Here is a 53,882-nt window from a genome sequence, read left to right on the forward strand (position 1 = left end):
ACCTCCACCCACCTCGTACCCGGGGTCGAACTGCGCCGCGTCCCGGTCGGCGACGTGACGCTCAACGTGGCGCTCGCCGGCAACGGCCCGGCCGTTCTGCTGCTCCACGGGTTCCCGCACACCTGGCGGCTGTGGAGCCGGGTCATCGGCCCGCTGGCGGCGCGGCACCGGGTCATCGCGCCCGATCTGCGGGGGTTCGGCGCCAGCGACCGGCCGACGGACGGCTACGACGCGGCGACCCTCGCCGGTGACGCCGAACAACTGCTGGCCGCGCTCGGCGAGACCTCGGCATCGGTGGTGGCCATCGACGCGGGGGTGCCCGGCGCCTTCCTGCTCGCGCTGGGCCGCCCCGCACTCGTCAGGCGGCTGGTGCTGATGGAGTCGCTGCTGGGCACCCTGCCCGGCGCCGAGGGCTTCCTCGCCCACGGCGCGCCCTGGTGGTTCGGGTTCCACGCGGTGCCCGGCCTCGCCGAGTCGGTGCTCACCGGCAACGAGGAGCGGTACATCGGCTGGTTCCTCGACGCCGGCACCCTCGGCGACGGCGTCCCCGACGACATCCGCGCCGACTTCGTCGCCGCCTGCACCGGCGGCGAGGCGCTGCGCTCCGCCTTCTCGTACTACCGCGCGCTGCCGGAGTCGGACCGGCAACTCCACCGCGCCACCGCGACCGGGCGGCTCACCATGCCCGTCATGGCGGTCGGCGCCCACCCGGTCGGCGACACGCTGTCCCGGCAACTGGCCCCGCTCACCGATGATCTGACGTCACATCAGCTGGAGGACTGCGGCCACATCGTCCCGCTCCACCGGCCGCGGGCCCTGCTCGACCTGGTCGTACCGTTCCTGGGCGCGGAGGCCGAGCCGGCGGCGGACCGATAGAGTCGATCTTGCTCAATGTTCCACACCCGAAGGGGGACCCCGATGCGCCGACGCTTCGCCGCGCTCGCCGTCAGCGCGCTGCTGGCCGGCGGCACCGTGGCCGTCACCGTGCCCGTCACCTCGGCCACCGCCGCCACCGTCACCTGCGACCCGGCCCACATGCGCCAGCAGATCGCCCAGCTCAAGGCGAAGGCCGCCCGGCTGAAGCACGAGGGCGAGTACGCCGCCGCCAAGCGCACCCTCGACCAGGCCAACTCCCTCCAGCGCAAGCTCGACGCCTGCCTGGCCGCCGAGGACAACGCCGCCAAGCCGTTCCCGCGCTAACCCCTCCACCGGCACCGACGGCCACCGTCCGCACCCACGCGGACGGTGGCCGTCGCCGTTCCCGCATCCGGCCGCGCGCCCTGCGGCACACCACCCCCCATCAACCGATCGGTTGATGCCCGCATCGGCCAGCACGCCGCGCGAACACACCTCGCCGGTCGATCCGCCACCCGGGCCCGGCACGGGACGCTGAGGGCGAACGAAGTCCCCGAGCGGCGAGGAATGCGGACAGTGGCGGTCATCGAGGTCGAGCACCTGCACAAGCGGTACGGCGACGACATCGCGGTGGACGACGTGTCGTTCACCGTCGAGGAGGGCGAGATCTTCGGCATCCTCGGCCCCAACGGCGCCGGCAAGACCACCACCGTCGAGTGCCTGTCCGGGCTGCGCACCGCCGACGCCGGCCGCGTCCGCGTCCTCGGCTTCGACCCGGTACGCGACCGGGACGCGCTGCGCCAGGTGCTCGGCGTCCAACTCCAGGGCGGCGGGCTCCCCGAGAAGCTCACGGTGCGCGAAGCGCTGGAGCTGTACGCCTCGTTCCACCGCGACCCGGCCGACATCACCTCGCTGATGAGCCGGCTCGGTCTGGCCTGGAAGGCCGACGCCCGCTACCGCAAGCTCTCCGGCGGGCAGCAGCAGCGGCTGGCGATCGCGCTGGCCATGGTGGGCAAGCCCAAGGCGGTCGTCCTCGACGAACTGACCACCGGACTCGACCCGCACGCCCGCCGGGCCACCTGGGACCTGGTGCGCCAGGTCCGCGACACCGGGGTCACCGTGGTGCTGGTGACCCACTTCATGGAGGAGGCGGAACGGCTCTGCGACCGGGTCGCCGTGATCGACTCGGGCCGGGTGGTCGCCGAGGACACCCCGGCCGGACTCGCCGCCCGGGCGGGCCGCCGGCAACGCCTGCGCTTCCGGCCGTCCGCCCCGCTGGACGAGGCGTCGCTGCTGGCGCTGCCGGAGGTCGCCGAGGTGCGCCGGGACGGGCCGCGGATCGAGATCGACGGCACCGGGAACCTGGTGCAGGCGGTGACCTCGCTGCTGGCCCGCCGCCAGATCATCGCCGCCGACCTGCGGGTCGAACAGGCCACCCTGGACGACGCGTTCATCGCGCTGACCGGCCGCCCCGCCACGCCCGGCGACTGACCCGCACCCCGCGCCGACGACCACCGCTCCACCCCACGACCACCGGGAACCGAGATGACCGCACCGCTGACCCTGCCCCCGCTGCGGATGACCCGCCGGGGCTTCCGTACCCTGACCGCCGTCCAGGCCAAACTGCTGCTGCGCGAACCCGCCGCGCTGATCTGGCTGTTGCTGCCGGTGGTACTGCTGGTGATCTTCGGCAACATCCCCGGCTTCCTCACCCCCCAGACGTCCCTGCACGGCAAGCGGGTGATCGACGCCTACGTGCCCACCCTCGCCGCGATGGTGCCGCTCTTCCTCGGCTGCACCGCGCTGCCGATGACGATGGCCGGCTACCGCGAGAAGGACGTGCTGCGCAGGCTGTCGGTGAGCCCGGTGCCGGCCCGCGGGCTGCTGGCCGCGCTGGTCACCGTGATCGCGGCGCTGGCGGTGGCCGACGTGGTGGTGATGGTCGCCATCGGGGTGCTCGCCTTCGACGTCACCGCGCCCGCCGACCCGGCCGCCGTACTCGCCTCCTTCCTGCTCGGCGGCGCCGCCGTGCTGGCGCTGGGGCTGATGGTGGCGGCGGTGGCCCGCAACAGCGGCATCGCCAGCGCCCTCGGGGTGCCGATGATGGTGGTCAACTTCTTCTTCAGCGGCCTGTACTTCCCGCTCGACGAGATGCCGCGACTGCTGCGCGCCGTCGGCGAGTTCGTCCCGTTCGGCGCTGTGATGGACGCCTGGGCCGGGTACGGGCCGCTGTGGCGGCACCTGCTGGTGCTGGCCGCCTGGACGGTCCTCGGCAGCGTGGTGGCCTCCCGTACGTTCCGCTGGGAGTGACCCGGGTGGCACCTGACGAGCGCGGGCGGGGACGATGGGTGGCGTGACACAGGACCTCCCGGACAGCCTGCTCGGCCGCGTCCAGCGCCATCTGCCCTACCTCGGCCTCGCCCTCTCCGCCCTGCTGGCCTGCGCGCTCGGCCCCAGGACCACCGTCCGGCTCACGGTGGTCCTGGGGCTGACGGTGGCGGCGGCGCTGTGGTACGGGCTGATGCGCGTGGCGTACCCGGAGTCGGTGCGGCGGCCGGTGAAGGCGATGGTCTTCTACACCGGACTGCTCCTGCTCATCACGGCGCTGGTGGTGCTCAGCCCGTTCTTCGGTTTCTTCGGCTTCACCGGCTACCTGCACGTCGGCGTGGTCCCCCAACGGCTGCGCCCGGCCGGGATCGTGGTGATCGCCGCGTTGATGGCCACCACCCAGATCGGCGGGGTGGGCAACCTGCACGGCCCCATGCTCGGGCTGTACGCCGCCATGGTCCTGGTCAACATCCTCATCGCCGGCGCCATCACCTACCAGAGCATCGAGGAGGACCGGCGCAGCCGCGCCCGCGCCGAGCACATCGGCGAACTCGCCGAGGCCAACCGCAGACTGCGCGAGATCATGGCGGAGAATGCCGGCCTCCACGCCCAACTGGTCGCCCAGGCCCGGGAAGCCGGCGTGCTCGACGAACGGCAGCGGATGGCCGGCGAGATCCACGACACCATCGCGCAGGGGCTCACCGGCATCGTCACCCAGCTGGAGGCCGCCGAGCGCTTCGACGACGACCCCGCGCGCCGGGCCCGCCACCGGGAACAGGCGCTGCGGCTGGCCCGGGAATCCCTCGCCGAGGCCCGCCGTTCGGTGCGCGCGCTGCGCCCCGGACCGCTCGCCGAGGCCCAACTGCCGGATGCCGTCGGCGACCTGGCCGACCGCTGGTCCCGGACGACCGGGACACCGGTGCGGTTCGAGGTCTGCGGCACCCCGGTGCCGCTGCCGACGGCGCTGGAGGTGGTGCTCTTCCGGGCGGCCCAGGAAGGGCTCGCCAACATCGCCAAGCACGCCGGTGCCTCCCGCGCCGGGCTCACCCTCTCCTACACCCACGAGGTGGTGATGCTCGACGTGCTCGACGACGGGGCCGGGTTCGCCGCCGGACCGGACGGCGCGGCCGGTCGCCCGGACAGCTACGGGCTCACCGCGATGCGCCAGCGGCTGCGGCAGGTCGGCGGCCGGCTGGAGATCGAGAGCGCCCCCGGCGAAGGCACCGCGATCAGCGCGTCCGTACCGGCCCTGCGGGTGCGGCCGGCCGCCGCGCCGGGGGACAATGCCGCGTGACCATACGCCTGCTGATCGTCGACGACCACCCCATCGTCCGGGACGGCCTGCGCGGTGTCTTCGACGGCGACCCGGACTTCGAGGTGGCCGGCGAGGCGGGCGACGGCGCCGAAGGCGTGCACCGCGCCCTCGCCCTCGGGGTGGACGTGGTGCTGATGGACCTGCGGATGCCCGGCACCGGCGGGGTCGAAGCCATCGGCCTGCTGCGGGAACGCGCCCCGGACATCCGCGTCCTGGTGCTCACCACCTACGACAGCGACGCCGACGTGCTCCCCGCCATCGAGGCCGGGGCCACCGGCTACCTGCTCAAGGACGCCCCGCGCGAGGAACTGGTGCGCGCGGTACGCGCCGCCCACCAGGGCCAGGCCGTCCTCGCCCCCACCGTCGCCCAGAAACTCCTCACCCACATGCGCCGCCCCACCACGGCCCCCGAACAGCCGCCCACCGACCGCGAGTTGGAAGTGCTGCGCCTGGTGGCCGCCGGCACCACCAACAAGGACGCCGCCCGACGCCTCTTCATCAGCGAGGCCACCGTCAAGACCCACCTGCTCCACCTCTACGCCAAACTGGGCGTCCGCGACCGCGCGGCGGCGGTCGCCGAGGGGTACCGCAAGGGGCTGCTGAGCTGACGGCAGGCGGGGTCCGCGTCGGCGCCGGTGCGGCCGGGCTGCGCCGCCGGATCGCGGCGGGTGCGAACCGGTAGTCGTCGGTCGTCGTTCCCGGTGCGGGCCGGTGCCGCCGGTCCGCACCGGGTGGATCCCTGGGAGTCACCCTCATGCGCTCTGTCTTCTCCCGGTCGGTGGCCGTGGTGTGTCTGGCCGCCGCCCTCGGGGCGGGTGCGGTCGGCTGCGGCTCGTCCACGCCCGTCGCGCGCCCCGCCGTCACCCCGGCGTCCGCCGCACCACCCGCCGCCGCCGCGAGCGCGACGCCCCTGCCCCGTTCCGAACCCGTCCGGGTCGCCATCCCGGCAGCGGGGGTGGACACCGGTCCGCTGCTGAAGCTGGGGCTCAACGCGGACGGCACCGTACAGGTCCCCCCGGTGCCGCAGGCCGACCGGATCGGCTGGTACACCAGGTCGGTCACCCCGGGCGAGACCGGGCCGTCCGTCCTCATCGGCCACTACGACACGGTCGACGGCCCGGCCGTGCTGCGGGACATCGCCAAGGTCAGGGTCGGCGACCGCATCACGGTGACGCGGGCGGACGGCACCAAGGCGGTCTTCGCCGTCCGCGCGATCCAGGAGGTCGCCAAGGACGACTTCCCCACCCGGCGGGTCTACGGCGACACCGCCCGCCCCGAGCTGCGGCTGATCACCTGCGGCGGTGACATCGTGGGCGGCCACCGCCCCGACAACGTCATCGTCTACGCGGACCTGGTGCGCTGACCGGCGGCCCGGGTCGTCGCCCGCGACCGCCCGGTGCACCCTGGAGGGGTGGACGGTGGACGTCTCGCCGCCGTGCGGCGCACCTGGCGTTCGGGGCCGCTGCTGCTGGCCGCGGTGCCGGTGCTCCTCATCGTGGTGATCGTGGTGGTGGACATCCTGGTGCCGCTCGACGTCCACCTCAGTTCGCTGCTGGTCATCGCCCCGGCGATCACCGCGTCGTTCGCCGGGCCACGGCTGACCGGGGCGGTGGGCGCGCTGTCGGTCGGCGCGGTGGCCTACATCGGATGGCACTTCGACGCGCTGCTCAGCCGCAACATCCTGGTGCAGATGGTGGCGCTGGCGGTGCTCTCCTGCCTCATCGTGTTCTTCTGCGTGGTGCGGGAACGCCACCGGCGCCAACTCGCCCAGGTGCGTTCGGTGGCCGAGGCGGCGCAGCACGTGCTGTTGTGGCCGCTGCCGGACCGGATCGGCCCGCTGGAGATCGCCTGCCTGTACCTGGCCGCCGAGGACGAGGCGCAGATCGGCGGCGACCTGTACGCGGCCACCCGTACCCACTGCGCGACCCGGGTGCTCATCGGGGACGTGCGGGGCAAGGGGCTGGCCGCGATCGGGGAGGCGGCGCTGCTGGTGAGCGCCTTCCGGGAGACGGCCCACCAGCACGACGAACTGCCCGCGCTCGCCGCCGCGCTGGAGTCGAGCATGGACCGCTACCTGACCGACTTCGAACCGCGGGAGGAGGCCGGGGAGCGCTTCGTGACCGCGCTGCTGCTGGAGATCCCGGACGCCGACCCGATCACCCGCATGACGGGCCTCGGGCATCCGCCGCCGCTGCTGCTCAGCCCCGGCCACAGCGTGACCACGCCCAGTCTGCACACCGCGCCACCGCTGGGGGTCGGCGCGGTCGACCCGGCCGCCCACCCGGTGGACGTCTTCTCGTTCCCGCCCGGTGACACCCTGCTGCTCTACACCGACGGCGCCATCGAGGCCCGGGACCACGCCGGTGCCTTCTACCCGCTGCCGGAGCGCGCGGCCCAGTGGACGGAGAGCGCTCCGGCGACGCTGCTGCACCGGCTCCGCCGCGACCTGCTCAACCACGTCGGCGGCCACCTCGACGACGACGCCGCGCTGGTGGCGATCCGCCGCGTCCCGGAGGACGGCGGGTGAGGGTCAGCCGTGCCGGGCGAAGGCGTCGGCGATCTCCTCGCGCCCGGCCCCGGCCGCCAGCAGGGTCCGCAGCAGCACCCGGGCCTTGTACGGGCCGAGGAGTCCGGCGTTGAGCAGGCCGCGCCGCTGGAGGTCGGTCTCGGAACCCACCGCGCCGTAGGTGTGGCGCAGCACCGGGCCGCCGCCGGTGCGGGACGCCAGCACCACCGGCATCCGGCCCGCGAGCGCGCCCAGCCGCGGGGCGAGCGCGGAGGGTACGTGGCCGACCCCGAACCCGGCCACCACGAGCCCCTGGTGGCCCTCGGCCACCACGTCCAGGAGCGCTCCGTCGTCGTCCAGCGTGGCGGTGTACAGCGCCACCCGGGTCGCGTCGAGGTGTTCGGCGATCCCGGCGCGGGTCAGCGGTGGCTGCCGGGGCGGCCGGGCCAGCACCCGCACCGTGTCCTCGACCACCTGGCCGATCGGTCCGAGGTCGGGGGAGGCGAAGGTGGCGGTGCTGGTGCTGTGCGTCTTGCGTACCCAACGGGCCGCGTGGAGCTGGTCGTTGAAGACCACCAGGGCGCCGAGTCCGCGGGCGGCGGGGTCGGCGGCGACGCGGACGGCGGCGAGCACGTTGGCGGGGCCGTCCGCCCCGGCGAGGGTGGGGTTGCGCATGGCGCCGGTGAGCACGAAGGGCTCCGGGCGCGGCCAGACCAGGTCGACGAGGTAGGCGGTCTCCTCCAGGGTGTCGGTGCCCTGGGTGACCACGACCCCGCGGGCGCCGTCGCGTACCGCCGCCTCGGCCGCGGCGACCACGTCGAGCATCGCCGCGAAGGTCAGGTCGGCGCTGGGCACCGCCTGGGCGTCGCGGACGTCGAGGGGGACGCCGAGTGCCGCCAGGCCCGGTACGGCGGCGGTGATCTGGGCGCCGGTCAGTCTCGGTACCGCTCCGACGCGCGGGGAGCCGGATCGCCCGGCCGCCGAGATCGTCCCGCCCAGCGCGAACAGTGCGACACTCACCTGTGGGTTCCTCCCCTTCGCCACGGCGCCCGCGGGGCGTTCCACGGGGCCGCCCCACCCTAGGCCCTGTCGTCAAAATCTCGCCTGCCCCGCGGCGCCCTCCGGGCGGTCGGCGATCTTTTGACGACAGGGCCTCGTCCCGCGGAACGGCGGCCGGGGTGCTCGGCGGCTCGCCCGGGCGGCCCTTGACGCTGTGCCAGGACAGTGATTCCGGCGCCGCGCCACGACCGGGCCCCCGAGGACGGGGCGGGGCGGACCGTAGTGTGATCACCCCATGAACCCGTGAACCCGTCACCGCCCGCTGCGGTGAACGACGATGCCGCAAGGGGTTGGCATGTCCAGATTCCGCAAAACCGTCGCGGTGTGCCTGCTCACCGGAAGCCTGGCAACGGCCGGAGCGCACGCCTTCGCCACCGGCAAACCACCGCGTTCCGCGAGACACCACAGCGACACCCGGCCGGTCTCCCGGCCCGTCGAGCAGTACCCCGACGACCCCGAGTCCGACACGCCCGGCCGCGATCCCGACCCGTGGCACCGGCCCGCCGTCAGCCCGAACGACGACCCGGGGGCCGGCCGGCAGAACCAGGGGCAGGGACAGGGGCAGACGGCCGCCCGGGAGCCGTCGCGCGATCCGGCCCGTTACCCGGACCCGTCCACGGCGTTCAACTACGTCTCCGACCTCCTCGGCGGCCTGTCCAAGGGCGTCGTCGGCCTGCTCGGCGGCGTCCAGAACAGCGCCGCCCCGGGCGGCGGCGGGCGCTGACCACGCCGCGCGACGGGGCCCGCCGGGCGCGCGCCGGCCCGGCGGGGCCCCGGCACTCAGCGTGCGGACGGGGTGGGGAACGGGGGCAGCGGCGCGTCCGAGCCGTCGTGGGTCCCGGCCGCGTCGACGCTCATGGTCAGCCGTCCCAGCACGCCGCGCCGGATGTGCCGCGGGTCGTAGGCGAGGTCGAGCAGGCCGCCCGCGGCCCCGGTGCCCGGGTAGATCAGGTCCTCCTCCAGCGTCGTGCGGCGGATGGTGCTGCCGGTGTAGGGGTCGGTGCGGGCGACGAGCCGGACCGCCTCCTCGGAGAAGTAGAACTGCCCGGTGTGGCACTGGTGGCCGCCGGTGTAACCGCCGGGCGTCCGCCGGCCGCCGGTGTGCACCTTGGTGTGGATGTGCACGGCCCGCCCCGCGTACCAGCCGGGGACGATGGTGCGGAACTCCACGGTGCCGAAGGCGTCGGTCATCTGGATGCCGCGCAGATAGGTGAGGTCGTCGGTGGGCGGCTGGTGTCCACCGCCGGGCGGCGGGCCGGGCGCCACCCCGGGCGTGCCCTGCCCGCCGCCGTTGCCGATGGAGCCGTAGCCGGAGTAGACGCCCAGCGCGTCGCACTGCCAGATCTCCACGGCGGAGTCGCGCAGCGGCCGGCAGGTGGCCGTGTCGACCACGGTGAGGCACAGGCGCAGCGGGACGCCGGTGCGGTCCTCGACGACGTCGCGCCGGAAGAGTTCGTAGTCCAGGTAGTAGGGGCCCTCGATCTGTTCCGCGGTCAGCCCGCACATCCCGGCGCGGTCGCCGGGGCCGGTGTGCCCGGTGGCGGACGCCGCGCCGGGATCGGCCGGCGGGGTCGTCGCGCCCGCGGCGGTGGCCGCCAGCGCGCCGGCGCCGACGGTCAGCATCCCCGCCCCGCCCAGCGCCAGCAGGGAGCGCCGGGAGAGCAACGCCCGCGAAACCGTGCCGTTGTCCGGCTCGTCGTGGTGGTGCTCGGAGAATGTCATGGGCAGAACATAGCAATGCGTAAGCAGGTGCCAACGGTACGCACACGCGATCCCGCCAGCCCCGCGCCGGTGCCCCGCGCCGTGCGTCCCGGCAGCTCACCGGGGACCCGGCGGACCGGCGCGGCCGGCCGCGGACCGGGCGCCCGCGACCGGCCTGCCCGGACGGCGGGTCCGCCGGGCCCCGACCCACGCATCCTGTCCGGAACTCGCCGTTCCGTGACGTGGGCCGACCGGGCCCTAACGACCCGGGCACGCCTCGTCGTTCTTGGCCACGGTGAGCGTGATCCGGTGGCCGGCGATCCGGGTGCCGGGGGCCGGCTCCTGGGCGCAGACCTTCCAGTGGGCCGGCCACAGCACATGGCGGTGGCCGAGGGCGTCGGCGGCGTGGACGGTGGCACCGTGGTGGTCGAGCATGCGGTAGGCGGCGACGAGGGGGTGCCCCTTGACGTCGGGCATGGTGTGCTCGTCGGCACCGGCCTGGACGGCGCAGCCGAGGGCGGCGGCGACGGACAGGGCTGCCGTGACGGCGGTTTTGACGGTCTTGTGTGTCATGCCCTGGCAACGACGACGGGCCTCCGGCGTCACCGGCGCTGCGCCGTACGGGTACCGGGGGCCGCGCCGGGTACCGGATACGGCATGAGCGACATACGTACCCGCCTCGCCGACTGGTGGTCCACCCTCGGCGACACGGCCAAGGAGCGGCTGCTCTCCCTCGGCGACGACGACCACCTGCCGGCCTCGTTCGCCAACGAGCTGAGGGAGGCCGGGGTCTTCCCGGTCAGCGACGGCTACTGGCCCGGCCAGGAGACCTCACCGGACGCCTTCCGCCAGCCCCACGAACTGCGTGCCTTCCTCAACGAGCAGCGCCTCCAGTGAACTGACGATACGTCAGAAAGGCAGCGAACGCAGCCGCACCGCACCGGCGGGCCACCGCGCCTCCTCGCGCAACGGTGTCCACATGGTGCGCAACGGCATCACCACGGACCCGTCGGGCTGCTCGACACGCACGTCACCGCCGACCGGGTGCCAGCCCAGCCTGCGGTAGAGCGCGGTCAGCGGCGGGCGGCAGAACAGCAGGCCGAAGCCGGGGCCGAGGGTGCGGGCGTGGTCCAGGGCGGCGCCGACGGCCAGCCGGGCGAGGCCGTGCCCCCGTACGTCGGCGGCGACGGCCACTCCCCCGACGCCGGCCACCTCGGTGTCGAGGCCGCCGACGGTGACCGGCGCCCGGCGCAGCCCCGCGTGGGCCACCAGCCGGTCGCCGAGCACCACGCCGAAGTGGATCTCCTTGGGCAGCCAGGTCAGTTGGGCGTCGGCGACCCCGAACGGATCCGGGTCGGCCCCGAGGAGGCGGTCCTGGTCGTCCCTGGTGTATCCGTCGAGGCGGACGACGGCGGGTGCGGCCGAGGGGAGTTGAGCGGTCATGGGCCCATGATCGGTGCGGGGGCGGCCGGTTGCCAACGTCCGTCAGCGGGCGGACGCGGCGGCGATGGCGGCCAGGTGGCGGTCGACCGGGCCCGCGGTGAGCAGACCGCTGCCGGCGCCGGCGAGCTGGCCCGCGGCCGGACGCAGCCGGGCGTGGACGCGGTCGAGCACCTCCCGGTCGCCGAGTTCCACGGCGACCGCGGCGCTCAGGGAGCACAACGCCTCGTACAGCAGGTCCGCGGGGGGCTCGGGCTGGGCGCGCAGCGCGGTACGGGCCTCGTCCGGGCGGCCCTGGCGCAGCAGGGTGAACGGCTCGGCCCACGGCCGGTAGGGGCCCCAGTCGGCGTCCGGGTCGGCGGACGCGACGGCGGTGGCGGGGTCACCGGCGAGCCGCAGGCAGAGCAGCGCGAGCGGGAGCAGCCCCGTCTCCAGCCCCGGCATCCCGGCGCCGTCGAGCCGGGCGGCGGCGGCCCGGTAGGCGGCCTCGGCCTCGCGGGGGCGTCCGGTGGCGGCCGTCCGCAGCGCGGCGTACCACTGGGTGAAGACGCCCACCAGCGGCAGTTCGTGCCGGTCGGCGAGGTGGTCCGCGGCGGCGGCGTGCCGGTCCGCCGCCGGGAAGTCGCCGAGGGCGCAGTGGGCCTGGAGGCGGATGAGGTGGCCGAGCACCTCGTAGGTCACCAGGCCGTGGCGGGCGGCGAGTTGGACCAGTTCGGCGCCGATCGCGTCACGCCGCGGGGCGAGCCCGGCCCGGTCGCAGGACTGCATGAAGACCCCGTTGAGCGCGAACGCCAGCAGCGCGGGGTCGTCGACGCGGCGGGCGAGTTCCTCGGCCTGCGCGGCGGCGCGGCGTGGTCCGGGGTCCCGGGTGCCGCGCGACTCGACGGCGATGGTGGCCAGCAGCCGGCAGCGGGCCGCGTCGTGCGCCGCGCCGGGCGGCAGGGCGGCCAGGGCGCGCCGGGCGGCGGCCACGACACGGGCGGCGAGGTCGGGGTCGTCGGAACGGGTCCAGATGGCGGGGACGTCGTAGGCGCCGATCACCCGGGCGGTCAGTTCGGGGTCGCCGAACTCCTCGGCGGAGGCGATGGCGGCCGGCCGGTGCTCGCGGGCGGCGGCCAGCCCCCCGCCGCCGGTCACCGCGAGGTTGCGCAGGAGTCCGACGGTGGCCTCGACGCGGGCGCGGGCTCCGGCGGCGACGGCGCGGTCGTAGGCGGCGGTGGCCCGGGTCCACAGCCGGTCGGCGGTGGCGGCGGGCGCGGTCGGCTGGTCGAGCGCCGGGTCCTGGGCGAGGACGGCGGCCTCCAGGCGGCGCAGGGCCGGGCCGGGGTCGAGGCCGAGCCGGTCGGCGAGGGTGGCGCGGGCGTGGCGCAGTACAGCGAGGGCGTCGGCCTGGCGGCCGGTGCGGTACAGGGCGAGGGCCAGCAGCCGCCAGGCGTCCTCGCGCCAGGGGTGGTCGGTCAGATGGGCGTCGAGGTCGGGCACCGCCTCGGCGGCGAGCCCGAGGGCGAGCCGGGCCGCGGCCCGGTCCTCCACCGCCCGCAGCCGCAGTTCGGCCAGGCGTGCCCGTTCGCCGCGGGCCCACTCCTCGGCCTCGAACCCGGCGTAGGCCGGCCCGCGCCACAGCCCCAGCGCCGCGTCGAGCGTCTCCAGCGCCGCCGCCGGGGGCGCCGTCCGGGCGGCGTCGAGGGCCGTCTCGAACCGCCAGGCGTCCACCTCCTCCGGCGCCGCCCGCAGCGCGTACCCGGGGCCCTCGGTGACCAGCAGCCGGGCCGGGGCGCGGGGCGGACGCTCCGGTTCCAGGACGCGGCGCAGCGCGGCGACGAAGGTCTGCACGGCGCCCACGGCTCCGGCCGGCGGCTCGGGCCACAGGTCGGTGACGAGACGGGAGACCGGGACGACCCGGCGGCGGGCGACGATCAGCCGGGCCAGCACCGCCCGGTGGCGTGGCCCCTTCAGCGCCAGCCCGGCGCCGCCGCGTTCGGCCGTCACCGGCCCGAGCACCCCGAACGTGACCCGTTCCATCCTCACCTTCCCGGCATCCCCGCTGCCCGCGCCACGGTACGCGCCCGGCCGGACGGCCCCGCCGCGCGGGCGCTGATCCGTTGCTGATCGGCGCGCGGCAGGCTCGGTCACGTACGTCACCGGCACGGGGCCGACCCGCCGGGCGGATCAGACAGAACGGAACACCATGGCAACACCCACCATCCCCGGCTTCGAGCAGCAGCGCATCCGGGTCGCCGACGGCGTCTCCCTCAACGTCGCCGTGGGCGGCTCGGGCACCCCGGTGGTGCTGCTGCACGGCTTCCCGCAGACCCATCTGATGTGGCGGCACGTGGCCCCGGAACTGGCCGCCGACCACACCGTGATCTGCCCCGACCTGCGTGGTTACGGGGCCAGCGACAAGCCGTCCGGCGACGATCCGGACGCCTACGCCAAGCGCACCATGGCCGCGGACGTGGTGGCCCTCGCCCGTGCGCTGGGCCACGAGCGCTTCGCGCTGGCCGGCCACGACCGGGGCGCCCTGGTCGCCTTCCGCGCCGGGCTCGACCACCCGGCGGCCGTGTCCCACCTGGCCTGCCTGGACGTGGTGCCGACGCTGGACATGTGGGAGGTGATGCACGGCGTCTCCGCCGCGGTCGGCTTCCACCTGTACCTGATGGCCCAGCCGCCCGGGCTGCCCGAGCAGCTGATCGGCGCCGCCCCGGACGCCTTCTTCGGCCACTTCCTGGACGCCTGGACGGTCGGCGCCCAGGTGCACCCGGCCGAGGTGCGCGCCGCCTACCTGGACGCCTGCCGGGCCGCCGTGCCGTCGATCGTGGCCGACTACCGCGCCTCGGCCGGCGTCGACGTCGAGCACGACGAGGCGGACCGGGCGGCGGGCAACCAGCTGCGGATGCCGGTCACCGTGCTCCAGCAGGACTGGGGTGCGGCCCTCGGTTACGACGCGGCGGCGGTGTGGCGGGCCTGGGCGCCGGATCTGCGCCACACGACCCTCACGGCCGGCCACTTCATGGCCGAGGAGGCGCCCGGCCAGGTCACCGAGGCGCTGCGCGAGCTGCTCACCCGCTGAGCACCACTCCGCCGAAGATCCGGTGCCCGGGGGTGTTGACGGTCACCCGTGTGGTGAGTCTACGTTTGCCGTGAAGACGCCATTTCCTTCCGTTTCGTACCGGATGCCGGTGCCGGACCGGAAGGCGGGACGCGGCGAGAGGAGGCTGCCATGTTCTTCGGCTGGTTCCACCGTGGCTTCGGCTTCGGGCGCGATCGCCGCCACGACTGCGGTCGCGGCGACGGCTACGGCTACGGGTGCGGCGACGGTTACGGATACGGTCACGGCCGTTGCTGGTGGTGACCCGGGCATTGAGTCAGGGGACCGGCGGTTCGGCGCCGGTTCCCGGCATGTGCGGTCTCAGACGGCGTCCTGGGGGTACCAGCGCAGCTCGACGGTGTTGCCGTCCGGGTCGAGCACGTAGAGCGACTCGGCGGTGCCGCGGGCGCCGAACCGGGGGCCGGGGCCGTCCACCACGGTGAACTCGCCGGAGTCGACGACCTCCTGCCAGTCCAGCGGTTCGACCACCAGGCAGATGTGGTCGACGTTGGACTCCCCGCGGGGCCGGGAGACCAGGTCGATGATGGTGGCGTCGTCCACCCGCACCGACGGGAACGGCACCTTCCCGGCCCGCCACTCCTCGACGCGCACCGGCGCCAGGCCGAGCCGGCCGCGGTAGAAGTCGAGGGAGCGTTCCACGTCCCCCACGTTGAGGACGAGGTGGTCGAAGGCGATGACGCGCATGGGTCTTCCTCGGTCGGGTCGGCCGACCGGCCGGTACGGGCCGGTGGTGCGGCCCCCGTCGGGTGGCCGCACCACGGAACCATAACCATCGGTGATCATGGGCGCGATCGGTCGTCGGTCCTGGGTCCCGGGCCGGGGGGCCTACGGCCGACGGCCCTCGGGCGCGGGACCGGCCGGTGCGTGCCGGTCCCGCGCCGTCAGCGCCTGCGTGCCACCCTCCGAGCACGCAGGCGGTCCGCGGTGATGGCCAGGCCCAGTACGCAACCGAGCACGATGTTGGTGTAGTTGGAGTTGATCTGAAGGGTCGTCAGACCGTTGTTGATCAGTTCGAGCAGCACGGTGCCGGCCACGATGCCCAGGATGCGTCCCTGGCCGCCGACGAGGCTCACCCCGCCGATCACCGCGGCGGCGATGGCGGACAGCTCCCAGCCCACCCCGACGCCGCTCGCCGAGCCCACGCCCATCCGGCCCAGCACCAGCACCGCGGCGCAGCCGGACAGCAGCGAGCTGGTGACGTACATCGCCACCACCCGGCGGTCGCCGCGGATCCCGGCCAGCCGCGCCGCCTCGGCATTGCCGCCCACCGCGTACACCTGCCGTCCGGCGAAGGTGCGTTCCAGGAAGAACCAGGCGGCGACGGCGACCACCGCGAAGATCACCAGCGGCACCGGCACCTGGGCCAGGTAGGTCTGCCCCAGGTCGCCGAAGAAGCCGGAGATGCCGGTGATCGAGGTGCCGGAGGTGACCGCCAGCGTGACGCCCTGGGCCACCGTGTAGGTGACCAGGGTGACCACGAAGGGCGGCATCCGCAGCCGGGTGACGGCGAGCCCGTGGACCAGGCCGACCAGCCCGGTCAGGGCGAGCACGATCACCACCGCGAGCGGCGCGGGCAGCCCGGCCCGGACGTTGAGCCACGACATCAGGATCACCCCGGTGCCCAGCAGCGCGCCCACCGACAGGTCGATCCCACCGGTGAGGATCACCAGCGACTCGCCGATCGCGATCAGCCCGTACTGGGCCAGGTCGAACCCCATGCCCTGGAGGTTGACCGGGCCGGCGAACGACGGCTTGGTGAGGGCCAGTGCCGCGAAGACCACGACGCAGGCGGCGACCACGCCGGCCTCGGGCGTCTCGGCCAGCCGTCGCAGCCGGGACGGCCCGGCGCCGGGCCGGGTGCCTTCCCCGGGGCGCGCCGGGGCGGTTTCGGTCGTCATGCGCTCGCTTCCTCCCGTGGCGCGGCGGGCCGGGTGCCGGCCGCCGCGGTCATGATGGCTTCCTTGCCGAACCGTTCGCGGGGGATGTCGGCCACCACCTCGCCGTGGGCCATCACCACGATCCGGTGGCAGATCCACAGCAGTTCCTCCAGTTCGGAGGAGGCGACCAGGACCGCCAGGCCCCGTTCGGCGGCCTCGTCGACCAGCCGGTAGATCTCCGCCTTGGCGCCGACGTCCACCCCGCGGGTGGGTTCGTCGAGCAGCAGCAGCCGGGGGTCGGCGGCCAGCCAGCGGCCGAAGACCGCCTTCTGCTGGTTGCCGCCGGACAGGTCGCCGATGGGCTGTTCCGCGCTGTGCAGCCGCACCCCGAGGTCGGCCACGATGCGCCGGGCGTGCTCCTTGTCGGCGCGCGGGGTGAGCACGCCGCCCCGGCTGATCCGGCGCAGCGTGCTGAGCGTGACGTTCCAGCGCACCGAGTGGGCCGGCAGCAGCGCCTGCTCCTTGCGGTCCTCGGGGACGAGGCCGACCCCGGCCGCCACCGCGTCGGCCGGGTGCCGGGGCCGGAACTCCCGGTCGCCGAGGAGCACCGAGCCGCCGGTACGCGGCTGGGCGCCCATGACGGTGTGCAGCAGCCGGCTGCGTCCGGAGCCCATCAGCCCGGCGACGCCGACGATCTCGCCGGCCCGTACGTCGAGGTCGACCGGGCCGAGGCCGTCGGCGGTAAGCCCGCGGACCCGCAGCACGGCGCGGCGGTCCACCGAGGGCGGCGGGGCGATGTCGGCGCGGGCCAGCTCGGCGCCGACCATCTCGCGGATGAGCCGTTCCTCGGTGGCCTCGGCCGGGGTGAGGTCGGCGACCAGCCGTCCGCCGCGGAGCACCACCACCCGGTCGGCCAGGGCGCGTACCTCGTCCAGCCGGTGGCCGATGAAGAGCACGGCGCCGCCGGCCCGGGCGTGCCGCCGGGCGAGGGAGAGCACCTGGCCGGCCTCGACGGGGCCGAGCGAGGAGGTGGGTTCGTCCAGGATGAGGACGACCGGCCGGTGCCCCCACGCCTTGGCGATCTCGATCATCTGGCGGACCGGCACCGGCAGCCGTTCCACCGGGCGGTCCACGTCGATGTGGTCCATGCCGACCTCGGCCAGCAGCGCGCGGGCCTCCTCGCGGGTACGGGAACGGTCGAACAGCCAGCGCCCCGGGGCGCGTTGCGGGGTGCCGGCCGGGTGGCGGCCCAGCAGCAGGTTCTCGGCCACGCTCAACCCGCCGACCAGGGGGAACTCCTGGGCGACCAGGCTGACGCCGAGCGCCCGGGCCTGGTCCGGACGGCCGGCCGGCAGCGGCCGTCCGGCGACGGTGACCTCGCCGGTGGTGGGGGTCACGGTGCCGGACAGCACCCCCATCAAGGTGGACTTGCCGGCCCCGTTCTCCCCGGCGACCGCGGTGATCTGGCCGCGTTTCAACTCCAGTTCGGGGATGTCGAGGACGGTCACCGGACCGTAGCGTTTGCTGACGCCGCGCAGTGCGGCGGCGGTGTCGGCGGCCATGGTCACCCCGCGATGCCGAGCTTGGCCAGCAGGGCGCGGTAGTCGGCGAGGTTGGCCTTGGTGACCAGTCCGACGCCGGAGCTGAGGGTGGTGCCGTCGTGCTCCAGGTAGGGGGCGACGATCTTCATGGTGGCGTCCCGGCCGAGCACCTTGAAGGCGGTGAGCAGGAAGGCGCCGGTGTACCCCTGCTGGTAGGGCTGTTGGAGCACGGTGGCCTGGATGACGCCGGAGTCGACGAACTTCAGCGTCTGGGCGTCGCTGTCGTCGGCCACGATCTTGATCCGGCCGGTCTTGCCTGCCGCCTGCACCGCCTGGGCGGCGGAGGGGCCGTCGTAGGAGTAGACCCCGTACAACCCGGCGACCTCGGGGTTGGTCTGGATGGCGGTCTGCGCGTTGGAGAGTGCCTTGGAGGCGTCCATGCCGTCGCTGAGCTTCTGCACCACCTTGACGCCGCTGCCCTTGACGGCGTCCTCGAAGCCGCGGATGCGTTCCACCGCGTTGGACGTGGTGAGCGAGCCGACCAGCACCACGACCTGGCCCTTGCCGCCCAGTGCCTGCTTCATCGCCTCGCCGGCCCGTTGTCCGGCCTGGTAGTTGGGGGTGCCGAGGTAGAGTTCGGCGCCGACGTCCTTGGGCAGCGGGGAGTCGATGGCGAGCACCGGGATGCCGGCCCGCTCGGCGGAGGCGATGGGTGCCTTGACCGCGGTCGGGTCGATGGCCGAGATGCTCAGCCCGGTGATGCCCTGGCCGCGCAGGGTCTGGACGATGGAGAGCTGCTGGTCCAGCCGGCCGTTGGCGGGGGCCTGGTAGGTGCCCTTGACGCCGAGGTCGGCGAGGCCCTTGGTGAAGCCGGCGCGGCCGGCGTTCCAGTAGTCGGTGGCCACGTTGACCACCATGGCCTGGTTGAGCCGGGAGAGGTCCTTGCCCTTCAGGGCCGCCTTCAACGCGCCGTCCAGTTTGGTGAGGTTGGCGTCGTTGAAGCCGATGTCGCCCTTGATGGCGGCGGCCGGGGTGGTGGTGCCGGACCCGGCCGGGGTGCCCCCGGCCCCCGTTCTGCTGCATCCGGCCGCCGTGAGGGCGACGGCGACCGCGGTCATGGCGACGGCGAGGCGCCCGGCCGTCCGGCGGACGCGCGGTGGGGTTGCGGCCATGGTGCTGGTCCTTTCGAGGAGGGTGGGGTGGTGCGGAGCGAACAGGGGGTGGGGCCGTGGTGGCTCACAGACCCTGGGCGAGCCGGTGGTACGCCTGGTTCCAGCGCACTTCCCTGGCGAACTCGCGCACCGTGGTGGTGGCGTCGATGGTGAGCAGTTCGGTGCCGAGGATGTCGGCGAGGTCGGTCAGCTCCTCGGTGCCCAGCGCGGCGGTGAGCACGGTGTGGTGCGGCGCGCCGGCGGTCAGCCACGACTCGGTGGAGGTCCGCAGGTCGGGCCGGGGCCGCCAGACCGCGCGGGCCACCGGGAGCCTGGGCAGCGGTTCGGGCGGGGCCACCACCTCGATCTCGTTGGCGACCAGGCGGAAGCGGTCGCCGAGGTCGGCCAGGCCCACCACCAGGCCCGGTCCGGGGTCGGCGTCGAAGACCAGTCGCACCGGGTCCTCCCGGCCGCCGATGGCCAGCGGATGGATCTCGCAGGACGGTGTGGTGCCGGTCAGCGACGGGCAGACCTCCAGCATGTGGGCGCCGAGGATCAACTCCTCGCCGGGGCGCAGGTGGTAGGTGTAGTCCTCCATGAACGAGGTGCCGCCCGGCAGTTGGGCGGCCATCGTCTTCAGGGCGCGCAGCAGCGTCGCGGTCTTCCAGTCCCCCTCGCCGCCGAAGCCGTACCCGTCCGCCATCAGCCGCTGCACCGCGAGCCCGGGCAACTGGCGCAACGCCCCGAGATCCTCGAAGTTGGTGGTGAACGCCCGGAAGCCGCCTTCGGCCAGGAAGATCCGCAGGCCCGCCTCCAGCCGTGCGGCGTACCGCAGCGAGGTGTGGCGTTCCCCGCCGGTACGCAGCTCGGGCGCGACGCGGTAGGTGTCCTGGTACTCCTCGACGAGGGCGGTCACCTCGGTGTCCGGCACCGCGTCCACCGCCGCCGCCAGGTCGGCCACACCGTAGGTGTTGACCGACACCCCGAAGCGCAGTTGTGCCTCGACCTTGTCGCCCTCGGTGACGGCGACGTCGCGCATGTTGTCACCGAACCGGGCGAGCCTGAGGGTACGCAGCTCGGCGGCGCCGATCGCGGCGCGGGTCCAGGCGGCGACCCGGGCGACGGTACGGGGGTCGCCGACGTGGCCGGCCACCGTCTTGCGGGCCACCCCGACCCGGGTCTGGACGTGGCCGAACTCCCGGTCGCCGTGGGCGGCCTGGTTGAGGTTCATGAAGTCCATGTCGATGGTGGACCACGGCAGGTCGACGTTGACCTGGGTGTGCAGGTGGAGCAGTGGCTTGCGCAGCGCGTCCAGCCCGGCGATCCACATCTTGGCCGGCGAGAAGGTGTGCATCCAGGCGACCACGCCCACGCAGGAGTCGTCGGCGTTGGCCGCCAGGCACAGCCGCCGGATCTCCGCCGCGTCGGTGAGCACCGGCTGCCACACCACGTCGGCCGGCAGCCGCGCGTCCCGCAGCGCGCCGGCGATCCGCCGGGACTGCTCGGCGACCTGGCTCAGTGTGTCGGCCCCGTACAGGTGTTGACTACCCGTCAGGAACCAGATGACCGGGCGCTGGTCCGGCGCTGTCATGTGTTCTCCGTTCACCGGGCGGCGCCCGGCTGGCCGTAGACGTTCTGGTAGCGGTCGTGGAGGCGGTCGACGTCGGCCTGGGCGAGCGGCCGGGGCTCGCCGAGCTGCCGCGCGATGTGCACGGTGCGGGCCACGTCCTCGCACATCACGGCTGCCTTCACGGCGGCCCTGGCGTCCTTGCCGATGGTGAAGACACCGTGGCTGCGCATGAGCACCGCGGGCGAACGGTGACCGGAGAGCGTCTCCACGATGCCGCGCCCTATGGAGTCGTCGCCGATCAGCGCGAACGGCCCCACCGGGATCTCCGCCCCGAACTCGTCGGCCATCGCGGTCAGCACGCACGGCACCGCCTCGCCCCGGGCCGCCCACGCGCTGGCGTACGTGGAGTGGGTGTGCACCACACCGCCGACGTGCGGCATGTGACGGTAGACGTAGGCGTGCGCGGCGGTGTCCGACGAGGGTGACAACTCGCCGTCGACGACCGTGCCGTCGAGGTCGCACACGATCATGTCGCGCGGGGACAGCTCCTCGTACGGCACCCCGCTGGGCTTGATCACCAGCAGGTCGTGTCCGGGGACGCGGGCCGAGACGTTGCCGGCCGTCCACACCACGAGGCGGTAGCGGACGAGTTCCTGGTGGATGTCGCCGACCTCGCGGCGCAGCCGGGCGACGGCCTCCTCGGCGGAGGCGGGAAGAGTGCCCATGGCGGGGACCTCTCGATACGGGTGGGAAGGGTGGGTCGGTATGCGTTGTGAGCGCTAACAAAGAAGGCGTGGGGCGAGGGGGACGTGAGGCGGGCGGCCGGGGCCCGGGGCGTCCGGGGCGGACTCCGGCGGCCCCTCAGCCGGCCGGTCTCCGGCGAACCCTCAGCCGGCCGTCGCGGCCCGGCGCAGCTCGCGCAGCCGGTGCATCACCGAGCTGCCGCCCCGGCCGAAGTGGTCGTGGAGCGCCTGGTACTCGCGGTACAGCTCCCGGTACGCGGCGGCGCGATCGGGGTCGGGCCGGTAGGCCGCGCGCCTGATGCGGCCCATGGCGGCGGAGGCGGCCCGGATGTCCGGGTGGGCCCCGGCGGCCACCGCGGCGTGGATCGCCGACCCCAGCGCGGGACCCTGCGCCGAGTCGATGACGTTGACCGGGCGCTCCAGCACGTCGCTGTAGAGCTGCATCAGGAAGGCATTGCGCAGCAGCCCGCCCGCCGCGGTGAACTCGGTGACCGCCACCCCGGCCCGCTCGAACGCCTCGACCACGGTACGGGTGCCGAACGCGGTGGCCTCCAGCAGCGCGCGGTAGACGTCCTCGGGGCGGGTGTCCAGGGTGAGGCCGACGATCAGCCCGGACAGGCTGTGGTCGACCAGCACCGAGCGGTTTCCGCTGTGCCAGTCGAGCGCCAACAGCCCGTGGGCGCCGACGGGTTGGGCGGCGGCCTTCTCGGTCAGCAGCTCGTGCACGCTCACATCCATGGCCCGCGCCTCGGCCGCGTACGACTCGGGGACGGCCGTGCGGGCGGCCCAGGCGAAGATGTCGCCCACCCCGCTCTGCCCGGCCTCGTACCCCCACAGCCCCGGCACCACTCCGTCGCGGACCACCCCGCACATGCCGGGAACGTCGGCGAGCACGTCGGAGTTGAGGATGTGGCAGGTCGAGGTGCCCATGATGGCCAGCAGGTGGCCGGGGTCGAGGGCGCGGGCGGCGGCACTGGTGACGTGGGCGTCCACGTTGCCCACCGCCACCGGGATCCCCGGCGGCAGCCCGGTGGCCGCGGCGGCGCGGGCGGTGAGCGCGCCGGCCGGTGCGCCGAGCGGGGAGAGGGGGTGGTCGAGCTTGGCGGTGAAGCCGGCGAAGCCCGGGTCGAGCCCGGCCAGGAAGTCCGCGTCCGGGCGGCGGCCGTCCTGGTGGATGCCCTTGTACCCGGCGGTGCACAGGTTGCGGCTCTCGGCGCCGGTCAGCTCCCACACGATCCAGTCGGCCGCCTCGATCCAGCGCTCGGTCAGCGCGTAGACCTCCGGGTCCTCCTCCAGCAGTTGGAGCGCCTTGGCGTACTCCCACTCGCTGGAGATCCTGCCGCCGTAGCGGGCGAGCCAGGGGCGGCCCTCGCGGGCGGCGTGCCGGTTGATCCGGTCGGCCTGCGGCTGGGCCGCGTGGTGGCGCCAGAGTTTGGGGTAGGCGTGCGGACGCCGCCGCAGCGCGGGCAGTTCGCACAGCGGGGTGCCGTCGGCGGTGACCGGCAGCACCGTGCAGGCCGTGAAGTCGGTGCCGACGCCGATCACCTGCTCGGGGCGGACCCCGGCCGCCGCCAGCGCCTCCGGCACCGCGTGCCGCAACACGTCCCGCCAGTCCTGCGGTACCTGCAACGCCCAGTCCGGCGGCAACTTCGGCCCGCCGTCCGGGAGTTCGGCGTCCACCACGCCGTGCCGGTACTCGTGCACCGCGCTGCCCAGCTCGGTGCCGTCCGCGACGGTGACGACGACGGCACGCCCGGAGAGCGTCCCGAAGTCGATGCCCACCGTCACGGCGGGAAGGTCAGTGATCACGTGCGCTCTCCCGTACTGCTGCGGACGATCCGGTGCGGAACGGCTGTCGGGCACGGCCGCCTGGTGCCGGGGGCCGGTTGGGCAGTCATTGTTAGCGCTCACACGGAGCGCGTCAAGGGATCGCGCACCGCCCGGCCGGGCGGGTCCGGCGGATCGCCGGAACGGGACCGGAAACGCGTCAGGGGGTAGCTCGGCGCAGGTGCAGGTGGCCGTCGAGGGGGTAGTCGGGGGGTGCGGCCGGGAGGGTGCGGGCGAAGGCGTAGCCGCTCTTGCGCGCGACGGCGCAGGACGCCTCGTTGTCCGACTGGTGGAGGAGTTCCAGGCGTTCGAGCCCGTCGGCGCGGAAGGTGTCGAAGGCCCAGGTGGTGAGGGCGCCGAGCGCTCGGGGGGCGACGCCGCGTCCGCGCGCCCGGGCCGCCGTCCAGTAGCCGACCTCGGCGGACGGCCTGCCCGCGGCGACGCCCTTGAGCACCACGTTGCCGACCAGCTCCGGTGCGTCCCGCCCCGGCGGCGTGCTGAGGACGGCGAAGCCGAAGCGCTCCCCCGCCGCCCAGCCGCGTTCCTGCTCCCGCACCCAACGCAGCGCGTCCGCCTCGTCCTCCAGGCGCGCGCTCGTCCACCGGCGCAGCGCCGGATCCCGGTACGCCTCGACCAGCGCGGCGGTGTCGTCGGCGCACCAGGGTCGCAGGAGGAGGCCGGGCGCGTGGAGGGTGACGGTGGTGTTCACCGCGCCGATGCTATCCGGCCGGCGGGCAGCGGTTCCCAAGTGGTCGTTGCGGCCAGGGTGTTGACCCGGGTCCGCGTCCGGTCCCGTCGGCGTCCGGTCCCGTCGGCATCCGGTGGCGCCGGGTCGGGCCGCTGAGTCGTGCGGCAACGCCGCGGGGCGCCGTGCCGGGCGTCGCGACGGGGCGGTCCCCGGCCGACCCGCGGCCGGGGACCGGACGGAGCACGCAACTCCCGTACCGGGCCGCGCTCACACCGGCGTGCTCGTACTCCCCCGCACGATCAGATGGGGGTCTATCACCACGCGCCGGGTCCCGGTGGCGCCGCCTTCGACCTGGTCGAGGAGGAGGCGGATGCTGGCCCGGCCGACCTCGGTGAAGTCCTGGCGGACGGTGGTCAGCGGCGGGGCGAAGAACTCCGACTCGGGGATGTCGTCGAAGCCGGCCACCGCGACGCGGCCGGGGACCGCGAGGCCGGCCTCGCGGAGGGCGCGCAGCACACCGAGGGCCATCTGGTCGTTGGCCACGAAGACCGCGGTGACCTCGGGGTCGCCGCCGTGACCGGGGCCGGCCAGGACGCGGCCGGCGAGCTCCTGCCCCGCGCGGTAGCCGGACAGCGGCGTCCAGTCGCCGACCAGCGGGGCCGGCACCGGGGCGCCGGCCTCCTCCAGCACCGCGCGCCACCCTGCCGTACGGGCGCCCGCCTCCAGCCAGTCGGGCGGGCCGGCCACGTGCCACACGGTGGTGTGGCCGGCCGCCAGCAGGTGGCCGGTGACCAGCCGGGCGCCGAGCGCCTGGTCGACCGAGACCCCGGAGATCTCCAGGTCGTGGCCGCCCTCCACGGTGACCACCGGGAACGGCGGCCTCAGTGCGGCGAGCGCGGACACCGCCTCGCGTTGCGGGACGATGACGACGACGCCCTCCACGCCCCACTCGCCGAGGTGCGCGAGCGCCTGGGCCAGCCCCTGGGGGCTGAGCCGCCGCAGCGAGACGGCGGAGACCAGGTAGCCCTCGGCGCGGGCCGCCTCCTCCAGGCCGGCCAGCGTGCTCGCCGGGCCGAACAACGTGGTGTTGCAGGCGACCACGCCCAGGGTACGGGTGCGCCGGGTCGCCAGCGCCCGCGCCGAGGAGTTGCGCCGGTAGCCCAACTCCTCGATGGCGCGCAGAACTTCGGCCCGGGTGCCCTCACGCACGTTGGGGTGACCGCTGAGCACCCGGGACACCGTCTGGTGCGAGACCCCGACCAGCCGCGCCACGTCGGCCATGGTCGGGGAACGGCGCCGCGCTGGGTCTTCCGCGGTCTGCGACACGACCTCTCCCGTCGTCGAGCTTGCCGGCGCCGTCCGAACGCGCCGCCGGGGACCGTTCCGGCGCCTCCGGCCGCCCGGCCTCATCCTACGGCGACCCCCCGGCCACGCAGAACGCCCTCGGGCCCACCCGCCGAAGGCTCGGCCGGTCACCCGGCGCCATTGTATTGTGAGCGCCAACATCACGATCGACGGCCACCCTTCGGGGCCGGACGGGAGCGCGGCGGATGGCTGGTCCGAGCACCAACAGGCAAGCGGCGGGCGCCAACCGGGCGGAGACGGGTCCGGAAGCCAACCGGGCGGGGACCGGGCCGGACAGCAACCCGGCGGGGGCCGGATCGGACAGCAACCGGACGGGGACCGCACCGAACACCATCCCGGCGGGGGCCGGACCGACCACCGACCCGACGGCGACCGGACCGGACATCACTCCGGCGAGGACCGCCGCACCGGACACCAACCAGACAGACCCCGGGCCGACAACCACCCGGACAGGGACCAGGCCGAACACCAACCCGACGGCAACCGCACCGGACACCACCCCGGCGCCGACCGCACCGGACACCAACCGGATAGACGCCGCACCGGACACCAACCGGACAGACGCCGCACCGACCACCACCCCACCCCCGACCGCGCCCGTCACCAACTGGGCCGGGAACATTCGGTTCCGGGCCAGTCGCCGCGCGGCCCCGGGCTGCGTGGACGATGTCCGCGAACTGGTGGCGGCCTCCCGGACGGTACGGGTGCTGGGCACGGGTCACTCGTTCAACGACCTCGCCGACACCACGGGTCTGCTGCTGGCCACCTCGGCGCTGCCGAAGTCGGTGGAGATCGACGCGAGGGCGGGGACGGTGACGGTGGGCGCCGGGGTGAGGTTCGGCGAGTTGACCGGGGTGCTCCACGCGTCCGGGCACGCGCTGCACAACCTCGGTTCGCTGCCGCACATCTCGGTGGCCGGCGCGTGCGCCACCGGCACCCACGGCGCGGGCGTCGGCAACCCCTCCCTCGCCGCGGCCGTCCGCGCGCTGGAACTGGTCACCGCCGACGGCGAGTTGCTCACCCTGGACCGTTCCGACGAGCGCTTCCCCGGCAGCGTCGTCGCCCTCGGCGCGCTGGGTGTGGTCACCCGGGTCACCCTCGGTCTCGTCCCCGCCTTCGACGTCCGGCAGTGGGTGTACGAGGGCCTGCCCACGGCGGCGTTGCGCGACGGGCTGGACGAGGTGCTGTCGGCCGCGTACAGCGTCAGCCTGTTCACCCGCTGGCGGGGTGAGCGCGTCGAGCAGGTGTGGCTCAAGCAACGGGTGGACGGCGCCGCGCCGGTGTGTCTGCCGGGTGCGCGGCTCGCCGACGGCCCGCGCCATCCGGTGCCGGGCATGGCACCCGAGGCGTGCACCCCGCAAGGTGGCGTCCCGGGCCCCTGGCACACCCGGCTGCCGCACTTCCGGCTGGAGCACATACCGAGCAGCGGTGCCGAGACGCAGTCGGAGTACTTCGTGGCCCGTTCCGACGCCTCGGCCGCCTTCGCCGCGCTGGACCGGGTGCGCGAGGAGTTCGCGCCGGTGCTGCGGATCGGCGAGGTCCGCGCGGTCGCCGCCGACGACCTGTGGCTGAGCCCGGCCCACCGGCGTGACTCGGTTGCCTTCCACTTCACCTGGCTGCCGGACGCCCCCGCGGTGGCCCAGGCACTGCACCACGTCGAGCGGGCGCTGGCCCCGTTCGCGCCCCGTCCGCACTGGGGCAAGGTGTTCGTCACCCCGCCGGAGACGCTGCGCGAACGCTACGAGCACCACGACCGCTTCCGCCGCCTGATGACCGCCCTCGACCCGGCGGGGAAGTTCCGCAACGACTTCCTGCGCCGGCACTTTCCGGAGGCGTGAGGTCGGCCCGAGCGCAGCACCCGGGAGCGGTCCCGCCGGGCCGGGTCGGCGGGACGGGGGCGCCGATCCGCGCCGGGGTGGTCGTGGCGGCCGTGCTCAGATCGCCTGCGGGAAGTCGAAGAGGCGCTGCGGGTCGTACTGGCGCTTGACCGCGGTGAGCCGGTCCAGGGCGGGGCCGTAGTAGGCGCGGCGCCAGTCGGTGAGCGTGGGGTCGATGTAGTTCTGGTAGGCGGCGCCGGAGGCGTAGGGGCGCATGGCGTGGTGGATGCCGGGCAGCCAGGCGGCGCTCTCCAGCGGGCCGGAGGCGAGGTACTGAGCGAGGAACCGGGAGCGGCGGTGGACGAACGCGGTCGCCGTGGGCGCGACGCGGTTGACGGCGCCGCCGAGCGCGGTGAGCGCGACGCTGCCGGCGCCGCCGCCGGTGGCCTTCCGCAGCCGTTCCACCTGTGCCACCAGCGTGTTGGCACCGGCCACGGACAGCGAGCGGTCGTAGAAGTCGGAGCGCGCGGTGTAGGTTTCGCGGTCCAGCCGGCCGGCGGGGTTGCGTCCGGGGGTGCGGCCGGGCAGGTGGCACTGGGCCGGGCTGCGGTCGGTGCAGCCGGCGTAGGCGTTCATCGCGTCGAGGTAGGTGTGGTGGCGCAGTGAGACGCTGCGGGCCGGGCTGCCGATGCGGGCGGCGAGCCGGTCGACGGCGTTCTGGAGTCCGGAGTAGGAGCCGAGCGAGAAGGCGGCGACCGACAGGGTGGACGATCCGCCGGTGGCGCACTCCAGATGGAGCGAGGACCAGATCTCGTCCGGCTGCTCCGGGCCCCACTCCTGCCAGGCGCGGACCGCCGCGACCGCCTTCGACCACGGCCAGGTGAGGTAGGCGGTGACGCACGCGGGCGCGGGGTGGGTGCGGTAGCGCAGTTCGGTGACGACGCCGAAGTTGCCGTTGCCGGCGCCGCGCAGCGCCCAGAACAGTTCGCTGTTGTGCCGGGCGTCGGCCTGGACGGTCCTGCCGTCGGCGGTGACCAGGGCGGCGCCGGTGAGGCTGTCGCAGGTGAGCCCGTACGCGCGGGCGGCCACCCCGTGTCCGCCGCCGAGGGTCAGCCCGGAGACGCCCACGGTCGGGCAGGAGCCGGCGGGTATGGTCCGGCCGCGCCGGCCGAGGGTGTTGTAGACGTCGATGAGCTTGGCGCCGGCGCCCACGGTGGCGTCCGTGCCGGACACCGAGATGGCGGCCAGGTTGGAGACGTCGATCACCAGCCGCCCGTTCCCGGAGGACCAACCGGCGTAGGAGTGGCCGCCGTTGCGGATGGAGACCGGCACCTTGGCCCGGCGGGCGAAGGCGAGGCACTCGGCGATGTCGCCGGCCCCGGAGACGTACGCGACGGCCGCGGGCCGCAACCCGTCGAACCGCGTGTTGTACAACCGGCGGGCGGTGTCGTAGTCGGCGTCGCCGGGGCGTATGAGCTTGCCGTGGAGGCCGTGTTGCAGTGCCGTCCAGTCGGCGCCGGCCCGGGGCCGCGGGACGGCGGTGGAACGGGGCCGGGCGGTGGCGCTGGGCTGCGCCGCGGCGGCGACCGCCCCTCCCCCGGCCGCCGCGACCGCCAGGCCGGCCCCGGTACGCAGCAGAGTTCGCCGGTTGGGCATGCGTGTTCATCCTTCGGGTGGGGGTGGACTGGTGTTCCCCGGCGAAGACGGCGGTGGCGCCGGTGTGGTTCCGTTGTGGTGTGCGGTGATGGTGTGACCGTTGTGGTGACGTCCGGGGGAGCCCCGGGCCGGGGGAAGTCATCGGTCGACCACGGGGTCACCGGTGGCCGGCGGCGAGCGCCCCGTACGGGGGCCGGCGTCCGGGCGGAACCGCGGGCCCCCAGGCCGTGTGCGCATCGTCCGAAGACCGCGCATCCTGGGGGTATGGCGCGAAAAGGGATGAAGACCGCGCAGGCCGCCGGGCACCCGGTCGAGATCGCACCGCTGGCGGAGAACCACCGCTACCGGCTGGTGAGCATCGACGGCGGCCCCGCGGAGCCGATGGAACGCGAGGAGTTCGAGGTACGCGCCAGGCGCGCGCACCCCACGATCGACCTGGGCGACCCCGGCCAGGTCCACTGGGCCGACCATCCCGGGGAGTGGCCGCCGTGGCACCCCGGCGAGGCGGGCTGACGCGGCGGTGACCCGCCCCCGTCGGGCCGTGGTGTGGCCGGGGTCTGCCGGGGCAGAGGGCGGTTATGGACGCGTGGTGGCGTGGGGTCCCGGGGCGGTACCGGAGACGTTCACTGCTCGCGCTGCCGCTGGTCTTCATCGCGGCGATCACGGTGGTGGACCTGCTCTCGCCGCCCGATGTGCACCTGGGCCCGCTGCTGGTGGTGGCGCCGGCGATCACCGCGTCGTTCGCCGGGGCCCGGCTGACCGGGGTGATCGGCGTGGTCGCGGTGGCCGCCCAGGTGGTCATCGGGGTCCTGCACGGCGGGCTGGGCACCGTCAACCACCAGTCGCAGATCGCCGCGTTGGTCGCGGTCTCCGCCATCATCGTGGTCTACCGGCGGGTGCAGGACCGGCGCACCGTCGAGTTCACCCGGGTGCGTTCGGTGTTCCAGACGGTGCAGCAGGTGCTGATGCGTCCGCTGCCGCGGCGGATCGGTCCGCTGCGGGTGGCCTGCCGTTACCTGCCGGCGGAGGACGAGGCGCACATGGGCGGCGATCTGTACGCCGTCGCCCGGACCAAGGACGCCACCCGGCTGCTCATCGGTGACGTGCGGGGCAGCGGGCTGCCGGCGATCGGGGACGCGGCGGTGATCCTCGGTGCCTTCCGGGAGGCGGCCCACCAGCACGCCGGGTTGCCGGAGGTGGCCGCCGCGCTGGAGGAGAGCTTCGAGCGCCATCTGGCCGAGGAGTCCGGGGCCGGCCCGGATCGCGACGAACGGTTCGTGACCGCCCTCCTGCTCGACGTGCCCGACCGTGAGCCGGTGGCCCGGCTGACCACGTGCGGCCATCCGCCGCCGGTGGTGCTGCGGGACGGCGCGGCGGGGACGCTGCCGTCGGCCGGGGCCGCGCCGCCGATCGGGATGGGCCGGCTGACCGGTGACGCCCCGCCGCAGTGTTCGTTCCCGCTGGGCGTCGGGGACGTGCTGCTGCTGTACACCGACGGCGTCACCGAGGCCCGGGACCGGGGCGGAGCGTTCTACCCGCTGGTGGAACGGCTCGACCACTGGCCGCACGGCGGGGCGGAGGCGCTGCTGACGCGCCTCTGCGACGACCTGCTCGGCTACGCGGGCGGACGGCTGCCGGACGACGCGGCGATGGTGGCCGTCGAACGAGCGCGCCCCGACGACCCGGCGCCGGACGCCCGTTGAACCGTCGCGTTCAGCGGCGCGGCCAGGCCAGCCCGTGGCGGCGGGCCACCATGCGCTCGACGGCGGTACGCGGCAGCAGCCGGCGCAGCGCGAAGACCACCGGTGCGTTGCTGCCCACCGCGTACAGCGGGCGGGGGCGCGCTGCCTCGACGGCGGTGAGCACGGTCGCCGCGACCTCGGCGGCGGCCACCCCGGCGGCCTCGTTGGCGTCGAGCGCGGTGAGCATGGTGTCGTACTCGGCGCGGTACGGGGAGTCGTCGGCCACGTAGTGGGTGCGCCGGTCGCTGATGCCGGTGTTGACGGAGCCGGGTTCCACGGTGGTGACGGCGATGCCGTAGGGCGCGAGTTCGCGTCGCGCGGCGGTGGCGAAGCCCTTCAGGGCGGCCTTGGAGGCGACGTAGGAGGAACGGTGGGCGAGCGGGAAGCTGGCCAGCATGGAGCCGATCATCACCACCCGCCCGTAGCCCCGGCTGCGCATGCCGGGCAGCAGCAGTTGGGTCAGGCGTACCGCGCCGAAGACGTTGAGCTGGAAGAGGCGGTGCAGGGCGGCCGGGGGCAGTTCCTCCAGCGGTCCGCTCTGGCTCTCCCCGGCGTTGTTGACCAGGATGTCGACGGCGCCCGCCGCCCGGGCGCACTCCTCGACGGAGGCGTCGTCGGCGAGGTCGAGCGGCAGGTAGGTCACGCCGGGCGGCGGGGCGGGGGCACGCCGTGGGTCGCGGCTGGTGCCGAGGACCCGGTGTCCGCGTGCGGCGAGCGCCGCGGCGACCGCGGCCCCGATCCCGGACGAGGCGCCGGTGACGAGCGCCGTGCGGTGGGTGGCGGGGTCGGTCACGGCTGCTCCTCGCTGTAGGCGTTCAGCACGCGCAGGAAGAGTTCCTCGCGGCGTTGCCGGGCGGTGGGGTCGCCGGGTTCGAGGAGGACCTGGACGGTGGTGCCGTCGTGCACGGCGACCAGGGCCTGGCCGAGCGCGGCCTCGTCGGTGACCCGGCGTCCGGCGCGGCGCAGCGCGGCCACCACGACGGGGAGCACGGTGTCCTGGATGGCCCGTTCCCGGGCGGCCATCACCCGGCGCAGCCCGGGGTTGCGCAGCGCGTGCGCGGTGAACTCGGCGGTCACCCGGTACCAGGCGTCGTCCACCGGCAGCGCGTCGAGCGCGGCCCGCAGCGCCGCCCTCGGGTCGGCGGCCTGCACCCCGGCGAGTGCGGCGCGGACGTCCTCCAGCATGCGCCGCGACCGTTCCTCCCACATGGCGAGGAAGAGTTCGTCGAGGGAGGAGAAGTTGGAGTAGAAGGCGCCGCGGGTGTAGCCGGCCCGGTCGCAGATCCGCTCCACGGTGGTGCGTCCGAACCCCTCCTCGGCGAAGGCCGCGAGGGCCGCGTCGAGCAGCCGCCGCCGGGTCCGCGCCCGCCGTGCCGTCACCCGCGGCGCGGTGTTGGAGGGGGTCGTCATGGGGTGGCCTTCCGTGGTGCCCGGCCCGGTGTTGGATACGTGAACGTATCGGATACGTCATCGTATCGACAAGTGGTCCGGCCGGGCCCGGCGGGCGGGGGATGATCGGTGGGCCCGGCGGCGGGCGGTGGACGGATTCGGCGGGACGGAAGGGTGCGGGGCCGGTGGCGGGACGGACGGAGATCACGACGGCGAAGCAGGCGGCCGACGACGAGCTGGTGGTCGCCTTCGGGCGGCTGCTGGGCGCCGCCGGGCGGCTGGAGTACATCCTGGGGCGGGCGATCGAGGAGGAGTGCGGGATCAGCCATCTGATGTTCGAGGTGCTGCTGATCCTGGGGCGGGCCGGGGAGCCGGGGCTGTCGATGACGGCGATCGCCCGCGAGCAGGTGCTGACCACCGGCGGGGCGACCCGGCTGGTGGACCGGATGGCGGCGGCGGGGCTGGTGGCGCGGAGCGCCGACCCGGACGACCGGCGGGGCCGGCTGGTGCGGCTGACCCCGCTCGGCGAGCGCACGGCGGTCCGGGCGGCCCGGGTGCACCGGGAGAACATCCGGCGCCACTTCCTGGAGCCGCTGCCCGCCGCCCACCGGGAACGCTTCATGGCGGACCTGCGCACGCTCTCGCACGCGGCGCGGGACGCGTTGCCCCGGCTGAGGTGAGCGGCGCCGTGTTGTGACGCGGACCTCGTTCGCGGGGGAAATACCTGACACGTCAGGTACCGTTGTCCCTGGCGAACCGCCCGGGCCGTTCGGGCGCCGTCGTGAGGTCCGTGATGAAACTCAGCTATGTCTTCGATGCCTACTGCGGCTGGTCCTACGGGTTCGCCGACACCATGCGGCGGATCGCCGCCGGCCACCCGGAGCTGCCCGTCGAGGTGGTCTCCGGCGGGCTGTTCACCGGTGACCGGCGCCGGCCGATCGGCGCGTTCGGCTACGTCCAGGGGTCCAACGCGAAGATCGCCGAGCTGACCGGGGCCGTCTTCGGGGACGCCTACGAACGGCTGGTGGCCGACGGTTCGTTCGTGATGGACTCCGAGGACGCCGCGCGCGGGATGGCGGCGCTCCGGCAGGCCGCCCCCGGCCGGGCGGTGGAGCTCGCCGCCGCGTTGCAGGGCGCCTTCTACCGGGACGGGCTGAGCCTGTCCGACCCCGCCACCTACCGCCGCCTCGCCGAGGCGCACGGCCTGGACGCCGACCGCGTCGTCGCCGCCTTCACCGCCCCCGCGTCCCGCGCCGCGGCCGGTGCCGACTTCGCCCGCGCCGCCGCGCTCCGCGTCGACGCCTACCCCACGCTGCTGGCGGTCGACGGCGACCACGTCCGCCTACTGGCCCGGGGCCACGCCACCGCCGAGGAGGTCGAGCGGCGGCTGGCCACGGTGTTGACCGGAAACTGACTTTACGTCAGATGCGGCGTTCGCTCCCACCTCGCCCACGCCGCTGACGTGACGTCAGGCGAGCGGCCAGGTCGGCAGCACCACCCGCCGCCACGTCGCGTTGGTGACCGCGGCGAACGACGCGTACCAGGCGATCAGCGCGGTCAGCAGACCGACCCAGCCGCCGGCCCGGGTCAACCCGGTCGCCTGGGCGAAGTCGCCGGCGCAGAGCAGGACGAAGGTGGCGGTCAGGGCGGCGAAGACACCGAGCACGGCGCCGCTGACCTTGATGGAGGCCACCGTCATGTAGGCGGTGAAGACCGCCCAGGCGAGCAGGAACAGCCCGGTCGCCTGGTGTGCCGAGGCGGCCGGCAGCCCCGGGGCGACGAACTTCGCGTATCCGGCGAACGCCAGCCAGAACGCCCCGTAGGAGCTGAACGCGGTGGCCCCGAAGGTGTTGGCCTTGCGGAACTCCCACATCCCGGCGAGGAGTTGGACCAGGCCGCCGTAGAACAGGGCGAGCGGCAGCACGGTGGCGGTGACGGCGGCGTCGGCCAGTCCGGCGTTGACGCAGCTGAGGACGAAGGTGGTGGTGGCGAAGGCGGCCAGCCCGAGCGGGCCGGGGTCGGCGGTGGCGGCCACCGCGGTGGCGGCGGAGGTGGCGGGGAGCTGCTCGACGTCGGCCATGACGGCTCCTTTGCTCAGGCCCGTTGCTCAGGCCGGAAGGCGTTTCCGCGAGCGGGGGTGGCGCGCAGTATGCCAAGGATCACGACGGCCGCAGAAGGGTCCGGTGTCACCCGCGGGGTGTCAGCGGTCGCACGTCGCCCGGCGCGCGCCCCCTTCACCGGTACGCGACGGGACGCCGTCAGCGGGCGTGGACGTCCACGCTGAGCGCGGCGGCGGGCGCGGTGGCGGACGGGGAGCCGGGGGTGCGCAGGGTGAAGTGGAGGGCGCCGGTGCCGTCGTCGACGGCGGCCGGCTGCCGCGCGGTGAAACGCAGCCGGTAGGAGATCACCTTGATCCCGCCCGGCGCCAGGGTGAAGCGCGGGATCTGGTCCGGCGTCGCGCCGGTGCCGTGGCCGGTTTCGGCGGCGTGGCGGACGGTGTGCCAGGCGGTCTCCCCGTCGGGCAGCGTCTGGAGTTCCCCGCGTGGGGCGCCGCCGCCCTTGACGCAGGGGCAGCCGGCGACGGAGAGGACGGCGGAGACGTCCCGCGCCTCGCCGCCGCCGTGGTTGGTGACGGTGACGTTCAGGTTCACCCAGGGCCACCCCGGTGCCATGACGAGGTGTTCGGGGACGAGGGAGAAGGTGGCGGTGAGGTTCTGGTCGGACGGGGCGCCCGGCGACCGATGGCCGGGGGCGGGTACCGGCCGCGCGTCGCCGGAGCACCCGGTGAGCGCCGCGGCGGCGAGGGCCAGCACGCCCAGGGCGGTGGTGGTGCGTCGGTGCACGGTCTGCATGGCGGTTCGGCCCTCGTCGCACTGAACGGCGGCCATGGACGGGCCAGGGCCGGTGGCGGATGGTGGCGGAGCGCAGCGACGGTACCCAACGGACCCTCCAGTGGTCCACACCAATTCCCTTCACTCGCACGGGGTTTGGCCGGTTCCGGGCGGCCCCGGCTCACCGGTCGTCCGGGTCCTCCGCGTCCGCCTCGGTGACCGGCCGCCGCTCCGCCCGGGGCAGACCGAGCCGGGCCCGTGCGGCGTGGACGGCGTCGAGCTGACCTGCCGTGACCGGGCCCGTTCCGAGGATCTCGGCGGCCTGCTCCGGCGTGGCCAGCAGCCGCACCGGACCGCCCGGCGCGGCCGGCTCGCGGTACGTGACGGCGGCGGCGAACCGTACGTCCACCCGGCCCCGGACGTCGTCCCGGAGATGACCGAGACACCACGGTTCACCGACGCGCACCCGGGCGTCCCGGGCCGCCGCGCGCGGACCGTCGGCGGGAGCGACGGCACCGCCCGGCAGCGTCACCGCCCCGGAGATCGGGTCGGCCAGCAGCAGCACCCGGCCGTCCCCGGCGAACAGCCAGCCCCGGCACTCCGTGACCGGCACGCCCGACGGCGCCGGCCCGGGATGCCACAGCGGCCGGCCGGGCTCGCGCGGGGCGCGCGGCAGCTCCAGCCGGTCGAGCGCGGTGGGGGACGACGGGCGGCCGTTCTCCAGCACGGCCGGGCCGCCGCCGTCGACCCGGGCGCGCAACGCGGTCAGCGCGCGGCGGGCGTCCGCCGGGTCCATGTGCCGGGCGAGCAGGGCGGGTTCGACGAAGTGGACGCCGGTGACCTCGTGCCCGGGAAGGGCGATCGAGCGGATCCGGGCGGGGGTCAGGGTGCCGCCGTCGAAGACGTACAGGATCTCGCCGGGGAAGTTCATCGCCGGGTCGTACCCGGGGGCGCCGGCCGGCACCCAGTCGACGGCCAGCACGCGCCGGACGTCGGCGTCCAGCCCCAGTTCCTCGCGGACCTCGCGGCGGGCGGCGGCCGACGGGGCCTCCCCGGGGTCCACCCCGCCGCCGGGCAGCAGCCGCACGTCGCGGTAGTCCACCGACTCCACCAGGACCCGCCCGTCCTCGTCGGTGAAGAGCACGCTCGCCCCGGTCCACAGCGTCGCCCGGGAGGCCCCGTACTCGGCGGGTGACATCAGCGGGCCGGCGGCGGCCGGGGGCGGCGGTACGGCGCGGTCGGTTCCGAGGGTCATGGCGGCTCCACTCCTGCTCGATCGTGCGGTGACCGAGGCCACTGTGTCCGCACCGGCCGGGCCCCGGCACCGGAACGCGCCGGAACCCACGCGAACGGGGCACCCCGGCCAGTCCCGCGCGCCGCCGGTAGCATCGCCCCCACCGCCACCTCCCGTGAGGACCGCCATGCCCGCCGAGCCGCGCGAACTCGCCGATCTGCCCTTCGCCGAGGCGCTGCGCCCGCTGGACGGCGCGCCGGAGGACGACGGCCACTACGACACGGTGCGCGTGGACGGCGGTGTCTTCGAGGACGTCGAGGCGGGCGGCGCGCGCTTCACCGAGTCGGCGTTCTCGTCGGTGACGTTCGCCGGCGGTGGTATGCGGCGCCTGCGCTTCAACGACGTGTGGCTGCACACCACACGCTGGCTCGGCACCGATCTGGCGGAGTGCGACTGGCTGGACACCGAGGTGGTCGGCGCCTCGTTCGCCGGTGTGGTGGCGTTCGGCGCCCGGTGGCGCCGGGTGACGTTCCACGACTGCAAGCTGGATTCGGTGAACCTGCGCTCGGCCGCCCTGCGTGACGTGCGGTTCGTCAACTGCCTGCTGCGCGACGTCGACCTGGGCGCGGCGACGCTGCGCGATGTGGCGTTCCCCGGCTCGACGCTGGAGGGGCTGCGGCTGGGCAAGGCCCGGCTGACCGACGTCGACCTGCGGGACGCGGCGGCACTGGAGATCGCCGAGGGCGCCGACGGACTGCGCGGCGCGGTGATCAGCACCTCTCAACTGCTCGATCTGGCCCCGCTGTTGGCCCGCACGGTCGGCGTGACCGTACGCGACCGGGATCGACGTCGGCAGGTGTGAGACGTCGCGGTGGCCTTGCGTCGATCGACGGAGCGTACTTAGCTTGACGTCAAGAGATCAAGGCCAACCGCTTCCCCTCCGAGTGGAGTTGTGATGTCCGCTGCGCGGAATTCCCCGGTGTCCGAAGGTTCCCGGCGCTACGACGTGGTGATCGCTGGCGGTGGCCCGGTCGGGCTGCTGCTGGCCTGTGAGTTAGGGCTGCGGGGGATACCCACCCTGGTGCTCGAACGGCTGCCGCCGGGCCGGGACGAGCCACGCGCGCTCGCCCTGCATCCGCGCACCCAGCAGATCCTGGACCGGCGCGGGCTGCTGGACGACTTCCGCGCCGCGCAGGAACGCGCGGGCGGCTGGGCCTTCTTCCGCCGCCACATCGACAACAGCGCGCCCCGCGGCCACTTCGCCGGCATCTGGCGGCTGGGCCGGGCCGAATCGGTCGAGGCGCTGCCGGCCGGACTCTTCGTCCAGCGCGAGGACATCAAGGCGATCCTCGCCGGACGCGCCGCCGGACTCGGGGTCACCATCCGGCACGGCGCCGAGGTCACCGGGGTGCGGCAGACCGCGGACGAGGTGGTCGCCGAGGTACGCGACGACTCCGGGGAATCCGTGGTGCGCGCCCGTTACCTGGTCGGGTGCGACGGCGGACGCAGCACGGTGCGCGGCGCCGTCGGCATCGCCTTCCCCGGCACCGAGCCGACCTCGGTCTCCCGGATGGCGCTGGCCACGGTGCCTCAGGACGCCGATCTGCCGACCGGCTGGGTACGCACCGCGACCGGGTGGTTCATGCGGATGCCGGACGGCCGGATCGCCGCCACCGAGTGGGACGTGCCGGAGGACCTGAGCACCCCGCCCACCCTGGAGGAGTTCAACGCCAGCGTCCAGCGGGTCACCGGCAGCCGGACCGCCCTCACCGACCCCAAGTTCGTCAGCCGCTTCACCGACGCCACCCGGCAGGCCGAACGCTACCGGGCGGGCCGGGTCTTCCTGGCCGGCGACGCCGCCCACATCCACTTCCCGGCCGGCGGCCAGGGCGTCAACCTCGGCCTCCAGGACGCGGTCAACCTGGGCTGGAAGCTCGCCGCGCGGTGCGCCGGCCACGCCCCCGACGCGCTGCTCGACACGTACTACACCGAACGCGCCCCGGTGGCCGCCCGGGTGCTGCACAACACCCGGGCCCAGTCCGCCCTGATGCGTCCGGGCCAGGACACCGACGCGCTGCGCGACCTGTTCAGCGACCTGATGGAGATACCGGAGGTCAACTCCCGGCTGAGCGCGCTGATCTACGGCAACGACATCCGCTGCCCGGTGCCCGGCGCCGCCCACCCCATGGCCGGTGCCTTCGTCCCCGACACCGCGCTGGCCACGGCGGACGGCCCGGTGCGGCTCGCCGAGCGGCTGCGGTCCGGACGGCCGCTGCTGCTCGACCTCGGCGACGGAGCGCAGGACGCCGCCCACCCGTGGCGGGACCGGGTCGACCTCGTCCCGGCCACCTCGCCCGACCTGGACGTCCGCGCGCTGCTGATCCGTCCGGACGGGTACGCGCTGTGGGCGAGCGACCGCCCGGACGCCCTGGCCGCCGGGCGGGACGACGAGGGGTTGCGCACCGTGCTCACCGAGTGGTTCGGCGCCCCGCTCGACGACTGACCCCGGCCCGCCGGGACCGGTCAGCCACCACCGGCGGCCGGCCCCGGCGGCACCGTCACCCGGCGGACGACCAGCGCCGCCGCGTCGTCGTCGAGTGTCCCGGCGGTGTGCGCGAGCAGATCGGTACGCAACTGGTCGATCAACTGCCGGGGCGAGGCACCCGTGGCGCACCGGGCGACCCGGGCGGCCAGCGGGTAGAAGACACCGCTCCGGTCGCGTCCCTCGCTGATCCCGTCGGTGTACAGCAACAGGCTCTCCCCCGGACGGAACGGCACGGTCTCCACCCAGTGGCGGTCGCCGGGACGGAAGAGGTTGAACGGCGGCGACGGCGCGGTGGCCGCCAGGGTACGCACGCCGCCAGCGCCGATGAGCAGCGGTGGCGGGTGCCCGCAACTGAGCAGGTGGACCACGGTGTCGTCCTCGGGGACCTCGACGAGCAGCGCGGTGGCGAAGCGTTCGTCCACATCGGCAACGCCCGGGCCGCAGGTCTGCCGCGAGTAGCGTTCCATGCTGGCCTCCATCCGGTCGGCCAGCGCCGGCAGGTCGGGGGCCTCGGGCGCGGCCTCCCGGAACGATCCCATCAGCACCGAGGCCACCTGGACCGCGGGCAGTCCCTTGCCGCGTACGTCGCCGACGAGCAGCCGCACGCCGAAGCGGGTGCGCTGGGCCTCGTAGCAGTCGCCGCCGATGTGCGCCTGGGCCGCCGCGGCCAGGTACATCGACTCCATGCGCAGCGGGCCGAGCCGGTCCGGCAGCGGGTGGAGCAGCGCCTGCTGGGCGGCCTCGGCGACGTCGCGTACGTCCCGCAGCGTGCGCTCCCGCTGCCGGCGCGCCCGGCTGGCGTACCCGGCGGCGGCCGTGACCACCATGATCACCGCGAAGGTCAGCCACGAGGCGGGCCGGTCCAGCAACTGGAAGTGGGCCACCAGCACCGCGTCCACCACGAGGGCGAGCACCCCGATCAGCACCGTGCCGGCCACGTCCCAGGTGGCCGCCGCCAGCGCCGGGGCGGCCACCAGCAACCGGTTGATCAACACGTCCACCGGGCTGAGCAGATCGAGCACCGTGATCGCCACGATCAGCGCCAACGGCAACAACCGGGCCCAGCGGCCTCCGCCGACCCCGTCCGGCCGGCGCCACCACCCGCTGACCACCCGCCGCGCCCACCGCACCGCCCTCGTCCGCACCATCCCTGGATCACCTGGCCACGGCCCCCGGATCGCCTCTCCCCCATCGTCCCTCATCCCCGGCATCCCGTCGCAGCGGAAGCGGCACGCACGACCGCCACGCGGCCCGCGCGGCCCCGGACGACGCGACGCGGGGTCACCGGTGCCGCCCCGCCCCCGGCCACACGTCGGCCCCGCGTCCCTCCAGCACGCGCCGCACAACAGCACATACGTCAGGCCAAGCCGCCGCCGCAGGTCAGCGCCACCGTCCCCGGCCCGCGCCCACGGGCCCATGCCGGGCCGGGCGACACAACACCGGGGCACCGGCCCCACCCCGCTCCGGGCCGACGGAGCGGCGGCGCGGCGGGATCAGTGGTGGTGGCCTCGGTCGCGGAGCCAGGCTCGGGCGTGCTCCAGCGGGGCGCGCCGCATCGTCCAGCGCATGCGGTCGGCGAAGGACATCTCGCCGAGCGTGCGGCCGGTGTCGGCCACCTCGAAGACGGGGGTCCAGCCGCCGAGTCCGCCGCGGGCGTCGATGAGGCGTCCTTCGGTGCGTCCGGTCCACACCTGGCGTTCGCCGCGCCAGGCGATGCCCACGGCGCTGACCGCGGTCGCACCGGCCGGGGCGCCGGGCGGCAGCGCGGCCTCCTTGAGGCGCTGGGCGCCCATGCCTTCCACGAACCACTTGACCAGCGCGCCCGGCAGGCCGTTCCAGGACTCCACGAAGAGGCCGGTGTCCTCGACGAGCACGGGTGCGGGGAGATCGAGTTGGGCGACCTGGTCGAGTTTGTGCTCGACGACCACCTGGACGTCGGTGGACTGGATCTCGGTCAGCTCGACGGCCGCCGGCTCGACGCCGGGGAAGACGGCGGCCACCTCTTCCAGCTTGATGGGGTTCTCACTGGCGAGCAGGATCCGGTTCGTGCCGGTCGCCGGCTGGCTCATCGTGGGGTGGGGCCTTTCCTTCGCCGAGGCCCCCGGCCGGGGGCTCACCCATTCGTACCATCAGGCGGTGAGGGCTGGCGCGTGCATTTACTGCCGGACGGCGGTGACGAAGGCGGTGGTGACCGGGGCGGGGAGCGGGCGGCCGTGGCGGGCGGCGACGGCGTCCAGCGGGTGGGTCTCGGGGGCCCAGCCGTGGGCGCGCAGCCAGTCGGCGGTGCCGGGGCCGAGGCCGCCCTTCCACAGCGTGGTGATGTGGCGCACGGAGGGGTCCGGCGGGACGGCGGCCAGGTCGCGTCCGCGTTCCAGGGCGAGGTGGCTGCCGGGCGCGGACAGCGCGGTGACCGTGGTCATCAGTCGCGCCGCCTGCTCGGCGGTGAGGTACACCAGCAGCCCCTCGACCAGCCAGGCGGTGGGCTCGGCCGGGTCGAAGCCGGCCGCGCGCAGCTGTTCGGGCCAGCCCGGGTCCACCAGGTCGGCGGGGACGGCGGTGCGGTCGCAGCGCGGTACGGCGCCCCGCTCGGCGAGGACGGCGTGCTTGAGGTCGAGGACGGCCGGCAGGTCGACCTCGTACAGCCGGGTGCGCGGCGGCCAGTCGAGGCGGTAGGCGCGGGTGTCCAGCCCGGCGGCGAGGAGGACGACCTGCCGGTGCCCGGAGGCGAGCAGCCGGTCGTCGTAGAACCGGGTGCGGTGGACGACGTGCAGCAGCAACGCCCTGGCGAGCGGCCCGGGGGTGCGGTCGTTCCGGCGCGGCTCGCCGTACGCGGCCACGAAGGCGGCGGCGTACGGGTCGTGGAAGAGCCGGTCGGGCCGGGCGCTCTCGTAGGCGCGCGCCCGGGCCACCGATATCGCCGTCGCGGAGACCGCGCCGAGGGGTCGGGGGGTCGTCATGGCGGCAGGTTACATCGGTGCAGATGTATCTGCCGCTATATATTCGCCGCCATGGACGGGGTACGGCTGCTCGGACTCGGCAAGCGCCTGACCGAGTTGGGGCGTGAGGTGATGGACGGGGCGGGGCCGGTCACGCTGACGCCCGGGGAGATCGCGGTGGTGGCCGACGTCCTCCGGCACCCGGGCAGTTCGGTGCGGGAGATCGGGGCGCGTACCGGCTTCGCGCAGAGCCATGTGTCCAACTCGGTGGCCCGGCTGCGGGAACGCGGGCTGCTGGAGACCGCCCGGGACTCCGCCGACGGCCGCCGCACCCTGGTCCGCCCCACCGCCCGGGCCCGCCGTGCCGTGCGCGCCCGCGCCGACCGCCCCGCCGACGAGGTGATCGCGGCGGCCGTCCCCGACGCCGCCACCGCCCGGCGGGTCACCGCGCTCCTCGACGAGCTCTCCGGGTTGCTGCTGCCGCCCCGGTGAGGCGGCCTCCGGTCAGCCGTCCACCGGGACGTGTTCGGCGGTGTAACCCACCTTCAGCCGGCCGCCCTTGACCTTCACCGAGCGGATGGCGACCCCGGTCAGCAGGGACAGGTCGGGGACGTGGGTGCCGGCGCAGAACTCGGTGGCGTACCCCTCGATGGTGATCGTGCGGCGTCCGTCGCGTTCCCCGGGGATCACCGGGAGCGCTTCGGCGAGCGGTTTGCCGAGGCGTTCGGTGAGCCCTTCGGCGAGGGCGTCCTTGTCGCAGTCGAGGCCGCCGAGGTCGTACTCGACGCGGGCCTGGCCGGGGAAGTGGTTGCTGCCGACGTGACGGTAGCCCCACTCGTCGATGAGGGCGTCCACCAGGTGCCCCGCGGTGTGCAGCGCGGCGTGGAGGCGGCGCAGCGCGGGGTCGATCCGGGAGGTCACCGTGGTGCCGACAGCCACCGCCTCCCGCGGCCACGCGGCATCCGCCGGGCAGGTCAGGTGGACCAGCCCGGGGCCGGTGTCGCGGACCGGGCGGACCTCGACCTGGTCGACCCAGCCCCGGTCGTCGGGCTGCCCCCCGCCCTGCGGGTGGAAGATGTTGTCGGCCAGCGCGATGCGTACCGTGTCCGGTCCGCGTTCGGCGCTCACCACCCGCGTCGACGCCTCGTAGGCGTAGGTGTCCGTCAGATAGATCTGCCGCTGCTGGGTCACAGAGTTCACCCCAAAAGTCGCGTCACGCGATGTCCGGCTCTTCGACAAGCGTGCGCATTATGGCAGTTGTTCCCCTGCGGCATGTCCACTCTTGGGCGGATTACGCCGGTACGACAGCGCCGCGCGGTGCGGTGCCGTCGTACCGGTGGTGCCGTGCCGGTGCGGCGGGCGTGCGGTCAGCGGGCCGCGGGCTCCCAGACCGGCAGCCAGACGTCGTTGGCCAGGCCGCCGTGCTGGCAGGTGTACTGGATCAGCGGGTTGCCGTGGCCGAGGCCGCCGCGTACGTTGAGGCACTTGCCGCTGGCGCGGGACACCACGTGGTAGCCGTTGCCGGCCGGGACCAGCCGCCACTGCTCGTTGGGTGCGGTGTCGCAGTGGTACTGGATGACCTCGGCGCCGTCCTCATGACCGCCGCCCCTGACGTTGAGGCACTTGCCGCTGTTGACGGAACGGAAGGCGAAGAAGCCGTTGTCGAACTCGTGGGGTTCCCACAGCTGGTTGGGGGCACCCGTCCAGGCCCACTGGATGACCCGGGCCATGTCGTCGTGGGAGGCGCCCGACACATCGGCGACCTGTCCCGGGGCGGCGGCCAGCCGCAGGCTGACCCGTTCGACATCTACGGCCCGGGGTGTCGCCGCTCCGCTCGCCGGGCGTACCGCAGCCGCCGGGGTGAGCGACCCCCACGCCAGGGCTCCCGCTGCCACTCCGGCGATCAGGCCCGCCCCCACGCTCCACCGCTTGCGCATCATCCTCGTCCTTCCTCCAGACGTGCGTCGGACGATCGGTCGCGCCCGCGCCGACGGATACGCCACGCGCATCACGACAACGCACAGATCGTGCGCCAACACGATTAGCGACTGATCCGCCACAGAAGGTATCGGTCACGAACCGCCCGTCACAGGGCGGAACGGAAGCGATCACCCGGCTCCGTACGCCCCCGCACGCCCGTCCGACCGGGTTTGGCTCCCCGAACGGGTGACGTCCGGGGGCGGCAGGGGTGACCGGCGGCGGAGGTGATCGTTTCTGCGGTGAGCAGGTCGACTCGTCGGACGGGAGTGGTGGTCGTGGTGCTTGGTCGAGGGACGTTGGCGGGGCTGGCGGTGGCCGGGGTGCTGGCGGGGCAGGTGGTGGGCGGGCCGGCCGTGTCGGCGGCCGAGCCCGGCGACGGGCCGGTGCCGGCCGCCTGCCGTGCGCTGGCCGACGCGTGGAGCAGGCTCCCGGTGCGCCACTACCGGCTCCCGGCCGGCCTGAAGGAGGAGGCCGTCGGCTATGTGACGGCCAACCTCGGCCGGTTCCTGCCGCTGCTGTCGGAGTCGCGCTGCCACAAGCTGGAACGGCACTACGCCGACGAGCACGCCCGCCGGGCCCTCGCCGCCGAACTGGACTCCTCCTGGGACGCCACCGCCGGCCCCGGGTGCGCCAAGGGCGCCGAGGCCACCTACCGCACCGTCCGCCGTGAACTCCCGCGGGCCCAGCGCATGTTGGGCCCCGACCGGCTGACCAGCGCCGAGACCGGGCTCCTCGACGAGGCGTGGGTGGCCGTCTGGCGCGACCTGGCCGCCTACGGACACCCCGCGCCGCGGTGCCGCACCGCCTACCTGAAGGTGGCCAGGAAGCTCTGACCGCCGCGCGTCCTCACCCGTGCGCCGTGGCCACCTTGACCCCGAAGCCGATCAGCACCACCCCGGTGATCCGGTCGAGCACCCGGCGCACCCGGGGCCGTTCGAAGAACGGACGCGCCTTGGCGAGGACGAGGACGTAACCGCCGAGCCACAGCAGCGTCAGCCCGGCATGGAGGGCGACGAGGAGTGCCATACCGGCCTGCGAGGGGAGCGCGCGGGGCGCGAGGGTCGGCAGCAGACCGGTGTAGAAGACCGCGATCTTCGGGTTGAGCATGTTGTTGACGAGGCCGGTGCGCCACGGGTCGCCGGTCGGGGCCGGCGTGACGGGCGCCTCACCCGCACCGTCGCCCCGGCCGGACCGGGTCCGCAGCAGCGTCTGCACCCCGAGGAAGAGCAGATAACCGGCGCCGAGGATCTTCACCACGGTGTACGCGGCGGCCGACGCCGCCAGCACCGCGGCGAGTCCGGCCACCGTGAGCACGCCCCATATCAGCAGCCCCGTCGTGATCCCGCCGACCGTCCGCAGCCCGTCGGCGCGCCCGGCCCCGACCGCCCGCCGGGTGACCACCGCCATGTCCGGCCCCGGCACCACCGTCAACAGGGCGAGCACCCCGACCGCCGCCATGATCTGCGCAAACATCCGTTCAGTCTCGCATCGGCCCCGACCGGCCGGTCACCCCGGTCCGGCCGGCCTCCGGGTGGCCGTTCAGCGGCGGGACCGGCCGGGAGAGGCCGTCGTCCGACGGACGTGATCAACGCCCTCGCCGCCTTCGTCATCGGCCACACCCTCGACCCGGCCCGACTCCCGCTGTCGGCCGAGGTGGTGGCGGCTCGCGCGGGGGTCGGCTCCGAGGCGGGTTCGAGCCGCACCGTCGACATCGTCCTCGACGGCTGCCGCACGGCGCCCTGACCGGGGCGGCCGGCTACTCCGCCGGGCCGATCGTCCGGGCGATCTCCAGCGCGCGTTCCGGGGCGACGCCCGCCGCGATCAGGTGGGTGACGGCCGCGCTGGTGCCGTCGTCCTCCCACGCCCCGAGGTTGACGCTCTCCAGCAGGGCGAAGGAGATCCCCTGGAGCGCCGCGGAGAGCACCGGCGCGGGCAGATGGCGGTGGAAGACGCCCTCGGCCTGGCCGCGTTCGAGCAGCGCGAGGCAGTGTTCGGTGGCCGGGGCGAGCAGTTCGCCGACCCGTTCCTCGCCGAGGTCGCGGCGGGCCAGGGAGAGCAGCATCCGGTAGCGGTCGCCGATCGGCCAGATCGCCAGCACGAAACGGGCCAGCGCCCACTCCGGCGGGTCCTCGGGGTCGTGGGCGCGGACCAGGGCCTGCCGCAGGGCCTCGGCGGCCTCCTCACCCAGCGCCTCCAACAGCGCCCCGCGTCCGGGGAAGTGCCCGTACAGGGTGCGCCGGACCACCCCGGCGGCCTGCGCGATCTCGTCCAGCGTGGCGTCCGGGCGGGCGCCGAGTTCGCGTCGCGCCACCTGGAGGATGCGGGCCCGATTGGACCGGGCGTGGCGGCGCTGGGGTTCGGCGGGAGAGGGCATCGCCATGGCTGGACTTCTTCCGTACGGGGTGACGTGGACCATATTTGCACACTCACGAGCAGTTATCTACCCTACGAAGGGACAGCTTCTGCACATCCATGAGCAAGTAACGCGGGTCCACGGCCGCTGGACACGGCCACGGACCCGCTTCCCACCTTTCGAAGGACCGGCCCATGCCTCTCCTCGCCACCACCCCCACCGATCGCATGCCGGGGCCCTACCCACGGCGCTGGTGGGCCCTGTTGGTGCTCTGCCTCAGCCTGCTGATCGTCGTGATGGCCAACACCGCGCTCATCGTCGCCGCCCCGGACATGACCCGGGACCTGGGGCTCGACAGCAGCCGGCTGCAATGGGTGATCGACGGATACACCGTCCCCTACGCCGCGTTGATGCTGGTCCTGGGCGCGGTGGGCGACAAGTACAGCCGGCGCGGCGGGCTCGTGGCCGGGCTGCTGGTCTTCGCCGCCGGTTCGGTGCTCGGCAGCCAGGTGCACAGCGCGAACGCGGTGATCGCGGCCCGCGCCGTGATGGGCGTGGGCGCGGCCGTCATCATGCCGGCCACCCTCTCGCTGCTGGTGGCGACGTTCCCGCGGAGCGAACGGGCCCGGGCCGTCACCGCCTGGACGGCCACCTCCGGACTGGCCATAGCCGTCGGCCCGTTGGTGGCCGGCTGGCTGCTGCGCGACCACGCCTGGGGCGCCACCTTCCTGATCAACGTGCCCGTCGCGCTGGCCGCCGTGGTCGCCGCGCTCTTCCTCGTACCGCCGTCCCGGGCGGCCGGGCGGGGCCGGCTCGACCTGGTCGGCGGTCTGCTGTCGATCGTCACCGTGGGCTGCCTGGTGTACGCGATCATCGAGAGCCCGCACTTCGGCTGGGGTACCGGGCCGGTCACCGCGGCCGTGGTCGCCGGGGCGGGGCTGGTGGCGTTCCTGCTGTGGGAGGTGCGCCACCCCAGGCCCATCGTGAACGTCCGCCTCTTCCGCGACCGCGCGTTCAGCGGCTCGATGCTCGCGGTGCTGCTGTTCTTCCTCGGCACCTTCGGCGCGATCTACTACGCCACCCAGCACCTCCAGTTCGTGCTGGGGTACGCGCCGTTGGCCACCGGGGTGCGGCTGCTGCCGCTGGCCGGCGCGGTCTTCGCCGGCGCCGCGCTGACCGGCGTGCTCACCCCGCGGCTGGGCACCAAGGTGACGGTGAGCGCCGGGATGGCCATCGGCACCGCGGGCGTGCTGCTGCTCACCCGGATCGGCGACGGCTCCACCTACACCGACTTCCTCGCCCCGTTCCTGCTGCTCGGCTTCGCCATCGGGCTGAGCGTATCGCCGTGCACCGACACCATCATGGGGCTCTTCCCGGAGAGCGAACTCGGCGTCGGCGGCGGCCTCAACGACACCGCGCTCGAACTCGGCGGTTCCCTCGGCATCGCCATCCTCGGCTCGCTGCTCGCCACCACCTACCGCGACAAGCTGACCTCCGCGGTCGGCCGCCAACTGCCGCCCGAGGCCCTGCACACCGCCCGTGACTCGGTCGGCGGCGCCCTCGCCGTCGCCGAGAAGGTGGCCGCCTCCCCGGCCGGCGGCCCGGCCCAGGCCCGTCAACTCGTCGCCGCCGCCCACCACTCCTTCGCCCAGGCCGTCGCCCACACCAGCCTGATCGGCGGCATCGTCATGGCCGTGGGCACCGTCGCCGTGGCGCTGATCCTCCCCCGCCGGCTGAAGGCATGAGGGGAAGCTCGCCGACGATGCCGACCGCGCGGTGGTCCGGTCCGGCCGCGCCGCGTCGGGCCGGCCGGCCCGCATAGGCCCCGCTGACCGGCCGTCCGCCCAGGGCGCCGACGGTTCGGCCGGGGACGAAGTGTCGCGCGGCCAGCGTGCCGGCATGGCGGACAGCGCGTTGATCCCAGCAGGTTCAGTTGTTGGTGCTTCCCAACGCCTGGGACGTCGCCTCGGCCGCGATGCCGGCGGACGCCGGATTCGCCGCGATCGGGACGACGAGCCTGGGGGTGGCCGCCACGGCCGGAATCCCGGACGCCGCCGGGCTCGCCCGCGCCGAGACGCCGGCCGTGGCCGCCCGGGTGGTGCGTCTCGGACCGCCGGTCACCGTGGACGTCGAGGGCGGTTTCAGCGAGGACCCGGGTGAGGTGGCCGACCTGGTGGTCCGGCTCGCCAAGCTGGGCGTCGCCGGGGTCGACGTGGAGGACGGGCGCCCCGGCGGCGTCCTCGCGTCCCGTTCGCACCAGTGCGCCGTGATCGCCGCGATCCGCTCCCGTGCCCCCGGCGTCTTCGTCAACGCCCGCACCGACGCGCACTGGCTGGGCGGGCGGCCCGACCCCGCCGCCGCGCTCGACCGGATCCGTGCCTACGCCGACGCCGGGGCCGACGGGGCCTTCGTACCGGGGCCGGCCGACGACGCCGGGATCGCCGAGGTGGCCGCGGCGACGCCGCTGCCGGTGAACGTCCTGTTCGACCCGGCCCGGCACACCGTCGACCGGCTGGCCGGATCCGCACCGGCTCCCCACTGTTGCGGCCGGCGCTGGGCGCGGCGGTCGGCGCGGCGTCGGCGATCCGGCGCGGGGAGCCGGTGCGGGGAGCCGGTGCGGGGAGCCGGTGCGGACGGCCGGTACGCCGGCGTACCCCGAGGTCCAGGCGATGCTCACCGCGTACCACCGCAACAAGATTTAGCGATCTCTTGTCAACTTTGCTGCCCGGAGTTATATAAGGAGGTGTCGCCATGCTCATCGACACCTTGGGCAGACAGCGCGGGAAAGGAGTGACCGATGATGCTCATGCGCACCGATCCGTTCCGTGAGCTGGACCGGCTCACCCAGCAGGTGCTGGGCACCGCGGCGCGTCCGGTGGCCATGCCGATGGACGCCTTCCGGGACGGCGACACCTTCGTCGTGGAGCTGGACCTGCCCGGCGTGGACCCGGAGACGATTGAGCTGGACGTCGAGCGCAACGTGCTCAACGTGAAGGCCGAACGCCGCTCCAACGCCGGCCGGGACAGCGAGGTCCTGATCGCCGAACGGCCCACCGGCACCTTCAGCCGTCAGCTCTTCCTCGGCGAGACGCTCGACACCGAGCGCATCGACGCCTCCTACGACGCCGGTGTGCTGCGGCTGCGCATCCCGGTGGCCGAGCACGCCAAGCCGCGCCGGATCGCCATCACCGGCGGTGGCTCGCCGAAGCAGATCAGCGGCTGACCACGCCGTGATGCCCCGCGTCCGACCGGGCGCGGGGCACCGTCACGTCGGACGCGCCCCGGAGCGACGCGGGTCAGCCGACCGGATCGAGGAAGTCGTCGAAGTCGTGCGGCAGCCGCAGCCAGGCGTCGCGTCCGGCGGCGTACTCGGCGTCGGTGAGCAGACACGGGTCGAGCAGCCGCACCAGTTCCTCGCGGTTCAGCCCCGGTGAGGTGAACGTCAGGTGCTGGCAGCGGTCGCCGTGGTCGGGGTGCCAGTCGAGGGCGGCGGCGATCCGACGCTCGGCCGGCACCATCTCCCAGGCGGCGGACGGCAGCGCCGCCAGCCACGGCCCGGCCGACTCCACCGACAGCGCGCCGCCCGCCGCGTCCCAGGCGAGCAGGGTGTCGGGGCGGTCGGCCAGCCAGAAGCGGCCACGGCTGCGGACGGCGGCGCAGGCCAGGTCCTCCAGGGCGGCGTGCAGCCGACCCGGATGGCACGGGCGGTCGCGTCTCCAGACGAGGGTGGCCACGCCGTCCTCGTCGGCCTCCTGCGGCAGCAGCGCGCAGGACGGGTGCTGCCGGGCCGCCGCCGCGTCGGGGTCGAACCCGGCCAGCAGGGCCGGGCCGACGGTGCCCTCGCCGACCCGCAACTTGCGTGCGGCGGGCGCGAGTTGGGCGAGCAGCGCGTGGTCGGCCGGGTCGGCGCGTTCGTCGCCCTCGGCCAGCGCGAGCACCGTGGGGTACTCGATCTGCCGGGCGAAGGTGTCGGCGACCGTGCGCTGGTCGGAGGGGGCGGCGGCGAGCCCCGCCTCGGCCAGGTCGTCGCCGTCGGCGAGGTAGGGCACGGTGAGGGCGGGGTCGAGCGCGGTGGCCACCCCGGTCAGCCGCAGCGCCTCCGGCTCGGCCGCGACGACCGCCGCCATGGCCTGCGGCTCCACCGAGTCCCACAGCTCGACGACGGCCAGCCGGTAGGCGCCCGTACCGGCCAGCCGCACCAGTTCGGGCACCAGGTCCTCGCGCAGCGCGCAGCACGCGCAGTCGTTGACCAGCGGGGCGTATCCGCCGCCGACCGGCCCGGAGGCGTCCCGCACGGTGCGGCGCACCGTACCGCGCGTCGCGGCCGACAGGTCGTGGTGGAGGACGACGGTGCCGGGCACCGAACGCAGCACGTCGCCGACGACGGCGCGGCGGGCGTCGGCGCACAGTCCGCCGACGATCGCCACCGGCAGCGGGCCCCGGTCCGCCCGCGCGGGATCGAGATCGGACCCCATGGTCAGCGCTCCTTCCCGGAGTCGACGTGGCCGCCGGCCACCGGGGCGTACGCGCGCGGCACGAGCCGGTCGGGTTCGTCGCGGCGGTTGTTCCGTGTGACGCGGGTGTGGTCGCCGGTTCCGGCAGTGGACCTGATGATCGGGCGCAGTTCGTCGCGAGCCATGCCCGCAGCCTACACGTAATTGGTTTTCATTTTCATCTCGCGGTAGCGTGCCGTTCCGTACGACTCCGCCAACGAAGGGAAGCCCCGTGTCGGCCCACTGCCAACTCACCGGCCGCCGGCCCGGTTTCGGCAACCGCGTGTCCCACTCCCACCAGCGTTCCAAGCGCCGCTTCGACCCCAACGTCCAGCGCCGGCGCTACTGGCTGCCGAGCGAGCGCCGCTACGTGCGGCTCACCTTGAGCACCAAGGGCGTGAAGACGGTCGACGCGATCGGCGTCGAGGCCGCGGTCGCCCGCGTCCGGGCCCGTGGGGAGCGGATCTGATGGCGAAGAAGAGCAAGATCGCCAAGAACGAGCGCCGCCGCGCGGTCGTCGCCCGGTACGCCGAACGCCGCGCCCGCCTCAAGGCGGTGATCGCCGATCCGCGCGCCTCGGCCGGGGAACGGGAGGCCGCCGCGCGGGAACTGCGCCGTCAGCCCCGGGACGCCGGCGCCATCCGGGTGCGCAACCGGGACGCCGTGGACGGCCGCCCGCGCGGTCATCTGCGTGCCTTCGGCATCTCGCGCGTCCGGCTGCGCGCCATGGCCCACGCGGGCGAACTCCCCGGGGTGCGCAAGGCCAGTTGGTGACGACCGCCGGGGCCGCCCCGGATCCGGTCAGCCGGAGCGGCCGTCCCGCGCGCCGACCGGGGCGGGCCGGGCGGCCGTCGCCGTGAGCACCTCGGCGGCGGCCCGCTCGCCCGCGGTGACGGCACCGTCCATGAAGCCGATCCACCGGGTGGCCGTCTCGCTGCCCGCCCAGTGCACCCGGCCGTGGGGTTCGCGCAGCAGATGCCCGTGGGCGGTCCAGGCGCCGGGGGTGAGGTAGCCGGCGTAGCAGCCCCGGGTCCACTCCTCCTCGCTCCACGATCCGACGATCACCTGGCGCGGGGTACGGGCGCGCTCGCCGAACCAGCGGGCGAACGAGGCCAGCACCCGCTCCTGGCGTACCGGCGGCGGCAACTCCAGCAGACGCCGGGCCGGGCCGCCGACCGCGAAGCCGAGCAGCACCCCGGGGCGGCCGGCCGGCGGGGTGTTGTCGAAGGCCGAGGCCACCGGGGCGCGATCGGAGGCGACCTGGCCGGAGAAGCCCGCGGCACGCCAGAACGGCTCGTCGTAGACGGCGAGATACTTCAGCGCGGTCCCCTGCGGGCTGCGGGCCAGCAACTGCTCGCGGCCGGGCGGCATCCGCGGCTCGAAGGCGATCCGGGCGGCGAGCTGCGGCGGCACCGCCACCACCACGCGGTCGGCGCGCAGCAGCGTGCCGGGACCGGTGTGCACGGTGACCCCGGTCCCGTCCTGGACGACGCGGCGCACCGGGTGGCGCAGCAGCGGCGGCTCCGGCAGCCCGTCGGCCAGCAGCTCGCTGATGCGTTGCGAGCCGCCGGTGAACCGGTCCTGCTGGGCGCCGTCCCGGGTGCGCATCAGCCGTTGCAGGCCGTCGCCGGCGTTGACGCAGGCGAGCACGTGCAGCAGGGAGACGTCCTCCGGCTCGAAGGCCCACACCGCGCGCACCGCCATGGCCAGCAGCACCCTGGCCCGGGGTACGGGGACGTGGCGGCGCATCCAGCCGCCGAGCGTCTCGGCGTCCCACTCCCGGGCCCGGGGCGCGCGCCACGGCTCGTGCGGCGGCACGGTGGCGGCCATCCGGTTCAGCCGGCGCTGCGCGGCCAGGAAGGAGAGCGAGGCGGCGGGGCCGATCCACGGTTCGGAGACGCTCCAGGGCCGGATCCGGCCACCGAGGTCGAGCAGATGGGTCCCGGTGTCGTGGGTGGCGTAGGTGGTGACCCCCAGCTCGGCGGCCACCCGCTGGATCGCGTCCTGGCCGGGGCCGGTGAACTGGCCGCCGACCTCGGCCACCTGGCCGTCGCCGAGGTCCGCGTTGAGGGTGCGTCCGCCCACCCGGTCGCGGGCCTCGACCACCCGTACCCGGTAACCCGCCTCGGCGATCCGCCGGGCGGCGACCAGCCCGGAGATCCCGGCCCCGACCACCACGACGTCGCTGTGCACCGGTGTCGTCACCGTTTCATGCAAACAGCGCGGGAAACCGGGTGCAAGACGCCGCGCTTACACTCCTGCAATGGCTACCACCCAGCGGGCCCGGATGGACCCGCGCAAGCGGCGCACCATGGACGCCCTGCTGCGCGCGGCCGAGGAGGTCTTCAGCGAGCGCCCCGTCGACGAGGTCACCGTGGAGGAGATCGCCGGGCGGGCGGGGGTCGCGGTCGGCTCGATCTACAACCACTTCGGGTCGAAGACCGGGCTGCACGCGGCCGTCGTGGCGCGCGCCCTCGCCGCCGACCAGGACTACATGGACGGCGCCTATCTGCCCGAGCGTTCCCCGGTGGCGCAGATCCGCGCCGCGGCCGACGCCTACCTGCGGTTCTACCTGGACCATCCGGACTTCTTCCGGCTGCTGGCCTTCCCGCAGTCGCCGGGGCGGTACCCGGCCGGACGGGAGCTGTCGTCGCGGCTGGTGCGTACCGTCACCGAGCAGAACGAACGGCTGGTGGCGGCGTTGCGGGCGGCCGTCGACCGGGGCGAGGTGCGTCCGGTGGACGCCGAGGAGGTGGCCACCGTGCTGTGGGCCACCTGGAACGGCATCATCAGCCTCGCCTGGCGCCCGGACCGGCTGCGGCACAGCGAGGACGACCTGCGCCGGCTGCTGGCCACCGCGACGGACGTGATCGCGCACGGGCTGCTCACCGAGGCCGCCGAGGGGTCCGACGCGCCAGGCGGGTGACGTCCGCCGCCCGGCCCGGAAGTGGCGTGAGTCGTATGTTGCCCCGGCCGTGGTTGGCGGCTACGTTCGCTTGCGTCCGCCTCTTGCAACGCTTGCACGATCGTGACGGAGGTGCCCGTGCGGCCGAAACCGGCGATGCCGACGGAAAGTGCCCCTCCCCGGGACCGGCAGCCCGGCAGCGGTGTCCGCGGCCGGCTGGTGCCCGGCGCCCCGGCCGCCCGCGAACCGGCCCGGCGTGATCCCCGGCTCGGCGAACCGCGTGAGGTGCGGCTGCCCTCCGGCACCCTGCGCTACCACGAGCGCGGCACCGGGCCGGTGCTGGTCTTCGTCCACGGCTACCTGGTCAACGCCGACATCTGGCGCAAGCTGGTGCCGCTGCTCGCCTCCGACTTCCGCTGTCTGACGCCGGACTGGCCGCTGGGTTCGCACGACGTCCCGATGGATCCCGGGGCCGATCTGTCGCCGCCGGGGATGGCCCGGCTCATCGCCGACTTCCTGGCCGCGCTCGACCTGCGGGACGCCACGCTGGTGGGCAACGACTCCGGCGGCGCCTACAGCCAGATCGCCGCCGCCGAACACCCCGGGCGCGTCGGCCGGCTGGTGCTCGCCTGCTGCGAGACGCCGCAGTGCACCTGGCCGCCGACGCCCGGCGGATTCCCGCTGCTCAAGGCCACCGCGGTGCACCCGCTGCCGTACTGGGCGCTCTACCAGGTGCTGCGGGTCCGGCGTACCTGGCGCTGGCGCAACACCTATGGCTGGCTCGCCAAGTATCCGATCGACGGCGTCACGATGCGCAGCTACCTGGACCCGGTGCTGACCCGGCCGGAGATCCGGTTCGACGGGCGCAAGGCGATCGGCAGCGTCTCGGCGCGTTACGTCCGGCAGGCCGCCGTCCGGCTCGCCCG

59 protein-coding genes (2 of these 59 only partly in view) are annotated in these 53,882 nt (G+C 74.7%); 29 read left to right on the forward strand and 30 right to left on the reverse strand.

What is annotated here, in order from left to right:
• From SCATT_RS30075 to SCATT_RS30110, 8 genes are all read left to right on the forward strand, one after another.
• Positions 1–876 carry the 3' portion of an alpha/beta fold hydrolase gene (locus SCATT_RS30075; RefSeq protein ID WP_014151624.1) on the forward strand. 9 nt of this gene lie to the left of the window's left edge, so the window shows 876 of its 885 coding nt (coding positions 10–885); the start codon falls outside the window, past its left edge; the stop codon is at positions 874–876.
• 42 nt (positions 877–918) lie between these two features.
• The gene (locus tag SCATT_RS30080; RefSeq protein WP_014151623.1) at positions 919–1,200 is read left to right on the forward strand and encodes a hypothetical protein; all 282 of its coding nucleotides are present in this window, start codon (positions 919–921) and stop codon (positions 1,198–1,200) included.
• A 231-nt stretch (positions 1,201–1,431) separates the two neighbouring features.
• Positions 1,432–2,346 (forward strand): ABC transporter ATP-binding protein, encoded by a 915-nt coding sequence (locus SCATT_RS30085; protein ID WP_014151622.1) that lies wholly within the window; start codon positions 1,432–1,434, stop codon positions 2,344–2,346.
• A 54-nt stretch (positions 2,347–2,400) separates the two neighbouring features.
• Positions 2,401–3,165 (forward strand): ABC transporter permease, encoded by a 765-nt coding sequence (locus SCATT_RS30090; protein ID WP_014151621.1) that lies wholly within the window; start codon positions 2,401–2,403, stop codon positions 3,163–3,165.
• A gap of 34 nt (positions 3,166–3,199) precedes the next feature.
• Complete coding sequence (locus tag SCATT_RS30095) at positions 3,200–4,477, forward strand: sensor histidine kinase (protein WP_042507710.1); 1,278 nt, start codon at positions 3,200–3,202, stop codon at positions 4,475–4,477.
• A complete protein-coding gene (locus SCATT_RS30100; RefSeq protein WP_014151619.1) occupies positions 4,474–5,106 on the forward strand; it encodes a response regulator in 633 nt (210 codons plus the stop codon). The genes SCATT_RS30095 and SCATT_RS30100 overlap by 4 nt, the downstream gene beginning before the upstream one ends.
• 146 nt (positions 5,107–5,252) lie before the next feature.
• Positions 5,253–5,861: a class F sortase gene (locus SCATT_RS30105; RefSeq protein ID WP_014151618.1), complete on the forward strand. Its 609-nt coding sequence runs from the start codon at positions 5,253–5,255 to the stop codon at positions 5,859–5,861.
• 48 nt (positions 5,862–5,909) lie between these two features.
• On the forward strand, positions 5,910–7,025 hold the full coding sequence (locus SCATT_RS30110; RefSeq protein WP_014151617.1) for a PP2C family protein-serine/threonine phosphatase: 1,116 nt from the start codon (positions 5,910–5,912) through the stop codon (positions 7,023–7,025).
• Between the two features lie 3 nt (positions 7,026–7,028).
• On the opposite strand, the gene SCATT_RS30115 is transcribed toward SCATT_RS30110, so the two are convergent.
• Positions 7,029–8,024, reverse strand: a complete 996-nt coding sequence (locus tag SCATT_RS30115; protein ID WP_014151616.1) for an asparaginase — start codon at positions 8,022–8,024, stop codon at positions 7,029–7,031.
• Positions 8,025–8,358: 334 nt separating this feature from the next.
• Here SCATT_RS30115 and SCATT_RS30120 point away from each other — a divergent pair, with 334 nt between their 5' ends.
• Positions 8,359–8,787 carry a hypothetical protein gene (locus tag SCATT_RS30120; protein ID WP_014151615.1) on the forward strand — a complete coding sequence of 143 codons (429 nt, stop codon included), beginning with the start codon at positions 8,359–8,361 and terminating at the stop codon, positions 8,785–8,787.
• Positions 8,788–8,843: 56 nt separating this feature from the next.
• Here SCATT_RS30120 and SCATT_RS30125 read toward each other — a convergent pair whose 3' ends face one another.
• On the reverse strand, positions 8,844–9,785 hold the full coding sequence (locus SCATT_RS30125) for an intradiol ring-cleavage dioxygenase (protein ID WP_014151614.1): 942 nt from the start codon (positions 9,783–9,785) through the stop codon (positions 8,844–8,846).
• A gap of 237 nt (positions 9,786–10,022) precedes the next feature.
• The gene (locus SCATT_RS30130; protein ID WP_014151613.1) at positions 10,023–10,337 is read right to left on the reverse strand and encodes a hypothetical protein; all 315 of its coding nucleotides are present in this window, start codon (positions 10,335–10,337) and stop codon (positions 10,023–10,025) included.
• A gap of 84 nt (positions 10,338–10,421) precedes the next feature.
• On the opposite strand from SCATT_RS30130, the gene SCATT_RS30135 reads away from it, so the two are divergent.
• On the forward strand, positions 10,422–10,661 hold the full coding sequence (locus SCATT_RS30135; protein ID WP_014151612.1) for a hypothetical protein: 240 nt from the start codon (positions 10,422–10,424) through the stop codon (positions 10,659–10,661).
• Positions 10,662–10,673: 12 nt separating this feature from the next.
• On the opposite strand, the gene SCATT_RS30140 is transcribed toward SCATT_RS30135, so the two are convergent.
• Together SCATT_RS30140 and SCATT_RS30145 are read right to left on the reverse strand one after the other, a co-directional pair.
• Positions 10,674–11,207: a GNAT family N-acetyltransferase gene (locus SCATT_RS30140; protein WP_014151611.1), complete on the reverse strand. Its 534-nt coding sequence runs from the start codon at positions 11,205–11,207 to the stop codon at positions 10,674–10,676.
• A gap of 42 nt (positions 11,208–11,249) precedes the next feature.
• Entirely contained in the window at positions 11,250–13,226 is a 1,977-nt protein-coding gene (locus SCATT_RS30145) for an AfsR/SARP family transcriptional regulator (protein WP_014151610.1), read from the reverse strand.
• A 166-nt stretch (positions 13,227–13,392) separates the two neighbouring features.
• Here SCATT_RS30145 and SCATT_RS30150 point away from each other — a divergent pair, with 166 nt between their 5' ends.
• Positions 13,393–14,274 (forward strand): alpha/beta fold hydrolase, encoded by an 882-nt coding sequence (locus SCATT_RS30150; protein ID WP_014151609.1) that lies wholly within the window; start codon positions 13,393–13,395, stop codon positions 14,272–14,274.
• A 150-nt stretch (positions 14,275–14,424) separates the two neighbouring features.
• Positions 14,425–14,556, forward strand: a complete 132-nt coding sequence (locus SCATT_RS40470) for a hypothetical protein (RefSeq protein WP_014626820.1) — start codon at positions 14,425–14,427, stop codon at positions 14,554–14,556.
• A 57-nt stretch (positions 14,557–14,613) separates the two neighbouring features.
• On the opposite strand, the gene SCATT_RS30155 is transcribed toward SCATT_RS40470, so the two are convergent.
• The 9 genes from SCATT_RS30155 to SCATT_RS30195 all read right to left on the reverse strand — a co-directional run bounded on the left by SCATT_RS30155 (position 14,614) and on the right by SCATT_RS30195 (position 25,036).
• Positions 14,614–14,997, reverse strand: a complete 384-nt coding sequence (locus tag SCATT_RS30155) for a VOC family protein (protein ID WP_014151608.1) — start codon at positions 14,995–14,997, stop codon at positions 14,614–14,616.
• A gap of 197 nt (positions 14,998–15,194) precedes the next feature.
• Entirely contained in the window at positions 15,195–16,211 is a 1,017-nt protein-coding gene (locus SCATT_RS30160; protein WP_014151607.1) for an ABC transporter permease, read from the reverse strand.
• The gene (locus SCATT_RS30165; RefSeq protein ID WP_041823689.1) at positions 16,208–17,752 is read right to left on the reverse strand and encodes a sugar ABC transporter ATP-binding protein; all 1,545 of its coding nucleotides are present in this window, start codon (positions 17,750–17,752) and stop codon (positions 16,208–16,210) included. Before SCATT_RS30165 ends, SCATT_RS30160 begins: the two co-directional genes overlap by 4 nt.
• Before the next feature lie 2 nt (positions 17,753–17,754).
• Entirely contained in the window at positions 17,755–18,903 is a 1,149-nt protein-coding gene (locus SCATT_RS30170) for a substrate-binding domain-containing protein (RefSeq protein WP_014151605.1), read from the reverse strand.
• Positions 18,904–18,967: 64 nt separating this feature from the next.
• Complete coding sequence (gene araA / locus SCATT_RS30175) at positions 18,968–20,473, reverse strand: L-arabinose isomerase (protein ID WP_014151604.1); 1,506 nt, start codon at positions 20,471–20,473, stop codon at positions 18,968–18,970.
• An 11-nt stretch (positions 20,474–20,484) separates the two neighbouring features.
• Entirely contained in the window at positions 20,485–21,177 is a 693-nt protein-coding gene (locus SCATT_RS30180; protein ID WP_014151603.1) for an L-ribulose-5-phosphate 4-epimerase, read from the reverse strand.
• 162 nt (positions 21,178–21,339) lie between these two features.
• Positions 21,340–23,004: a ribulokinase gene (araB, locus tag SCATT_RS30185; RefSeq protein ID WP_014151602.1), complete on the reverse strand. Its 1,665-nt coding sequence runs from the start codon at positions 23,002–23,004 to the stop codon at positions 21,340–21,342.
• Positions 23,005–23,182: 178 nt separating this feature from the next.
• On the reverse strand, positions 23,183–23,731 hold the full coding sequence (locus SCATT_RS30190) for a GNAT family N-acetyltransferase (protein WP_014151601.1): 549 nt from the start codon (positions 23,729–23,731) through the stop codon (positions 23,183–23,185).
• A gap of 246 nt (positions 23,732–23,977) precedes the next feature.
• The gene (locus tag SCATT_RS30195; RefSeq protein WP_014151600.1) at positions 23,978–25,036 is read right to left on the reverse strand and encodes a LacI family DNA-binding transcriptional regulator; all 1,059 of its coding nucleotides are present in this window, start codon (positions 25,034–25,036) and stop codon (positions 23,978–23,980) included.
• A 659-nt stretch (positions 25,037–25,695) separates the two neighbouring features.
• On the opposite strand from SCATT_RS30195, the gene SCATT_RS30200 reads away from it, so the two are divergent.
• The gene (locus tag SCATT_RS30200; protein WP_041824056.1) at positions 25,696–26,913 is read left to right on the forward strand and encodes an FAD-binding protein; all 1,218 of its coding nucleotides are present in this window, start codon (positions 25,696–25,698) and stop codon (positions 26,911–26,913) included.
• Positions 26,914–27,009: 96 nt separating this feature from the next.
• On the opposite strand, the gene SCATT_RS30205 is transcribed toward SCATT_RS30200, so the two are convergent.
• Positions 27,010–28,548, reverse strand: a complete 1,539-nt coding sequence (locus tag SCATT_RS30205; protein WP_014151598.1) for an FAD-binding oxidoreductase — start codon at positions 28,546–28,548, stop codon at positions 27,010–27,012.
• A gap of 264 nt (positions 28,549–28,812) precedes the next feature.
• Here SCATT_RS30205 and SCATT_RS30210 point away from each other — a divergent pair, with 264 nt between their 5' ends.
• Together SCATT_RS30210 and SCATT_RS30215 are read left to right on the forward strand one after the other, a co-directional pair.
• The gene (locus tag SCATT_RS30210) at positions 28,813–29,061 is read left to right on the forward strand and encodes a hypothetical protein (RefSeq protein WP_231904928.1); all 249 of its coding nucleotides are present in this window, start codon (positions 28,813–28,815) and stop codon (positions 29,059–29,061) included.
• A gap of 65 nt (positions 29,062–29,126) precedes the next feature.
• On the forward strand, positions 29,127–30,251 hold the full coding sequence (locus SCATT_RS30215) for a PP2C family protein-serine/threonine phosphatase (protein WP_014151596.1): 1,125 nt from the start codon (positions 29,127–29,129) through the stop codon (positions 30,249–30,251).
• A gap of 10 nt (positions 30,252–30,261) precedes the next feature.
• On the opposite strand, the gene SCATT_RS30220 is transcribed toward SCATT_RS30215, so the two are convergent.
• Entirely contained in the window at positions 30,262–31,083 is an 822-nt protein-coding gene (locus tag SCATT_RS30220) for an SDR family NAD(P)-dependent oxidoreductase (protein ID WP_014151595.1), read from the reverse strand.
• A complete protein-coding gene (locus SCATT_RS30225; RefSeq protein ID WP_014151594.1) occupies positions 31,080–31,700 on the reverse strand; it encodes a TetR/AcrR family transcriptional regulator in 621 nt (206 codons plus the stop codon). Before SCATT_RS30225 ends, SCATT_RS30220 begins: the two co-directional genes overlap by 4 nt.
• A gap of 164 nt (positions 31,701–31,864) precedes the next feature.
• Between SCATT_RS30225 and SCATT_RS30230 the strand changes: the two genes are divergently transcribed.
• Together SCATT_RS30230 and SCATT_RS30235 are read left to right on the forward strand one after the other, a co-directional pair.
• Positions 31,865–32,359 carry a MarR family winged helix-turn-helix transcriptional regulator gene (locus SCATT_RS30230; RefSeq protein ID WP_014151593.1) on the forward strand — a complete coding sequence of 165 codons (495 nt, stop codon included), beginning with the start codon at positions 31,865–31,867 and terminating at the stop codon, positions 32,357–32,359.
• A gap of 113 nt (positions 32,360–32,472) precedes the next feature.
• Positions 32,473–33,093, forward strand: a complete 621-nt coding sequence (locus SCATT_RS30235) for a DsbA family protein (protein WP_014151592.1) — start codon at positions 32,473–32,475, stop codon at positions 33,091–33,093.
• Positions 33,094–33,147: 54 nt separating this feature from the next.
• Here the strand turns inward: SCATT_RS30235 and SCATT_RS30240 are convergent, their stop codons facing one another.
• The 3 genes from SCATT_RS30240 to SCATT_RS30250 form a co-directional block, all read right to left on the reverse strand.
• A complete protein-coding gene (locus tag SCATT_RS30240; RefSeq protein ID WP_014151591.1) occupies positions 33,148–33,759 on the reverse strand; it encodes an acetate uptake transporter in 612 nt (203 codons plus the stop codon).
• Positions 33,760–33,937: 178 nt separating this feature from the next.
• Positions 33,938–34,531, reverse strand: coding sequence for a hypothetical protein (locus tag SCATT_RS30245; protein ID WP_014151590.1), 594 nt, complete (start codon positions 34,529–34,531; stop codon positions 33,938–33,940).
• A gap of 160 nt (positions 34,532–34,691) precedes the next feature.
• Positions 34,692–35,765 carry an NUDIX domain-containing protein gene (locus SCATT_RS30250; protein WP_014151589.1) on the reverse strand — a complete coding sequence of 358 codons (1,074 nt, stop codon included), beginning with the start codon at positions 35,763–35,765 and terminating at the stop codon, positions 34,692–34,694.
• A gap of 166 nt (positions 35,766–35,931) precedes the next feature.
• Here SCATT_RS30250 and SCATT_RS30255 point away from each other — a divergent pair, with 166 nt between their 5' ends.
• Both SCATT_RS30255 and SCATT_RS30260 read left to right on the forward strand, forming a co-directional pair.
• Positions 35,932–36,606, forward strand: a complete 675-nt coding sequence (locus SCATT_RS30255; protein ID WP_014151588.1) for a pentapeptide repeat-containing protein — start codon at positions 35,932–35,934, stop codon at positions 36,604–36,606.
• A 117-nt stretch (positions 36,607–36,723) separates the two neighbouring features.
• Positions 36,724–38,247 carry an FAD-dependent monooxygenase gene (locus tag SCATT_RS30260; RefSeq protein ID WP_014151587.1) on the forward strand — a complete coding sequence of 508 codons (1,524 nt, stop codon included), beginning with the start codon at positions 36,724–36,726 and terminating at the stop codon, positions 38,245–38,247.
• A gap of 20 nt (positions 38,248–38,267) precedes the next feature.
• Here the strand turns inward: SCATT_RS30260 and SCATT_RS30265 are convergent, their stop codons facing one another.
• The 3 genes from SCATT_RS30265 to SCATT_RS30275 form a co-directional block, all read right to left on the reverse strand.
• Positions 38,268–39,437 carry a PP2C family protein-serine/threonine phosphatase gene (locus SCATT_RS30265; protein WP_014151586.1) on the reverse strand — a complete coding sequence of 390 codons (1,170 nt, stop codon included), beginning with the start codon at positions 39,435–39,437 and terminating at the stop codon, positions 38,268–38,270.
• Positions 39,438–39,782: 345 nt separating this feature from the next.
• The gene (locus tag SCATT_RS30270; protein ID WP_014151585.1) at positions 39,783–40,358 is read right to left on the reverse strand and encodes a non-canonical purine NTP pyrophosphatase; all 576 of its coding nucleotides are present in this window, start codon (positions 40,356–40,358) and stop codon (positions 39,783–39,785) included.
• 87 nt (positions 40,359–40,445) lie between these two features.
• Positions 40,446–41,246 carry an SAM-dependent methyltransferase gene (locus SCATT_RS30275; protein WP_014151584.1) on the reverse strand — a complete coding sequence of 267 codons (801 nt, stop codon included), beginning with the start codon at positions 41,244–41,246 and terminating at the stop codon, positions 40,446–40,448.
• A 51-nt stretch (positions 41,247–41,297) separates the two neighbouring features.
• Between SCATT_RS30275 and SCATT_RS30280 the strand changes: the two genes are divergently transcribed.
• A complete protein-coding gene (locus SCATT_RS30280; RefSeq protein WP_014151583.1) occupies positions 41,298–41,717 on the forward strand; it encodes a MarR family transcriptional regulator in 420 nt (139 codons plus the stop codon).
• A 12-nt stretch (positions 41,718–41,729) separates the two neighbouring features.
• Here SCATT_RS30280 and SCATT_RS30285 read toward each other — a convergent pair whose 3' ends face one another.
• Positions 41,730–42,425: an alanyl-tRNA editing protein gene (locus tag SCATT_RS30285; RefSeq protein ID WP_231904926.1), complete on the reverse strand. Its 696-nt coding sequence runs from the start codon at positions 42,423–42,425 to the stop codon at positions 41,730–41,732.
• 167 nt (positions 42,426–42,592) lie between these two features.
• Complete coding sequence (locus SCATT_RS30290; protein WP_014151581.1) at positions 42,593–43,165, reverse strand: RICIN domain-containing protein; 573 nt, start codon at positions 43,163–43,165, stop codon at positions 42,593–42,595.
• Positions 43,166–43,480: 315 nt separating this feature from the next.
• Here SCATT_RS30290 and SCATT_RS30295 point away from each other — a divergent pair, with 315 nt between their 5' ends.
• Complete coding sequence (locus SCATT_RS30295) at positions 43,481–44,038, forward strand: hypothetical protein (protein ID WP_157894790.1); 558 nt, start codon at positions 43,481–43,483, stop codon at positions 44,036–44,038.
• A 13-nt stretch (positions 44,039–44,051) separates the two neighbouring features.
• On the opposite strand, the gene SCATT_RS30300 is transcribed toward SCATT_RS30295, so the two are convergent.
• Positions 44,052–44,678 carry a LysE family translocator gene (locus SCATT_RS30300; RefSeq protein WP_014151579.1) on the reverse strand — a complete coding sequence of 209 codons (627 nt, stop codon included), beginning with the start codon at positions 44,676–44,678 and terminating at the stop codon, positions 44,052–44,054.
• 108 nt (positions 44,679–44,786) lie between these two features.
• Between SCATT_RS30300 and SCATT_RS39130 the strand changes: the two genes are divergently transcribed.
• The gene (locus tag SCATT_RS39130; RefSeq protein ID WP_014151578.1) at positions 44,787–44,948 is read left to right on the forward strand and encodes a hypothetical protein; all 162 of its coding nucleotides are present in this window, start codon (positions 44,787–44,789) and stop codon (positions 44,946–44,948) included.
• A 13-nt stretch (positions 44,949–44,961) separates the two neighbouring features.
• On the opposite strand, the gene SCATT_RS30305 is transcribed toward SCATT_RS39130, so the two are convergent.
• Complete coding sequence (locus SCATT_RS30305; RefSeq protein ID WP_014151577.1) at positions 44,962–45,585, reverse strand: TetR/AcrR family transcriptional regulator; 624 nt, start codon at positions 45,583–45,585, stop codon at positions 44,962–44,964.
• 167 nt (positions 45,586–45,752) lie between these two features.
• On the opposite strand from SCATT_RS30305, the gene SCATT_RS30310 reads away from it, so the two are divergent.
• The 3 genes from SCATT_RS30310 to SCATT_RS30320 all read left to right on the forward strand — a co-directional run bounded on the left by SCATT_RS30310 (position 45,753) and on the right by SCATT_RS30320 (position 48,781).
• Positions 45,753–47,303 (forward strand): MFS transporter, encoded by a 1,551-nt coding sequence (locus SCATT_RS30310; RefSeq protein WP_014151576.1) that lies wholly within the window; start codon positions 45,753–45,755, stop codon positions 47,301–47,303.
• 194 nt (positions 47,304–47,497) lie between these two features.
• Positions 47,498–48,352: an isocitrate lyase/PEP mutase family protein gene (locus SCATT_RS30315; protein ID WP_014626827.1), complete on the forward strand. Its 855-nt coding sequence runs from the start codon at positions 47,498–47,500 to the stop codon at positions 48,350–48,352.
• A gap of 3 nt (positions 48,353–48,355) precedes the next feature.
• Positions 48,356–48,781: an Hsp20/alpha crystallin family protein gene (locus tag SCATT_RS30320; protein WP_014151574.1), complete on the forward strand. Its 426-nt coding sequence runs from the start codon at positions 48,356–48,358 to the stop codon at positions 48,779–48,781.
• A 73-nt stretch (positions 48,782–48,854) separates the two neighbouring features.
• Here SCATT_RS30320 and SCATT_RS30325 read toward each other — a convergent pair whose 3' ends face one another.
• Positions 48,855–50,033, reverse strand: coding sequence for a CobW family GTP-binding protein (locus SCATT_RS30325; protein ID WP_014151573.1), 1,179 nt, complete (start codon positions 50,031–50,033; stop codon positions 48,855–48,857).
• Positions 50,034–50,035: 2 nt separating this feature from the next.
• A complete protein-coding gene (locus tag SCATT_RS30330; protein ID WP_014626828.1) occupies positions 50,036–50,197 on the reverse strand; it encodes a bL33 family ribosomal protein in 162 nt (53 codons plus the stop codon).
• Between the two features lie 86 nt (positions 50,198–50,283).
• On the opposite strand from SCATT_RS30330, the gene rpmB reads away from it, so the two are divergent.
• Both rpmB and rpsN read left to right on the forward strand, forming a co-directional pair.
• Positions 50,284–50,520 (forward strand): 50S ribosomal protein L28, encoded by a 237-nt coding sequence (gene rpmB / locus SCATT_RS30335; protein WP_014151571.1) that lies wholly within the window; start codon positions 50,284–50,286, stop codon positions 50,518–50,520.
• The gene (gene rpsN, locus SCATT_RS30340; protein WP_014151570.1) at positions 50,520–50,825 is read left to right on the forward strand and encodes a 30S ribosomal protein S14; all 306 of its coding nucleotides are present in this window, start codon (positions 50,520–50,522) and stop codon (positions 50,823–50,825) included. The genes rpmB and rpsN overlap by 1 nt, the downstream gene beginning before the upstream one ends.
• 27 nt (positions 50,826–50,852) lie before the next feature.
• Here the strand turns inward: rpsN and SCATT_RS30345 are convergent, their stop codons facing one another.
• Positions 50,853–52,256, reverse strand: coding sequence for a flavin monoamine oxidase family protein (locus SCATT_RS30345; RefSeq protein ID WP_014151569.1), 1,404 nt, complete (start codon positions 52,254–52,256; stop codon positions 50,853–50,855).
• Between the two features lie 58 nt (positions 52,257–52,314).
• Between SCATT_RS30345 and SCATT_RS30350 the strand changes: the two genes are divergently transcribed.
• Both SCATT_RS30350 and SCATT_RS30355 read left to right on the forward strand, forming a co-directional pair.
• Positions 52,315–52,977, forward strand: a complete 663-nt coding sequence (locus SCATT_RS30350) for a TetR/AcrR family transcriptional regulator (RefSeq protein WP_231904924.1) — start codon at positions 52,315–52,317, stop codon at positions 52,975–52,977.
• Between the two features lie 135 nt (positions 52,978–53,112).
• Positions 53,113–53,882, forward strand: the 5' portion of a protein-coding gene (locus SCATT_RS30355) for an alpha/beta fold hydrolase (RefSeq protein WP_078590544.1). Its footprint extends 205 nt past the window's final position; only the first 770 of its 975 coding nucleotides appear in the window; the start codon lies at positions 53,113–53,115; the stop codon falls past the right edge of the window.

The sequence above is a fragment of the Streptantibioticus cattleyicolor NRRL 8057 = DSM 46488 genome (assembly GCF_000240165.1).
In the GTDB taxonomy this organism is placed as follows: Bacteria; Actinomycetota; Actinomycetes; order Streptomycetales; family Streptomycetaceae; genus Streptantibioticus; species Streptantibioticus cattleyicolor.

Bases quoted from the DNA above. Each gene is read 5' to 3' on its own strand.
- SCATT_RS30080 (WP_014151623.1), top strand. From the start codon at position 919: ATGCGCCGACGCTTCGCCGCGCTCGCCGTCAGCGCGCTGCTGGCCGGC.
- SCATT_RS30090 (WP_014151621.1), top strand. From the start codon at position 2,401: ATGACCGCACCGCTGACCCTGCCCCCGCTGCGGATGACCCGCCGGGGC.
- SCATT_RS30095 (WP_042507710.1), top strand. From the start codon at position 3,200: ATGGGTGGCGTGACACAGGACCTCCCGGACAGCCTGCTCGGCCGCGTC.
- SCATT_RS30105 (WP_014151618.1), top strand. From the start codon at position 5,253: ATGCGCTCTGTCTTCTCCCGGTCGGTGGCCGTGGTGTGTCTGGCCGCC.
- SCATT_RS30120 (WP_014151615.1), top strand. From the start codon at position 8,359: ATGTCCAGATTCCGCAAAACCGTCGCGGTGTGCCTGCTCACCGGAAGC.
- SCATT_RS30125 (WP_014151614.1), bottom strand. From the start codon at position 9,785: ATGACATTCTCCGAGCACCACCACGACGAGCCGGACAACGGCACGGTT.
- SCATT_RS30130 (WP_014151613.1), bottom strand. From the start codon at position 10,337: ATGACACACAAGACCGTCAAAACCGCCGTCACGGCAGCCCTGTCCGTC.
- SCATT_RS30135 (WP_014151612.1), top strand. From the start codon at position 10,422: ATGAGCGACATACGTACCCGCCTCGCCGACTGGTGGTCCACCCTCGGC.
- SCATT_RS30140 (WP_014151611.1), bottom strand. From the start codon at position 11,207: ATGACCGCTCAACTCCCCTCGGCCGCACCCGCCGTCGTCCGCCTCGAC.
- SCATT_RS30145 (WP_014151610.1), bottom strand. From the start codon at position 13,226: ATGGAACGGGTCACGTTCGGGGTGCTCGGGCCGGTGACGGCCGAACGC.
- SCATT_RS30150 (WP_014151609.1), top strand. From the start codon at position 13,393: ATGGCAACACCCACCATCCCCGGCTTCGAGCAGCAGCGCATCCGGGTC.
- SCATT_RS40470 (WP_014626820.1), top strand. From the start codon at position 14,425: ATGTTCTTCGGCTGGTTCCACCGTGGCTTCGGCTTCGGGCGCGATCGC.
- SCATT_RS30155 (WP_014151608.1), bottom strand. From the start codon at position 14,997: ATGCGCGTCATCGCCTTCGACCACCTCGTCCTCAACGTGGGGGACGTG.
- SCATT_RS30160 (WP_014151607.1), bottom strand. From the start codon at position 16,211: ATGACGACCGAAACCGCCCCGGCGCGCCCCGGGGAAGGCACCCGGCCC.
- SCATT_RS30165 (WP_041823689.1), bottom strand. From the start codon at position 17,752: ATGGCCGCCGACACCGCCGCCGCACTGCGCGGCGTCAGCAAACGCTAC.
- SCATT_RS30170 (WP_014151605.1), bottom strand. From the start codon at position 18,903: ATGGCCGCAACCCCACCGCGCGTCCGCCGGACGGCCGGGCGCCTCGCC.
- araA (WP_014151604.1), bottom strand. From the start codon at position 20,473: ATGACAGCGCCGGACCAGCGCCCGGTCATCTGGTTCCTGACGGGTAGT.
- SCATT_RS30180 (WP_014151603.1), bottom strand. From the start codon at position 21,177: ATGGGCACTCTTCCCGCCTCCGCCGAGGAGGCCGTCGCCCGGCTGCGC.
- SCATT_RS30205 (WP_014151598.1), bottom strand. From the start codon at position 28,548: ATGCCCAACCGGCGAACTCTGCTGCGTACCGGGGCCGGCCTGGCGGTC.
- SCATT_RS30210 (WP_231904928.1), top strand. From the start codon at position 28,813: ATGGCGCGAAAAGGGATGAAGACCGCGCAGGCCGCCGGGCACCCGGTC.
- SCATT_RS30215 (WP_014151596.1), top strand. From the start codon at position 29,127: ATGGACGCGTGGTGGCGTGGGGTCCCGGGGCGGTACCGGAGACGTTCA.
- SCATT_RS30225 (WP_014151594.1), bottom strand. From the start codon at position 31,700: ATGACGACCCCCTCCAACACCGCGCCGCGGGTGACGGCACGGCGGGCG.
- SCATT_RS30235 (WP_014151592.1), top strand. From the start codon at position 32,473: ATGAAACTCAGCTATGTCTTCGATGCCTACTGCGGCTGGTCCTACGGG.
- SCATT_RS30240 (WP_014151591.1), bottom strand. From the start codon at position 33,759: ATGGCCGACGTCGAGCAGCTCCCCGCCACCTCCGCCGCCACCGCGGTG.
- SCATT_RS30245 (WP_014151590.1), bottom strand. From the start codon at position 34,531: ATGCAGACCGTGCACCGACGCACCACCACCGCCCTGGGCGTGCTGGCC.
- SCATT_RS30250 (WP_014151589.1), bottom strand. From the start codon at position 35,765: ATGACCCTCGGAACCGACCGCGCCGTACCGCCGCCCCCGGCCGCCGCC.
- SCATT_RS30255 (WP_014151588.1), top strand. From the start codon at position 35,932: ATGCCCGCCGAGCCGCGCGAACTCGCCGATCTGCCCTTCGCCGAGGCG.
- SCATT_RS30265 (WP_014151586.1), bottom strand. From the start codon at position 39,437: ATGGTGCGGACGAGGGCGGTGCGGTGGGCGCGGCGGGTGGTCAGCGGG.
- SCATT_RS30270 (WP_014151585.1), bottom strand. From the start codon at position 40,358: ATGAGCCAGCCGGCGACCGGCACGAACCGGATCCTGCTCGCCAGTGAG.
- SCATT_RS30275 (WP_014151584.1), bottom strand. From the start codon at position 41,246: ATGACGACCCCCCGACCCCTCGGCGCGGTCTCCGCGACGGCGATATCG.
- SCATT_RS30280 (WP_014151583.1), top strand. From the start codon at position 41,298: ATGGACGGGGTACGGCTGCTCGGACTCGGCAAGCGCCTGACCGAGTTG.
- SCATT_RS30290 (WP_014151581.1), bottom strand. From the start codon at position 43,165: ATGATGCGCAAGCGGTGGAGCGTGGGGGCGGGCCTGATCGCCGGAGTG.
- SCATT_RS30300 (WP_014151579.1), bottom strand. From the start codon at position 44,678: ATGTTTGCGCAGATCATGGCGGCGGTCGGGGTGCTCGCCCTGTTGACG.
- SCATT_RS30305 (WP_014151577.1), bottom strand. From the start codon at position 45,585: ATGGCGATGCCCTCTCCCGCCGAACCCCAGCGCCGCCACGCCCGGTCC.
- SCATT_RS30310 (WP_014151576.1), top strand. From the start codon at position 45,753: ATGCCTCTCCTCGCCACCACCCCCACCGATCGCATGCCGGGGCCCTAC.
- SCATT_RS30320 (WP_014151574.1), top strand. From the start codon at position 48,356: ATGATGCTCATGCGCACCGATCCGTTCCGTGAGCTGGACCGGCTCACC.
- SCATT_RS30325 (WP_014151573.1), bottom strand. From the start codon at position 50,033: ATGGGGTCCGATCTCGATCCCGCGCGGGCGGACCGGGGCCCGCTGCCG.
- SCATT_RS30330 (WP_014626828.1), bottom strand. From the start codon at position 50,197: ATGGCTCGCGACGAACTGCGCCCGATCATCAGGTCCACTGCCGGAACC.
- rpsN (WP_014151570.1), top strand. From the start codon at position 50,520: ATGGCGAAGAAGAGCAAGATCGCCAAGAACGAGCGCCGCCGCGCGGTC.
- SCATT_RS30350 (WP_231904924.1), top strand. From the start codon at position 52,315: ATGGCTACCACCCAGCGGGCCCGGATGGACCCGCGCAAGCGGCGCACC.